This is a genomic window from Nocardia sp. NPDC003482, from assembly GCF_053588115.1.
In genome coordinates, this window is the sequence record NZ_JBSFPI010000039.1 from 1 (window position 1) to 41,758 (window position 41,758).

The window sequence follows — 41,758 nt, forward strand, 5'->3', positions numbered from 1 at the left end:
ATGTGTTGACATTGGGGTCGGGGAAGGGCAAATTATGTGCGAGCCCGGGGGGTTGGGGGGCAGGGCCGCAACCGGCGGTTCGGTGAGAACGAGCGGTCCAGACGTCTTCTTCGTCGTCAGTTGGCAACGAAAAGCGCTGTGCTGGAATGCTTTACGAGCGCCGGGGCATGCAAGGTGCGGTGCTCTGAGATCCCTGGGATGGGGCGAGATGCCGTGGCCTGTTCGGTTCCGCCGCCGGCTGTCGGAGGTGCTCGGGTTCAGCGCTGGGCGGGCGGGTCCCCGGTGTCGTCGAGTTGTTGTTGTTCCCAGGCCCGTAGGTCGCTGAGACGGTAGCGGCGGTAGCGGCCGATCCGGGCGAAGCGGGGCCCCCGCTTGTTCGCCGCCCACGCGTCGAGCGTCTTCTTCGGAATCTGGTATCGCGCCGAGACCTCGTCGGTGCTGAGCCAGACGTCAGCGTCGCTCATCGCCGCTCCCCGCGGTGCCGCACTCGACCCGCACCGCCCGACGCCCGGCGCTGTCCCCGAGGACTTGTCGGCAGCGAGAAGCCCCGACAGGCAACAGCTTTCGGCGAAGTGGGGGTGGTGCGACGTGTCTCGAGAAGACGCCTGTTCGGCAGGGCGAGATCGCGTGGCACCCAGCAGGGGCGACGGCGTATGGGGGTAGGGGCGGACATGACACCTCCGGTGCGCGTCGGTCAGCCATCGCCCGGGCGATGGCACTGTCCCTAACCCCTGGTGACACCGCCATGGTCGGTTCAGCGGTATCGACACCGCGACTACCCCGCTGGGACGGCGCACACCACAGCGGGGTGGCGAGTGAGCCCCACAATCCTCCAGAGTCTGCGCAACGGGCGTACCAGCATCGTTGCGCGGAAGTCGGCCGAGCCCCAGCGAGGATCTCAACGGGTTGCTATCACGCGGCTGTGCCCGGAGCACGAGGCGGTGGCGCTGGGCCGCAGGGCTCGGCGAGGATCTCAACCGCCACGCCCGCCAGCTCGTCACCGCGGCGGCCGAATCGTCGGCACCGACCTCCACCAGCTCACCGGCCACCGGCAGCCGGATCACCCGCGCGAGCCCCAACAACGGTGAACGCGACACCTCCACCGCCAGCTGCCTGGCGATCCTCGCACCGGGCCGACCACCCAGCGCCAGCCCGACCCGCGTCAGTAAGTTGGCCGCCAACGGACTGCGCCGCTGATATCGAGCAGCCAGCCCTGGACCTGCTCGGAGAAGATCCGCCGCTCGCAGTGAGCAGCCTCGCGCCGAAACTGGCGCATCATCAGCCGGATCACCACTTCCCGGCCCGCGACGGCCAGGTCCACGATCGTGCGCCGGTAACGGCTGTGTACCACCGACGAGCGACACCCACACCGCGTGCGCGCAGTCGAAGAACCGCAGGTCGACGCATCGAACTCGATCCGACCGTCTATCGCTGATACGTCTTCGAGACGAACGGCCGATAGATGCGGAAAGAGAAGGCTCACAACATGTTTCGCGGCACCATACAACACCCCGAACTGCGTCTATATCCGATCCGCCTGCGCGCCAGGGGGATCGACCCGCGCCGATCATCAAATTCCGGCCAGGTCCAGTATTCACTGGCCGCTGACGTCCTTCGCCGGCGGATCACGACCCTACGACCGAAACGCGACACAGCCTGCATCTGATCGGCTTGACACGGTGATCTGGCACGTGAGCGGAGATGGTTTCGTGAACGACCCCGTCCCGCAGCTGCAAGGGTGTGGAAGTGGGGTAGAGCATTACGTCAGCGTTTGTGGTGTGGATGCCGAAATCTGAAGAGGCATTGTTGTTTTCGACACAGATTGGTCGTTGTCATGCTGTACATCAGTCTCGAATCGTTACGGTGCCATGCCGAGACCGACGAGGTCGGTGCGGACGAGCCCTATGTGCTGGTCACCGCCGTCGATCTCGCCGCCCACGTTCAGATCGGTGGTTTCCCGGTGCCGATTCCGGCGTCGCGGGTGCACCGTTACGGACCGCTCCAGGACATGGATGCCAAGGAGACCCGCGGCTCGGCGTTCCACGCGTGCTGGGGGCTGGATGGGGAGGAACGCGACCTGCGTAATCCCGACGACGCGATCTTCCTGGTCGCGTTGATGGAGAACGACGACGGCAGCGCCGAAGCGCTGCGGGGGCTGATCGCGGCGCAGACGACCAGTGCGTTGTATTCCAGCATGGGCTCCGACCGCGGCACTCGGGTCAAGGTCCTGCGTGACGCGATGATCGCGGCGTGCGAAATGCCCACCGGCGGAACGAATTTCGACGACCGTGTCGGTGACCCGCAGGAGCTGCGGTTCACCCCCGCCGATGTGGCTGTGGCCGAGTCCGGGAACGTTGCGCGGCAGAGTCTGCGCTTTCGCGGCGATGGCGGCGACTACACCGTCACCTTCGCTGCCCGCAATCGCGGGCAGGCCGCGTGGAGGTTCTGTTTCCGGTGCCACGGAATGTTTTTCGACGGATATCCGAGCAAGGGAGTGTGCCCTGCTGTTGGCGGTCATGCCGCCGCTGGCTGGATGTTCTATCTGCCGCACGACCATTCGGGATCGTGGGAAAGCCAGGACCAGTGGCGGTTCTGCGGGAGCTGCTCGAACATGTTCTGGGCCGGTGACCCTGCCCAGCAGGGCGTGTGCCCCGCCGGCGGTGGCCCCCATCGAGCGACCGGGTACAACTTCTTCCTGCCGCACGCCTCTGGAGCGCCCGGACAAGATGGCTGGCGGTTCTGTGTGCGTTGCCGAATCCTGTTCTGGCAGGGCGGCACCCAGGGCGACCACCGCTGCGCTGCGGGCGGTCTCCATGCCGCGCAGGGCTTCAACTTCATCCTCGACTACTCCTGACCCGAATGGGCGTATCTCGTCAGGGCGGCCACCCGACCACTTGTCGTGTGGCCGCCCGGCGATCGACGGCGTGGCGTGAGGGCGGGGAGACGAGAAGGAAACTGGTCGAGAGGCAGGGGCCTGAGCAGTCAAATCGGCAGTTGCCTGGTGTTCGGTCTACTTGTCGAGTCGGGTTCGAGCAGGGTGGTGAGTTGGTCTCGGTTGTTGATGCCGGTGCGTTGCGAGGCCCGGAACAGGTGGCCTTCGACAGTGCGGATGGACATGACGAGTTTTTCGGCGATTTCGCGGTTGGTGAGCCCGGCCGCGACGAGAGCGATGACTTCTCGTTGTCGGGGGGTGAGTGGGTTTTCGTAGCGCAGAGCGCGGAGGGCGGGCGTGTCGGCGCCGGTGGCTGCCGCGAATTCGCGGGCAGTCGCGGCGGTCGTCAGGGCTGTGCCGCGGCGGCCGCGAGTTCGGTACGCCTCCGCAGCTTGAGAGTAAACGTCGGCGGCGGCGATCCGGTCACCGAGTTCCGTGTAGCAACGAGCTGCGTCGAGCAGGGCGTCGGGGTCGCCGATCCGCAGGGCGCGGGCGTGTCGAGCCGCGGCCATGACCCGGGGACCTTCGACGAGGGTGGCAAGTTCGTCGAGTCGGTCGGCTTGGCAGCGGTCGCCGAACTGGGCAGCGGTTTGACGAGCGAGGACTTCGAAGGCGAAGAACTCCTGATGCTGGGCCAGTCCGGCCGCTTCGCCAGCGAGCGCGGCCGCGCGGCTGGGAAGCCCGGTCGCGGCGGCGGTCCACGCGCGGGCGAGGAGATGGATGTTTCGTGGCCGTACGGCTTCCATGCTGGGTCCGGGCGGCCGGTACTCGTCGAGCAGCGAGGTGGCTGTGGGTGCATCGCCGCTCATGGCTGCGGCGAGGATCTGGTAGAGCAGCGCGGTATCAGAGGTCCAGGTTGATTCAGCGGGCAGGGTGATCGCACGTGCTTCCCGGCCGCGGGCGAATGTAGTGGTCAGATCGCCGTGGATATAGGCGCCGAAGGCTTTGACGAACGACCAGTAGGAGTGCGCGATCGGGAAGTCCAAACGTTCGCTGATGAGCTGGTCGACCAGTTCGTCGGCTCGGGACAGGTAACCGGCGGTATGGAGGCCCAGCAGGCGGTGGATACCCAACAGCAGGTGGTTGGTGGAGGTCCAGTCCGCGTCCCGGGCGAGGCGCGCACCGCGGTCGGCGGGGGCGGTGACCTCGCTGTAGCGACCCAGCATGGCGTTGCCCGCGGCGAGTGCTATCAGGGCGGCGGTTTCCACGGCGCCGTGCAGCCGATCCCCAGAGTCCAGCGCGGCGCGGGCGGCGTGCACAGCAAGTCGCGGCTCGGTCCGGAAGGCCGCCGAGTACGCGACGAGTGCGTCATACGGGGCGCGTAATCCCAATGCGACGGTTTTTGTTTCGAGCGCGGCCAGCGGCTTGTTCTCGGGATGGCCGCCCATGGTTTCCTCGATCAGCGCGGCGGTCGCCGCGGATAGGAACCGGGACCGGGGTGTTGCGGCGAGAGCGGCCGCTCGAGTGGCTGCGGCCAGGGCTTTTTGGAATTGTTGTGTCTCGACGAGGCCGTACACGTGCATGGTCCGGGCCGCGGTTCCGCCGCCGGCGGCGACGGCGTGGCTGGCGAGCCGTTCTGCGGTGATCGGGTCAGACAGCCGCATCGCGGCGCGCGCGGCCTCGGTGAGCAGAACCGGGTCGGGCGAAAGATCGGAGTCGCACACCAGCACCGCGCGGCGCACCAGCGCGATGGGCCCGCCCGCGTCGCTGCGGCCTGCCAGCTCGCGAGCGAGTTCGCCGCACAGCTTTTTCGCGCGCGCAGGCAGAAGTCGGGCCCGACGTACCTCACCGATCAGCGGGTGCGTCAGCCTCGCTACCGTTGCCTCCGCGTCGAGGGTGACCAGCTCGGCCGCCACCGCCTCCTCGACCGCTGAACCCCCGATTAGCGCCACGAGAACCTCGATCTCGATCGGGTCAGCCACCGCGAGAACATCGAGCACCGCGAGCACCGGACCGGGCCGCCGACCGATAGCGGTGTCGATAAGCTCACGCAGCGGAGTTGGAACCTCCATACGCCCGTCCCACACCCACACCCCGTCGCGGCACCGCAGCCGTCCGGCGACGCGTTCGCCCTCGGCCAGATACCGCAGGTGCAGGACGTTGCCGCGGGTGAACCGCCACAACGCCGCCGCAGTGGACGATTCGATCTGTCCGCGCAGGACCCGCGTGAGCAGATCCGTGGTCTCCTCCCGGGAGAGCGGTTGCAGATCCAGACAGGCCAGCAGCTCGTCTTTCCACAATCCGACGACCGCGTCCGGTACCGGCTGCCCGCGACGAACCGTGAGGACGACGTCGGCGCGGTGGTGCCGCACGATCTGGTGTAACACCAGCGCCGACTGCTCGTCGAGCAGGTGCGCGTCGTCGATCACCAACAACACAGGCACAACCCCGGTACCACGGTCGGCGAGAGCGGCGATAACGTCTCGGATCCGTCGCACCGTGTCACCGCCGGTTCCGGCGACGTCGGCGAACACCCCCAGTGGCACCGTCGACGCGGAGCGGGTCGCGACGAACCGCGCACATCTGCGCCCGCTACCGTTCCAGTGATCGAAAACTTCGGCGGCCAACCGCGTCTTACCGACCCCCGCAGCTCCCGCCAACACCAGCCCACCAGCCCCGGGAGCGGTGGCAGTCAAGGCACGCTCGAGTTCCTCACCCCGCCCGATGAGCGGCCATGCCGCTGCGGCTCCGTCGAAATTCACTGCTCACCCTTTGCATCCCAGGACGGTAGGTGTACCGGAGACCAGACCGATCCCACGGATGCGCGGCCGGTTCCCTCCTGTCACTGTGCGCTCTCGGGGCCGAAACCACCGCAGTAGTCCACTACCTCACTGTGCTACCCCACGAACGCCACCTCGGTTGGCGTTCGTGGGGTAGACGCTTACGCCAGTCGCTCGGTTCCGCGGCCGCGAGACTGGACGCGGGCCGAATTCCGGTTCACGCCGACGCATCCACGGTGCCTTGGAACTGTCGAGAACGGACGGGTGAGAATGACGAACACCATGATCCGCGCCGGAATGACGGCGCTGCCCGGAGTCGCCGTCCTGGCGCTGCGGCCACCGAACGCATCAGCCCAGCCCTTCAAAAACCAGATCAGGATGGGAACAAGTGCAGTGACCGTCGTCTCCACGGAAAGGATCCCGAAGTGTTGCTTCGCGAAATCGGACGAGGAGACTCCACGGTGAGTAATCAAAACGAGCAGGAACCCGCAGTGGTGGATCGGCTGCCATTCCCCTACTCGGAGGCGCTGCGGCTGCGGGCCGCCGGGATCGCCGACGCGGTAATCGCGCAGGTACTGGGTGTCGATATCGACGCAATCGATTCGATTTTGGAAGTGGCGGAAGCGAAACTGGCCACCCTCCGGGAGCGGCACACGCCCTGACACGAATATTCTTCTTCGACCATCGGATTGATTGCGGGTTATTCGGGGGCTGTGATCTGATACTGGCGGTGTAGCGGCTCGGCGTGTCAATGTGGGTGGCGGCCCGTTCGACCGGAGAATTGTGTGACCACACAACAGTTATCACGCAAACGGACCGCCTGACATGTGCCATGCCACCGGATTTCGGCGCGACCAGATCACCGATCTGTGCGTCCTTGTTCATGCTGCCTGGAACGACGCCGACCATGCCGAGGCGAGGCTGTGGGGAGGGTTATTCGTAAGTCGCCGGAAGGGTGGTTGCTGTTAAGCTGCTGAGGGTTACGGAAGTGGCGGTGCGTGGCAGCTGTCCGGTGTGTCGCATTGAAAGAGCAACGGCTCCAACGTATCTCATCGCGAAGACCGATTCTGCGGAGAGAACGCGAACCGAGGAGCCGTTGCGGCACGAGGCTATAACAGGGCTGACCACGGAACAGTTGACCGAGCTGGTCGCGCGTGTGCACGCGGTAGTGCCCGCTCGCGGGGACCGGCCCCGTGGCGGCTGGGGCTGTTCCGGTGGTGTGCGTGGTGGCGTTGCTGCGCCGCAACCTGACTCAGTAGTTCGCCGCGGCGATCTTTGATGTCAGCCAATCCACGGTGCATCGCGACGCTGGCAGCTGTTATGGCCTGTGATCGCGGCGGTGCTGGCCGAGCACGTGTGCCCGATCCACGCGCTGTCGCGTTTGCCGCCTCCGGCCTCGCCGATCTGCTGTCGGAGGTTCACGCCCTGGCCGACCTGGGATATCTCGGCGTGGACGGGATCGTCGTCACCCCGATCCGCAAACCACCGTGCCGACGCCTGTCCCGGGCCGATTCCCGGATCAACCGCACCCTGGCCCGGCTGCGAGCGCCGGTGGAATCGGCTGTGGCACACCTGAAGACCTGGCGCATGCTCAGCGGCCAGGGCGGCTGCTACCGCCCGCCAATCGACACGTTCGCCACAACGTAGCAGGCCATCATCGGACTGCACTTCTTCAACACCGTATGAATTAGCCTCCATGTCTTGTTCTTCGTCGCACCAGAGGGTACACAAAATGTGTTCACCCTAGTCGCATCGGGAGCCCTTTCCCGTCGAGTCATCACTGAACGTCGAACTGGTCAGACCGCATTTTTAGCCGGTTAAGTTCCGCTAATGATGGTGCTCTTCTGATCGCCATCTCCTCACCCATCGAGGCGCAACCTGGCGTCGATTCGTCGCGCCTGATAAACGTTTCGGGCACGGCAGGGGTGAAGCGGTGAGCGGTCCGCTTTCGACGTCGCGAATGGTACTGGCGGCGTAGCGTGCCCTGGCTTGGTGAGCTTTCGCCCCGAGTCTGTCAGTGCGGTGCTTCAGAGCACCATCGTTCGGCTCCCGCAAACGCCCTTTCATCGAGGTCAGAACGGGCTTTGAAGGTCGAGGCGGGGAGAATAGCGAGACGAATATGGATAGACAGTGCCGAGCATCCCGGTGGGAGTCGAGGAAATGGAGTACCGCCCTACTTGTGCCCTCGCGTTTCAGCGGCCGGAGAGTGGGACGTACTCAGTTATCTCACTTGCTCCGAAGGGATGTACCCCATGCATGCAAAGACGGTACGACTGCTCACCGACACCGATGTCCGGCTCTGGGACAACTACGCGGGCAGCTCATTCGTACTCTTCCGGCCGGATTGGATAGAACGACTGACGCAGTGGGGGGAGTTGCAGCCGCACTGGCCACCGTGTTGGCCGCCGCAACCTGTCGGTCCCCACTGGCCGCCCACACCCCCTAACCCGCCCGATCCGCCGTGGGAACGCAGCCCGGTGCCCGACCCCTGGATAGCAGGCGGACCGTTTCCGCAACCTTGGCGCTCATCCGGGCAGGACAGGGTGGCCGCCCACGTAGCCAATGGGATCGCACTGCGAGTGCTGGACGCGGCGTCGTTGGCTTCGGTCATTAGTGCCGAGGGTGAGCGGGTACTGGCGTCCACCGCCCAGGATTGGGTGTCGCGGATCCGCGGGGCTCGACTGGTGCCCGATGGTGATGGCACCGGAAAACTGCCGTGGCATCTGGTCTTCCCGCCGAAATGGTGGGTCCCATTCCCGGAGCCCGGACCACGGCCGAACGAGCTACTGGTCGATCCGATCGGCGTGCTCGTCGCCGCAGGCGTTACGTTCTCGGAAGTGGGCACCACGATCGGGGACGATGAACTCAGCGCCGCCACCGACCGTGCTGCCCAGACTCTGCTTCAAGGCGCCGGAGAGCTGCTCGGACGGATCGAGTAGCCCTCCCTCATCACGATTTGCAGGGTCAGGTCAATCGCTCCTCGGCATGAGCGAATAGTCGATAGTCGGCGAGATCGCCTGTAGGGCAATGATCATCAGCCGTACTAATGACTGGGTCGCGGCATGAGGGCGCGTTCTCCGCTCGCACCGCTTCAGGGCGTGAGAAGGTCTGCCGACGGTTTCGCGCTGCTCTATAGCTCGGTGTGCTTCAGCGGCGACGCTGAGGGGCCGGACCGAGCCGATCCACGGCTGCAGGACGCCCGGGGCGGTGAAGGCCAGTGTTCACGCTCGGTGCGGTCGCCGCTGGGCAGCGGGCAGGGTGGCGCTGGCGTAACCGATGACGGTGGCGATGCAATAACACCCAGACAGTGTCGATGGCCGGGGCCGCCAGCACTGGTGTTGCACGGCATGCTTCGTCCGGTTGCGGGAAGCTGCAGGGCCGCGCTTCGGCGGTTCGAGCCCGGTCGGGGGATCGATCGGATCTGCGCGTGCAATGAAGGGTTCCGCTGAAGCGCGGTCGGCGGCAGTCGATTCCGCCGGCACGAGCACTCTGACCCGATCGGCGAGCGCGCCCGGCGTTGCCTTGCGGGCGGTCCCGGCCATCAGGCCGCGACTGATCGCGAGCCCAGATATTCGAGCGTGCGCACCCGTTCCGCTTCGGTGGTGATACCGGAGAGGTTGGCGAGCAGCCGCGTCGCCCCGGCGTCGCGCAACCGTGCGAGCTGCCGGTCGAGTTCGGCCTCGTCGCCGACGAGGGCCACGTCGGCGGCCGACGCCGCCCCCTCCCAGTCCAGCACCCGGCGATAGGTGGGTACCGCCGCGTAGAAGGCCAGATTCCGGGCGGCCCGCGCGCGGGCGGCCTGCGGATCGTCGGTCAGGCAGACGGGCAGACCGGCGATCAGCTGCGGGGTGCGGGTCGCCGTCGCCAAACCCGGGCGAATACGTTCGGCGACGGAACGCACTCCGGCCAGCCAGGTGATGGTCCCATCCGCCAGTTCTGCCGCGAGGCGCAGCATGCGCGGCCCCATCGCGGCGATCAGCACCGGCGGCGGCGCGCTCCCCGGAACGCGGGCCGACCAGCCGGAGGTGTCGGCCCGGAGGGTGTCACCGTGGAAGGTCACGGCACCGTCGGTCAGCAACGGCTGCAAGCTCTCCAGATATTCACGCATCCGCAGTACCGGACGATCGAACGGGATGCCGTAGCGGTCCTCGACGGTGGGGCGATGACCGACGCCCAGGCCGAGTTGCAGCCGGCCACCGACCGCGACCTGAGCGGTCTGCGCCTGGCTGGACATCACAATGGGATGCCGCGAATGGATCGCCACGACCGCGGCGCCGAGCGTCACCCCGGGCACCCGCGCACCGATCGCGGCCCACGCGGTGAGTGCGTCCAGATCGTAAACCTGTCCGAGCTACAGTGATTCGAGCCCAGCCGCCGCTGCCTCGCCGGCCCGGCCGAGCAGATCGGCCAATCCGTCGGGGACATCCGGTGCCGGTGGCGCCAGGGCCACGCCGATGGGAAGCATGCGATCACATTAGTTCAACAATCCCGAACTATCGAACCGTTCGATACGATCGGCTCGTGCAGCCACCACCGACGCCGGATCGCGACCAGCTGAACCTCCCCGCGGTCCTGCACGCCCTGGGCGATCCGGTCCGCCTGGAATTGGTTCGCCGAGCCTGGAACGACCCGCACCTGACGTGTTCCGCCGGCGGTATCGATGTCCCCAAGTCGACCCTGTCCAACCATTGGCGCATCCTGCGCGAGTCGGGTCTGATCAGCGTGACTGCCGATGGCCGGCACCGCCGGATCCGGTTACGCGCGGAGGATCTCGATTGCCGCTTCCCCGGATTGTTGCCGACCGTCCTCCAGCTCACAGCGGAAGCGCCACCCGCCGCCGCAGATGCACACCCGAGTACCTGAGCGATGTTGTCACCGGGCCTCGATCTGTTCGCGCAGGATATCGCCGTGGCTGGCGTGCCGGGCGAACTCCGCGGTCATGAACACATGGATCCAGCGAAGGCTGACGACGATTCCCGGGTGTGGATGCTCCCGCGAACATGCGGTCCCAAGTGGGAGAAGACCTCCGTCGCTCGCCCGTTGTGCGGCCGGGCGGCCGAAGCGATGGATACGATGCTCGTCCGCCTCGATGATCGCCGGGAAGTCACAGCACGCGGTGCGCACTGAATTTCGTTCCGTCCCAATGCGGTTCGCCACCGGCCGTGGCGAGTGATCGGGCCTCACGTCTTATGGCCGACCACAAGTTCGACGGCCGTGGGTCGGGCGGTGATGCCGCGTGCGGCGTTGGCGGGCACGCCGGCCGAGTGGTGTAACCACAGCATCGGCGGTAGCAACTCTACGAGCTGGTCCGGTGGCGCTTCGGCCCGCATGTTCGCGATGAGGCTCGGCGGGATGGCTTGCGTCCCTTGGACGTTGGCATGAGCGAATCGCAGCGTCCGGTCCCGCATGTTGTTGCGCAGCCATTCCGCGAACCTGCCGAGAACGCGGAAGGGGTGTGGGCGAAACTCGCTGAGTCGAAAGAGGATACGGCTCGGCGCATGCTGGTGGGCATGATCGCGGTCGGCGACGGTGCTCGCGACACCCGCCGTCGGGTATCGCGCCCCGATCTGCTCGCCGCCGCCCCGACGCGGCGCAAATCCTGGAGGCGTTCGTCGCGGCGCGGCTGGTCACCGTGAACGACGGCGGCGCCGAGCTGGCGCACGACGTGGTGATCGGGATCTGGTCGCGGTTGCGGGATTGGATCGATGCCGGTCGCGAGACCCACCTGGTTCGCCAGCATGTCCACGCCGACGCCGCGGTGTGGGCGGCGTCGGGTCGCGACCCCGCGCGCCTGTATCGCGGCCTGCCCCTGGCCCAGGCGCGTGCGCACCTCGGCGGCGACAGCGACGTCGTCATCGCCGAATCGTCCAGGGCGGCGACATCACGGTCGTTCGTGTCTCCCACGACACGACGGCGACCTGATGGCGCGAACTTCCCTTCTCACAGAAGGGGTTTGCTGCGCGGCTTCGGAGCGAGGGCGACGATGATCGGTCACGCGGTCATGCCGGCGGCGCCGAACACGCCGTCGTCGAGGCGATCTATCAGGACGCCTACCAGCGCGCGGCGTGGACTACCGTTCCTATCTGAACATCGAACTCGCCGACTGGAAACAGCAGCGCCGTCGGTAGTTTCACGTCGGCACCGAGCCACCGATCGTTATCACTGGACTGGGTGGGGTGCGATGTCGATTCGAATATTGTCGGAGGGCGTGATGATGAACACGCGGTCGTTGTTGCTCGTGCTCCAGTCGTAGGGGATGAGGAAGTATCCGCTGTTCGTGCGGGTGAGTAGCAGCAGTCCGCTGTATTGGTAGCGGTATTTCTCACCGGGGGTGGTGATCTGGCCGACTCGCACGTGACGGCCTTCGATCGCGAGCCGGTCGACGGCGTAGAGCACGACGACGGGCAGGCCGGGGAATCCGGAGTGTTCGGTGTCGTTGGCGTCCTGGTGCGCCGCGGCCACCGCGAAGTTGTTCACGGTCCAGAACGCGCCGAGGAATCCGAGTAGCAACAGGGTCAGAGTGAGCAGCCACGACGGAGTCGCCGGTTGTGCGGCTGTTGCTGGTGGGTCGGTGGTGTTGTCGTTGTGGACTGTGGGTGCTTCGTTCGGGCCTTGACCAAGGGGCGGGTGCAATCGCTGGATCGCCTGCCGCAGACGCGAAACTTGCTGGTACACAATGGATAGACGTATCACCGGTGGCGGTGCGGGTATGGGATCGGGGACTTGATCCTGTGAGGAGTGGGTGTTTGTCGTGCTGTCCTCGGCGTGGTCGGGTGTCGCGTCGAGGGTGGGTCGAAGTTGCATGGCGTGCCCTGTGAGAGTGACCCCGGCGAGCAGCAGTATCGGCACGATGAGGTCGAGGGTTCGCGGCAGGTGGTCGCGGACCGCGACGCATATCGCGACCGCGGTACACAACGCGATTCCCGTCCCGGCGGCGCTCACGATCCACATCCGCAGAGTTCGACGCGGTTCGCGGGTGCGGGCGGCGATCCGGGTTGGCGCCGTGTGTAGCGCCAGTAGGCCGGCGAACGCCAGAAGGCCCAGCAGGACCGGGAAGAATCCATTGATGCTGACGACGATGTAATCGGTTACGCCGTAGTCCAATTGGCGTGGGCTGACACCGAAGTGGCCGTACCATGCGCGTGTATAGGCCAACCCGAAGTAGTACAGCAGGGCGGTGGTGATCGCGGCCTGTGACAGCGCCACGGCCGCCGACATCGCACGCTCGAATGGTGTTGGCACGCCGGGGTTTTCGCTTGTGTGCCCGGTATTCATGCGGTCGCCCTCCTCACCGCGTCCGCTTCTTCGGCGGGTGCGTGGTTGTCGGCGGTTGCGTGGTCGGTGTCGGTGGCAGTGGAGGCTCGCCTGGGAAGGGGAGTCGGGGGTTGCCTGGCGCTGGCGCCCCCGACGTCGGTGAGGCCGGCGGTACGGGCATCGTGGGCGGTAGCGGCGGATCGCTGCCGCCGGGAGATGCAACCGGACCAGGCGACGGTGGCTGCCCGGTCCCAGGAGGTGCGCCCTCGGGGCGAGGTGCCTGTCCGGCGCCCTGCGGGAGTATTGCTGGCGTGGACGGACGGGTAGGGGGGTCGCCTGCCGGTGCACCAGGAACAGGAGCTGACCGGTTCGGCGTCGGGAGGATCGAGTCGGGAGCGGTGCTGGGGATCGTCGTCCGAGTCGGAATGGTGCCCGAGTGTTGCGGTTCCGACGGGCTGCACCCGAACAGCAGGAGAGCACCGCACATGACCGCCGTAATGGCGAGACGCGCTGGCCATTGAACGGTGGTGCTCGGGTCGACTCGAACAGTACCGGGTGAATCATTATGGAACCGACAATTGTGATACACCCGCCGCTTCTCTGGATGTACTCGCCTGCCGGGAGTGATCCTCACTCGCATTGGACTACCTCCGGTCCGTTACGTCCCGTTCTCCCGACTTGATAACGAGACTGCGTTAGCATGGCAGACAATCCGCTTCCGTCCCGTGATTCGGATTCAGTTCATCTCGGGATTGTCCAGGCAGGAATAGGACTTCGATTCGGGTTCAACGTGTAGAAAGTCCCGACCTGTCGGACGGGTTTGGGTGAATTACTTTCCAAGGTTTCGGATGACCGGGTTATCGGGCGCGGAGTTCGACGGAGTCGTATCGACCCGTCTGATCGACCGGCCCTCCGCCGCATGTCCGGGCGGGTCGAGCGCTGGTCGGCGTCGAGGAGGCAGCATGCTCGTTTCTGTCCGGGACCGCGGGCGGGTGGGTACCCGCCCGCGGTGATCTCGGGTGACGGTCGTTTACCAGGCCGGGCGGCCGTAGGCGACGATCGGGGTTCGGGAGGTGAGTGTGCGTCGGCGGACGGCGTTGCCGTAGTTGCCCTCGACGGAGATGGCGTTGGACGAGCCGTCGGAGCTGACGAGGATGCCGATGTGGTCGACGCCGCGGTCGCCGCTGAAATTGTAGAAGATGAGGTCGCCGCGGCGAGCGTCGTGCGGGTTGCGGTGCAGGCGGCCGTGCTTGCGGAACCAGTCGTAGTGCGTGGGGACGTAGGCGAATTTGCCTCCGATGGCCTTCAGGTGGTGGGTGTGGTTGAAGCACCAGGACACGAAGATGTCGCACCACGGCACGCCGTCGGCGCCGTACCAGCGGCCGTATTTGGTGTGGTTGTCACCGGTCTCGTGGTAGCCGACCTCGTGCTGGGCGGCGCGAGCGAGGGCGATCTGCGGGCTGGCGGAGTCGGCGGTCTCGAGGGTGTGCGCCAGCGCGGCGAGGTCCTCGGCGGTGGGTTCGTCGCCCTCGGTGACCTGCGGTGCGAGCTCGGCGCTGAAGGTGCGTTCCAGCGCGGAGCGGGTCTGCTCGTCGGGCGCGTTGTTCAACGCCCGGAGGTTCTGCTCGATGTGGTCGGGCAGGGCGAACTCGCCGATGTCGAAATTCGGTTCGGTGGTCTGGGACATGTCTGTCACTGCTCCTCGTGCGATCCGGCGGGGATGGGGAATGTGTGGCGCATGGTGATGGGCTCCTTGCGTTTCCGAGGTGCCGGTCCGTTCGTCGTTCTGGTTGAGCGGCGATCCGTCCGGCACACACCCAGTGCAGCGTGAATTCGTTGTCCACGGTCGGCGGCCGGGCAGTGGACAACAAAGCGTGGACAATGTGTCACTCGTTTCGCCCCTAATCCTTTGATCGGACAGAACGGACCCCTTCTCGCGGATTGCGCGGGTCGGTGCTGGGGGAGGGCTAATATTCGGTGTCGCGAGGGGGTTCGAGATTGATCACGTGCACGCTGGAATGGAGGGGGCCTGATGCCTCGGGGGGAACAGCCGATCGACGGTGCCGGTCCGGTCGTTGATTTCGCGAACGATTTGCGGAAGTTGCGGCGGGAGGCGGGATCGCCTCCGTATCGGCAGTTGGCGCGGCAGGCGATGTTCTCGGCTTCGGCGTTGGCGGCGGCGGCCGACGGCAGCAAACTGCCGAGTTTGGCGGTGACGCTGGCGTATGTCCGTGCGTGTGGCGGGGACACGGCGGTGTGGGAGGCGCGCTGGCACGGGCTGGCCGCGGAACTCGCCGGAGCCGAGGACCCCACTGCGGGGGAGACCGATGGTGAAACCGTCTGTCCTTATGTGGGTTTGGCGTCGTATCAACCGGAGGACGCGGGCAGGTTCTACGGCCGCGAACGGCTCACCGACGACCTGGTGGCGCGAGTGCGGTCGAGCCGGTTCCTCGCCGTGTTCGGCGCCTCGGGGTCGGGAAAGTCGTCGCTGCTGCGCGCGGGTCTGATCGCGCGGATCGGCGGCGGTGACGACGCTTGCGCGGGGTGGCCGGTGTTGTTGTTCACCCCGGGGGCGCATCCGCTGGAGGAGTGCGCGGCCCGGCTCGCGGCATGGGCGGGCATGTCGGCGGTGGAGATCTGCCGGGAACTGGGCGAGGACCTGCGGGCCTTGCATCTGCGGGTGCTGCAAGCCTTGGTCGAACGCGGGGATGACGCGGATCTACTGATCGTGGTGGATCAATTCGAGGAAGTGTTCACCCTGTGCGAGGACGCCGGGGAGCGTGAGCGTTTCATCACCGCCTTGTGCGGAGCCGCCCGCGCGGGCAACAGCCGCACGCGCGTGGTGCTGGGTGTGCGCGCCGATTTCTACGCGCGCTGCGCTCGGTATCCGGATCTGGTCGAGGCGTTGCGGGACGCGCAGGTGCTGGTCGGTCCGATGAGTACCGAGGAACTGCGCAGGGCGGTCGCGCAACCGGCCGCCGACGCGAAATGTGTTGTGGAGAGCGCACTTCAGGCCCGTATCATCGCTGACACCGCGGGGCAGACCGGCGTGTTGCCGCTGGTGTCGCACGCGTTGCGCGAAACCTGGTATCGCCGTCGAGGGAACACTCTCACCGTCGAGGGGTACACCGCCGCGGGTGGGATTCAGCATGCGCTGGCCCGGACTGCTGAGAACACCTACTGTTCGCTGCCGCCCGAGCGGCAACAGCAGGCGCGCATGGTGTTGCTGCGGTTGGTCGCTCCCGGTGACAGGACCGAGGACACCAAACGCCGTATTCCGCGCGAGACGCTACCGGCCGAGACCGGGCCGGTCGTGGAAGCGCTCACCCGGGCACGGCTGGTCTCGGTCGACGACGGCGGGGTCGAGATCACTCACGAGGCGCTGCTGACGGCGTGGCCGCGTCTGCGGAATTGGATCGATGACGACCGGTTCGCGCTGCGGATCCACCACGAATTGGCCGAGGCCGCCGCGGACTGGATTCGCGACGATCACGACCCGGGTTTGTTGTATCGGGGCGGGCGCCTCACCGCCGCCCGCGAGTGGGCCACCAACCATCCGCGGGACCTGTTGCTGGAGAGCGATATTCGCGAGTTCCTCGACGCGTCGTCGGCTCAGCACCGGGCGGGGGTCCGGCGTCGCCGCGCCGCGCTCGTCGTCCTGGTCGTGCTGACCCTGGTCGCCTCCGCGGCCGCGGGTGTGGCGCTGCGTCAGGATTCGGTCGCCCGCGCCCAGCGCGACCGCGCCGTCTCGCGCCAGGTGGTCACCGAAGCGGGTGAACTCGCCGCCACCGACCCGGCGTTGGCCGCGCAGCTCGCCCTGGTCGGCTACCGGCTCGACCCCCACGACGGCAAGGTGGCCGCCGCCGTGATCGACACCCAGAACAACGCGTTGGCAACGACTTCGACCATCCACAGCGCGACTACCTTCGCGGTGGCGTTCAGCCCGGACGGCCGGATCATGGCCACCGGCTCGGCCGACAAGACCATCCGACTCTGGGATGTCAGCGACCCCGGCCGGCCTCGCACGATCGGCGCACCCCTGACCGGGCAGCGGGACTGGGTGTACTGGCTGGCTTTCAGCCCCGACGGGCGCACCCTCGCCAGCGCGAGCCGCGACCACACCGCCATGCTGTGGAACATCATCGACCCGGCCCGCGCCGTCCCGTGGGGGCCGCCGCTGCGAGGCCACAGCGACTACGTGTTCTCGGTGGCCTTCAGCGGCGACAGCCGGATCCTGGTGACCGCCAGCCAGGATCGCACCCTCGCGCTGTGGGATGTCGCCGACCCCGCCCATCCCACGCTGCTCAGCACGCTGATCGGGCACACCGACGCCGTGTCCTCGGCCGCGATCAGCCGCGACGGACGCATCGTCGCCAGCGCGGGCCACGACCACACCATCCGGTTGTGGAACGTCACCAACCCCCGCGATCCGACCTTGTGGACCGAGCCGTTGCCCGACGACGCGACCGTGTTCGCGGTCGCGTTCTCCCACGACGGGCGCACCCTCGCCAGCGTCGGCGACGACCCCGCTGTCCATCTCTGGGACATCAGCGACCCCACCCACGTCACCGCCGCCGCACCACCGTTGACCGGGGCCGGGGAAACCAACCTGGCCGTCGCGTTCGGCCCCGACGACCACACCCTGGCCACCGGCGGCGCCGACAATCGAATTCGCTTGTGGGACACGACCGATCCGCATCATCCCGCCCCGCTGGAAGCGCCCTTGGCCGGGCATACCGCCATGGTCACCTGGGTGGCGTTCACCCCCGACGGCCGCACCCTGGCCAGCGTCAGCGCCGACAAAACGGTGCGCCTGTGGAATCTGCCGCACATCGTGTCCGGCCACACCGACACCGTCGACGCGATCGCCTACCGCCCCGACGGACACACCCTGGCCAGCGGCGGCCACGACCACACCGTCCGGCTGTGGAACCTCGAGGACCCGGACAACCCCCACCCTCGCGGCGCGCCCCTGACCGAGCACACCGGCACGATCACCGACGTGACGTTCAGCCCCGACGGCCGCACCCTCGCCACCGCGAGCCGCGACCACACCGTCCGCCTCTGGAACACCGACGACCCCGACCACCCCCACCCCGCGGCGACGCTGCCCGGCACCGACGGCGACACCCCCGACGCGGCCGCGTTCCACCCGCGCGAACCCGTTCTCGCCACCGCAGCTGCAGGAAAGACCCTGCAGCTGTGGGACATTCACGACCCCGCCCACCCCGCACCGCTCGCCGTGGGCGCCGGAACACCCGCCCGCGTCAACTGGATCGGATTCAGCCCCGACGGCCACACCCTCGCCGCGGTCGGCAACGACGACAAGGTCCGGTTGTGGGACACCCACGACCCGGCCCACCCCGTCGCGCTGAAATCCATCGTCGTCGGCGACACCGACGGCCTGCGCTGGGGCGCGTTCTCCCCCGACGGCCACCAGCTCGCCCTCGCCGGAGCGGGTCACGCCGTGCACCTGTGGCACATCGACGACCCCGCCAACCCCCACCCGGTCACCGGCCCCCTCACCGGGCACGCCGACCAGGTGACCTGGGTCGGCTACCACCCGCACGACCACACACTGGCCAGTACCGGCATCGACAAATCCGTGCGCCTGTGGGACATCACTCATCTCGGAAACATCAGCCCGCGCCAGGTCCTGACCACCGGCCACCTGGCCTCGGTCACCAGCGCCGCCTACAGCCCCGACGGCCGCGTCCTCGCCACCGCCAGTGCCGACCACACCATCGAATTGTCCACTCCCGACCCGGAACTCGCCGCCCGCCGCATCTGCGCGACCACACGCGGCGTCCTCACCCGCGAGTTGTGGCAACGCTACGTGCCCGAACTCACCTATCGCCCGCCCTGCTGATCCGCCGACACCCCGAGGGGAACCCGTCGGACACGGCGGCGTAGGCGGCCGTCCCGGGCAAAAAGCCGCTTCCGTTGTCCAGAGTTCGTTGTCCAGCGCGAACCCCTCGACCCTGGACAACGGATCCGCGCTGCACTGGGGCTTGCCGACGCGACCGACCACCCCACGCCGTGAGGTGAGCGTCGGCAGGCTCGCCCTCCCCAGGGCGAGCCGATCACCGGCAATCTTAAGGAGTTCACGATGCGTATCCCCCCTGCTCCCGGCACCTCGGCGACCGAACGCGCCCCCGCCACGTCCAATCCGGTCGGTCCAGCGGGTACGGCACGGCCGGAGACGGAAACGAAACGCGAAGGACTGTAACCGTGGTCGATTCGCTGTTCGCCGACGTTTCGTATTTCCAACCACCCGTGGACGATTCGTACCCTTACGCGATATTGAGTTTTCGTTCCAACGACGGCACCTACCGGGATCCGAACTTCGCGCGGAACCATCGCTGGGCCGCGGCCGCCGCGGACACCGGCCGCCTCGCCTGCTTCATCGTCTACTTCTATTGGCGCCCGAACTGGGACGAAACGGTCGACGTCCACCGTGCCATGGTCGAGGCCGCGGGCGGCCCGCACGCGCGGATGATCTCGATGATCGACGTCGAGTCCGGCGGCAACCCCGATGGTGATCAATCCGACGGCATCAACCGCGCCTACTGGGAGTTGGCCGACTGGCTCGGCGACCCCCGCCGCGTGATCGGCTACGCGAACACCGGCGACCTCACCCGGATGTGGCCCGACCGCCCCCCAGGCATCCGCCTCATCGGCGCCGGATACGGACACAACCCCAACCTGCCCGGCCAGATCGCGCACCAATACACCGACGGCCGCGGCTTCGGCGGCGGCCTGCCCGAAGGTGCACCACCGTTCGGCCCGTGCGACATGAACGCCGCGAACGGACTGTCCCCCAACGACTTCGCCGCAGCCTGCGGCATCGGAACAGGAGAAGACGACATGGCATTCACCGACGAGGACCGCAAGATGTTGCGGGAAGTATGGGAACAACTGCGCGGCCCGGACGGCCGAGGCTGGCCCCAACTGGGCACCAACAGCCAGGGCGAGGCGCTGACACCGGTCGACACACTCGCCGAGATCGAGGAGGGGATCGCGGACCTCCGAGCCCGCGGCCACGAGGCGAGGTGATGTCGCGAAGTAGTTATTCGAGCGGTGGCTGGAAAGAGTTGGTGCGCCGTACGCGCCCGGCCGGGTAGGTCGGGCGCAGATTGCGGGCGATCTCGCGCAGCGCGGCATCACCCAGTTCGGCGCGCACCGACGCGCCGACGACGAACGGATACTTCTCCACCGGCCCACCCTCTCCCGAAATTGCGGTCGAGGGTGGGGCGAAAGTACTTGCCGCGCTGACTCGTTCAGCGGAGACTGTGGTCTCCGGCGGCAGCTGCGCGGGCACCTGGGCTGCGACCGCGGGCTCGCCGCAGCGCGTCGACCAGGATCGGTTTCAGGCGCGTTGGGCGGGCGAGGGTCCGCATGCCGAACCCCCGGGAAGTCCAGGGCTGTGCCCTCCCGTGCGAGTGTCCACCATCGGCGGGCCGGGCGGTCCAGCGACCGGTTCGTGAAGTCGTGGTCGGCAGCGCTGAGACCGTTGGCCCCGCCGCGGGTGCGCGGTTGTAACGTGCTGGTGACTCGCTCGTTCCGCCCGCAGGTTCCGCGGCGGGGATCGCGTCGGTGATCGCGGGGTTGGTTCGGCGTGCTCGTCGAGGTCGCGCGTCGGGGTTTTGCGCTTTACCGTTGTGAGGTTTCGACGATGGTTGTGGTGCGGAGTTCGCGGGTGAGCATGGTGGCGGTGGTGAGCGCTTCGCGGGCGGTTCCGACGATGTCGGGGGGATGGAGTTCGGGGGCTGATCGGGGGTCGATGCTTCGGGCGGCGGTCAGGGCGCAGTGGAGGAGGTGGCGGGCGGCGGAGACGGTCAACGAGTCGTGGTCGCGGGGGAAGGTGTCGAGGGCTTGTTCGAGGAGTCGGCATACCTCGGTGGTGTCGACGGCTGGTTCGGTCATGGGTGTGGCTCCGCGTAGGCGCCCAGGGCGGCGGCGAATTCGGCGAGGACATGAGGGGCGATGACGTTGTGGTCGTGGGTGAGGCGGGCGGCCCGCGCGAGGGCTGTGTCGGTGTCGGGGGCGGTGAGGAGGAGTTTGGCTTGGGTCGTGCCGTCGTGATAGACGACGTTGTGGAGGGAGAGGATGTCGGGGGCGGTGCGCAGCCGAGTGGCGGTGGCGGGGTCGAGGTCGGTAAGGGGGATTTCGGCGACGAAGCGGGGCGGGTGGGTCACGGCGAAGTCGCTGGTGGCCAGTGCGGTGTAGGTGTTGACGCCGGAGATCGCGGTCGACAGGTTGGTCAGACCGGAGACCCGCGGGTTGACTTCGATGAGGTGGAAACGGTTGTGCGCGTAGATGAATTCGAATTCCGCGTTGCCGTGGAGGCCGAGTTCTCGTGCCAGGCTCAGCAGGCGGTGGCGGAGCCGGTCGGATTCGTAGTGGGTGTCGGTGACGGGGCCGAAGCGAATGTGGTTGAACGGCACCAGGTCTCGGCTGCCGTCGGTGCATTTGCGGATCAGCGGCTGGCAGTGCTGGTCGTGTTCGGTGGCGAGGATCTCGATGCCGAACAGCTCCCCGTCGAGGAATTCCTCGACGAGGAAATCGATGTCGGGGGCCTCGTGGGTCAACCAATCCAGGGCGGTGGCGGGGGTGTCGAGCCGTTGGATGCCGGTGGCCATGGAGTCCCAGATCGGTTTGGCGACGACGGGGTAGGTCAGCGATTCGAGTCGCCGCGCGAGCAGGTTCGTGTGCGCGGAGTAGACCACTCCGCGCTGGTGCAGCAGGTCTCCCGACACGAAAATCCCACGGGGAGTGGGTATTCCGGCGGCCTCGGCGAGTCGGCGGGTCTCCCATTTGTTGCTGAAGGTGTAGGTGAGCTCGACTGGATGCAGGACCGTCGTCACGGTCGGTCGTTCGCGTCGCAGTGCGGCGAAGACGAGGCTGTCGCGGACGGCTTTGTCGTCGGGGACCGAGATCGAGATCACGCGGTCGGGCCGCCAGCGCAGCAGGGTGTCGGCGATGGTGTCGACCTCCGCGAGCGCGGGCAGGTGGTGGGTTTCACCGATCGCGGTGGGTGGGGGCCGGTCGTCGACGAGGAACGTGGCGACGGTGTGACCAGTGGCGCGCAGTTCGGTGATGGCGTGGCCGAAGGCGGGCAACGCTTGGTGGATGTCGACGGATCGGAGGAAGGCTATGCGCATGGTTCGTCCCTGTCGGCGAGTGAATCATTGTGCGGCGCGGTGCTTTTCGAGGTATTTCTGTGGGCGACCACGAAGGTGACCGCGAACGCGGTGGCGACGAGGACGACGAGCAGGTAGCCGAATCGGGGTGCGGTGGCGTCCATCAGGAGGCCGGTCGACTGCGCGAGCACGGTCTGCAACAGCAGACTGGCGAGGTTGCCTAGGGCCAGAACTCGCCCGAGGAGCCGGTTCGGCACTGCGGCCATGATCTCGGTGTACAGCGCGATGCGCGTCCCCGCTGCGGCCAAGCCGGCGACCACGGTGGCGACGATCGCGACGGGCAGATGGGTGTTCAGGGTCATGACCAGGCCGAATCCGGCGAGGGTGCACAGTCCGCTGATCACCAGCGCGCCGCGCCGCAGCCGTTCCCCGGCGCGAGTGAGGGTCAGGCCCGCGACGCACGCTCCCGCGCCCCACGCGGTCGCGATCAACCCGTAACCGACCGAGTTCGCGCCCAGGTCGATCTTGGCGTAGCCGGGCAGGGCGGTCGCGCAGATCGTCGCGGCAATGAACGGCGAGCACAACACCAGCGACAGGGCCAGCGCGCGGGGGTGCTCACGCAGATAGCCCAATCCCGCTCGGAATGTGTGTGCGTGCGCGCCGAGGTCGGCCCCGGGCTCGACGATCGGGTCCGGTACGTGCACGCGGGCGAGGATCACGATGCCCACGCACATCGCCGTGGCGCTGGCGGCGAGGATCGGATAGAACCCGACCGCTCGATAGACGACGCCGGCGACGGCTCCCGCGGAGAACAGCCCGATCTGCATCGAGACCTCGGCCACCGAATTCATACCGGCCGTGCCGCGGTCACCGGCCAGCCGGGCCACGATCGCCTTCGAGGCCGGAAAGTACAGATTCCAGCCGATGCCGTTGTCGAGTGCGAGCAGCAGCGCGAAGGCGGGGTGAAATCCGAAGGCGGCGAACAGGATCAGCGGCACGGTCATGAACGTGACCCGGATGGCGTGCGAGGTGACGGCGACGTGCTTGGGCCGGAACCGGTCGACCAGCGAGCCCGCCACCAGCGAGACCAGCACGCCGCCCAGGGTGTTGGCCGAGGCGACCGCGGCGACCAGGCTGCTCGAATGCGTCTTGTCGAAGACGAACCACGCGCTGGCCGAGATGACCATGCCCGCACCGAATTGCGTGATCACATCGGAGGCGATGAACAGCCGGGCACTCGAGATCCGGTCGCGGTCGGGTCGGGCGGGGGCGCGCGTGCTCATCGGGCCAGCGCCACGCCGGCGTCGTGCATGGCCCAGAAATAGCCCAGATAGTCTCGCTCCTCCGGCAACATCGGCACCGTCCGGGTCCGCGCGCGTCTGCTGATGTACTCGAGGGCGGCCACCCGCAGATCCGACGGCGGCAGCTCGGTGACGATGCGCAGCGCCGCTTCGGGATCGGTGCCGTCGGCGAAGGCGAGAAAGGCGCGCAGCATCGTCGCGGTCGCGGCGAAGAACGGGTCGGTGATCAGGGCGTTGATGCGGGCGGCCCGCTCGTGCGCGCCTTGGCGGGCGGCGGCTTCGACCGCGAACACCTCGGCGAGGGTCTCATCGAGGCCGTCGAGGTCGGTCTCGATCGCGAGCGCGGGGACGCCGAATTCGTAGACGCTGCGAATACCGCGCTGGCGCACGATGCGTTCGGCGGTGGCGTAGTGGCGCTGGTAGACGTGCAAAGTGCCGACGAACCAGGACATCCGGCCCACCGACCAGCCCAGCGTGCGGGCCATGATCTCGTGCAGCACGCTCCACTCGAACACGTTTATGCCGGAGAACCCCCAGATCGCGTCGTTGGCGCGCACCGCGACGTTCAACGCCAGGCTCGCGTCACGCTGCAGGAAATGCAACCAGTTGTTGCAGGGCACGTCGAGGGTGTCGACATGGTCGAGCGCGGGGTCGAAGATGGTCGCCACGGCGCGTTTGGTGTAAGGGTCTTCGCGCAGGCGATCGCGCACGGCGCCGAACTGGTCGAGCCCGCCGGGTCCCCACGATCGCAGCCGCGGCCCGTAGGCGGCCCGCCACGTTTTCCCGTCGTCGGAGAACTCACCCGCGCGGGGCAGATACCGGGTCAGGAATTCCATGTCGTTACGCCCGGCGAGCACCCAGATGGTCTCGGCGAGTTGGGCGAAGACGTTGTTGTTGCGGTGCGGGACGGTCAGCACCCGCTCGGTCGGTCGGTCCAGCGTCACCACCGCGCCGACGACCTCCTTCTGCTCGCCCCCGCGCGAGCGCACGACGACGCCGCGGCGGGCGATGTCGTCGAGGACCTCGACCAGGGCGGCGGTGATGTTGCGGCTCATCGTCCCTCCAGGGCGGCGTCGATCGCGGCGTAGGCGGCGGGCAGGTCCTCGTAGCCGACAGTGGTCACGCCCGAGCTGCCGCCGATCATCGCCGACACGCGGTCGCGCGGCCCCCGGAACAGGGCGAGGACCGGAATATCGTGGGTGACCGCGTGCGCGATCTCGTAACCGACTCCCAGACTCGCGGTTGTGACCTCCGCCACGACCACATCCGAGCTCCGCAACCATTGCAGATCGCGATCATGAATGAAAGTGTCGGTCAAATGCGATTGCCCGTACTGGGACAAGGTGCAGTCTCCGACGTGCTCGGTGAGCACGGTGCCGAAGCTTTTCAGATGAGAAATGAGTGCCTGATACGTGGGAACGTCTTCGCGTCCCGCGCGGATCGAGCCCGCGAAATAGATAACAGTCAACGTACTACCTTCGATCGGTGAATTCACGAGTATCTGTGGAATTGAATTATTCGGACGTGTGCGGGCTTTCGAGAACCTTCTCGTAGCAAACCGACAGGGGCACCAGATCGTAGGGGGAGAAGATCGGAATCCGGCGGTAACCGGACCGCTCGTAGAATCGCACGGCTTCCGGCTGCCGTAACCCCGTCTGCAACACGATTCGCCGCTCACGCCGCGATTCGGCGGCCCGCTCCACGGCGGCGAGCAGTTGCTCGGCGACACCGGCGCCCCGCTGCTCACGTCGGACGAACATTCTCTTGATCTCCAGCCCGGCGGCGCCGAGGCGTAGGGCGGCGTGCCCGATCGGAATTCCCGTGGCCCGGTCGTAGGCGATATAGGTCACCACCACACTGTCGGGATCGACCGACAACGCGTGTCCCGCCTCGGCTGTTTCGACGTCTTGGTAACGCGGACCGATCTCCGAGTCCATCTCCTCGCGAAGAACAACCGCATCCGGATGCTCCCATTCCACGGCGATGATTGTTGATCGACCCCCCGCAACTCCCACATTCTCCATGCAAAAAAGTTAGCGATCTCCTCGGGAGGAGAGACGGGTTTCGCTCACGTGGATTTGATCATGCCGACTGTTTGCGCGGACCGTCTTCGCGAACTCTGTCCGAGAACCTCGAAATGAAATACTCGGCAGACATCATGAAATGCTCCCGCGGCTTCATGCGCGGGTATCCCCTCCGGAAGCGGCGGCCAGCCAGTCAGAACCTCGGCGGGTGCGGTTTGTGCTGCCAGCGGATCAGTGATGGTGTCTTTTGGGTCGTCGACGTTGTCGCAGATCAGCGGCCAGCCCGAGTGGGTGGTCAGCCATTGCAGGCCGGTGGCGAAACCCCTGATGAAATACTGACATTCAAAATCTACGAATGGCACCACGAGATCACCAGCGGCTACACCATCGGCGACGAGTTCTTCAGCTTCTACTACGCGCTGACCGGCATCCATCTGGCGCATCTGGCACTGGGACTACTCGTCCTCGGCATCGTCACCGTGCACCTACGCGGACCCGCTATCCCGCATTCGGAACGGATCGGCATCGCCGAACAGGGCGCCCTGTACTGGCACATGATCGACCTGCTGTGGACCGTCATCTTCGCCATTCTCTACCTCATGAGGCGACAAGTGACCGAATCATCTACCGCCCCAACACGGTTCGCGCGCGATAAACGGGTCGTCGTCGCCGTGTGGGCCGCGCTGGCCGTAATCACCGTACTGGCCTGGCAGCTCACTCCCGGTCACACTCGAGCCACCGCCTCGCTGAGCAAGGAACTCATCGCCGCCATCGTCGTGCTCGGCGCGATCAAGTCCCGCCTGATCATCCGCTACTTCATGGAGATTCGCCACGCCCCGCGATGGTTGCGGGTTGCCACCGATGCCTGGGTGGTCGTGCTCTGGGCGGCGCTGCTGGCCACCTATTTGTGGCCTTGACCGCATGGAACAGTGGGGCGGTGGTGGCCAATCCTGCTGTGGCGCGGGCTTTTTCGGAGATCGCCGTGGGAGCCGTTGGCAGACCGCCGCTTCCGGATCGAGCGGCGTCGTCGAAGGCCGTTCAGTCGATGCGGCAGCCGGAGATGGGTTTGTCGGCGAGGCGGTCGAGGAGGTAGGTGACGGCGTTGTCGGGGCCGAAGCCGTCGATCAGTTCGGGGCCGAAGTGGTTGGGGATGGTGGCGCCGGGAAGGATCGGAGGGAGTTCATCGGTTCGGAAGGTGACGGTGGCGCCTTCGGCGCACCAGTCCTGGGCGAGTTGGTGGGCCTGGCCGTAGGGGACGGTGTCGTCGTTGCGGCCGCTGGTGATGAAGACGGGGGTCTTCGGGGTGAGGTTGCCGACCTTGTTCTCCGCGAGGGCGGGAGCGGCTTCCGGTATCTCCGCCAGGTGTTCGGTGAGGGAACGACCGTCCAGAGTGAGGGCGTTCGTTCTGACGAACGGATGACGGACGATGATATCCGCGATGCAGGAATCGCCGAGTTCCTTCAGGATCTGCCGCCCAGCGGGGCTGGCGACGCGATCGATGGCGGCATTCAAGGCCGGATAACGGGCCAGCAGGCTGTTGATGGCGAATCCGATGGCGCCGCCGATGAGGGCTCCGTCGATGTGCGGCAGGATCGCCGCGAGGTCGGCGACCGGACCTCCGGCCCAGGTGCCCTTCAGGTTCAGTTCGGGAGCGTAGTCGGGTTGCAGTTCGGCGGCCGCGGCGGTGGCGCCGCCACCCTGGGAGTAGCCCCACAGGACCAGGGGGGTTTCGGGGCCGACCCCGGCGAGGGTGTTGGCGGCGCGGGCGGCGTCGAGGACGGCGTGGGCCTGCTCGCGGCGGTTGCCGTAGGTGTGGGTGCCGGGCGTGCCGAGACCGATGTAGTCGGTGACCAGGACGCGGGCGCCCAACGCGCTCCACACCTGGGAGGCGGGCAGTTCCTGGTTGGCGGAGATGCCCGGGGCGGGATCGGTGTAGGCGGTGATACCGGTGGCGAACGCCTTGGACATCGCACACTGGTCGCCCTGGCCGGAGGTGCCGGGAGCGATGACCACGGTCGGGCGCGGCCCCGCGCCCTGCCAGGGACCGGCGGCGTCGATGAAGGTCCCGCTGACCGCGACCGGGGTGCCGTCCTGAAGACGGCTGGTGTACATGACCAGCTGCGCCCGGCCCGGCCAGCCCTGCCCATCCGGCGCCGCGGCGTACAGCGGCATCGGGGCGGTCTTGACGATCGCGCCCCGCTCCTGCGGGATCGACGCGGGCGGGGTGTAGAAATCCGCGGCCTGCGCCGCGACGGGTGGAACGGCCACCGCCACGCCGGTGCTCGCCGCGGTCAGGCACGCCGCCGCGACCGCCGCGGTGGCCCAGCGCCGCCGAGTGCGAGAACCATCTTCCCGTTGATACATCACGAACCTCACGCCTCACTCTGCGTCATTGCCGAAGTGCTTGGCCAGCAAGCGAAGACACGCGTCTCGGGCTCGAGAACGCGATCTTGACTACTGGACAGTAACAGAGTTATCGAATGAGTCAACGACCGCGGTGCTCCGGCGATCGGGTGCTGCTCGAGTTGAAATCGTCGCCCGGCACGTGGAGACTGACAGCATAACCGGACTATCAGGTCCGGTTGAGGTCGGAAGTCGGTCGGGGGGAGTGTCGATGCGAGACGCGCGCGCGGGAGCGATCGAGGGCGGCCGCGTCCCCGATGCCGTGGTGGATCTGGTCGCCGACGGATCCCGCACGGCCCGAACGCTTTTCGACGTCGCCGAGCACTCCGGCGCCCTCACCTTCCAGCGCTTGGAGGAGGCGATCGCCCGCTGCGCGGAACAGGGCGTTCCTATCGAGGAGGTCCACCTCGTGATCGCCGAGGCGTTGGAGTCCGCCCACTCCGCGGATACCGCCTGGCTGCATACCGCCCTGCGACGCGCGACCGCCCGCGCCTATCACCCCGCAGGGCGCGGGTCGACAGACGGGTGGCCGCAGCGGGTGTGAGAGAGCGCTCGAGTGCGGCGGCGCGCAGCTCCGTTACGCTGCCGAAGTTGCGGTCCCACTCTGGATAATGCAGCCGCCCGGGCGGCGCGGTCGCGGGCCGGGCCGCTGTGAGGGGGAGGGCTCAGAAGGAGTAGGGCCCGAACCGGCCCGACATGATGACCGCGGCGACGATGAGCAGGATCTTCGGTGGCGCCGGGCGGAAAACGCCCGCAGCCCATCAGGATTGAGCGCGGTGAGCTCGGGCGTCAGACGGGAAGGACGCGCTCGGCTTCGTCGCGGTGGGTGCGCAGGTCCCCATAGAGCGGGTCGACGACGTCCTCGGCCTCGGCGGTCGCAACTTCGGGAGGGCCGTCCGCGCCGACCACGCGCCGACGGCGACGTGCGCGGCCCGGACACCGGTGCCGGGCCAGCTCCTTGTGCAGGTTGAGCGCCCAGATGCGCAGCGCCGCCTGGGCGGGGTTGACGTTGCCGAGCATCGGGGTGGGATCGATCGAGCCGGCACCATTGGTGACGAGCAGGGTGCCCGCGCCGACCTCACGCATCGCGGGCAGGACGGCCTGCGTGGCCGTGATGGCGCTGTAGAGCAGGAGGTCGAACCATCCCTGCACGTCGGAGGGGCCGGTTCGGGACGTGGAGGTGAGGTTCACCGAGCCGATGGCCGGAGCGGAGAGTGCTCCAGGACGTCGATGCCGGCCGAACCGGCTGGCAGCGTCCTCGAGGGCCCGGTCAGCGCGTCGTGGTCGAGCACGTCCGCCGGGAACGCGGCGGCGCCGATGCCCTCGGCGGTGAGCTGGGCGACGAGGTCGTCGAGCTTGGCGCGGTTGCGGGCGATGAGGGCGACGTCGTAGCCACGGGAGCCGAAGGTGCGATCGGCAACTGTGACCGCCCATCCCGTGACGTCGAGCGAGGAGGGGATGTCGATGTGGAGATGAGGGAGGTCGGTGAGTGCCTACCAGCACATTCGCTGGGGTTCCGGGCAGTCGGTGATGGCCTGATGCCACTGCTCCAGCGACGGGACGCGCGGGTTGGTCATGAGAAACCATCCGTGGGGTCGGGGTCGATCTCGCCTCGCTCGCATCAACTGGCCCATGCTCGATGCAGCGGCGGGCATCCGCTTTGGGAGCGGAGGGTCGCAGGTTCAAATCCTGTCACCCCGACCAGAGCGGCCTTACCTGAACCAGTGACCGAAAGGACACTGGCGAGGGTAAGGCCGTTTTCTCCGTTCTGGACTGCTTGAGCATCCGCGTCCGATGACGGAGGCCGCTTGCGCTTGTTCGATCGTTTCGCCGCATCTACATGATCGTGTTCGGCCCGTTCGATGGCCAGATGGACGCCATCCGGAGCGGTAACCGCCCGACGACGGTACGCCCGATGAGCGTCGTGCAGGTCGGCGAAGAGCGGCGTCTTGTCATCGCTCGTCACGCTCGGGTCATCGAGGTAGAACCGCTCGAAAAATGTTTCGTTGAGCAACCGCCGGATCGGATCGGTGCCGGTGCGGTAGAGCTGTACGGGATCAGAGACCAGCGTGAGGGCGTCACGAAGCATCTGAGCGCCCAAGGCGAGTTCTGCGGATGTGTCAGTCAGTCCGGCCTCAATGCGGGCACGCTGGACCGCAATGTCGCGCAGCTTGGCCTTGATTTTCGCTTGCGGCATGGTGTCGTCGGCAAGGGCATCGACAAGCCGGTTTTCCTGTTGACTCAGCTTGGCAAGCTGTCGTTGTAGGGACGCATGGCGTTCCTTCACGCTGGAGGTTTCGTCGGCCAGCGTTTCATCGAGTAGGTTGCGGACATCGGTGATGAAATCCGCTGGTAGGGCAAGCGTCTGGTAGTGCTCGGCAATTACATCCTCGACCAGTTCGACCCGAAGGTGCGGCAAGTTGCAGAAGCCGTCTTCACGCCCTCGGCAGACGAAGTATTGGTACTTGACGCCGCTCCGACCCGTCACCTCGGCGAAGATCAGCCGACTGGTTCGACCTTCCTGATGGCAGCGGTCGCAGAACAGGAAGCCCTTCAGATAGTGGCTATGGACCCGGTCGCGTTGCCCCCGGCCGCTGCGGGCCTTCATCACTTCTTGCACCCGCTCGAACAGTTCGGGCGTGATGATCGGCTCGTGCCGGCCAGGGTAGATGTCGCCCTTGTAGACGACGAAGCCCACGTAGTAGGGGTCGCCCAACATGTCGTGTAGCTTGCTGCCAGAGACGGGCTGTTCCGGATAGCGCTTCGTGGCCCGCGTCGTCAGCCCCAGGTCCGCCATCGTGGCTTCCAGGCGTTCAATCGAGTACTGGTTGGTCGAATACAGCTCGAACGCCTTGCGCACCAAGGGTGCCCGCTGCGGGTCGATACCGATGCTGTTCACCAGCGTGCCCTCGTAGTTCACCCGCACGTTCAGATAGCCGAGGCGAGCGCGAGAGATCGTCCCGCCGAGATCAACTGCCTTGCGGCGCAGCTTCTCCTGGATGTCGAGGCCCTGAATCTTGTTGGTGAAGTGGTTCATCACGTCGACCATGCCCTCGATAGCCTCGGCGTATGGGCCATCACCGAAGTCTTCTTTGGCGCTGACCAGCCGGATGCCGACCCGCTTGAGCTGGTATTCCACGATGGCCGCCTCGTAGCGGTTGCGGAAGATTCGGGATCGCATGTAGACGATCACGTAGTCGATGTCAGGGTTGGCCTGCAGGAACGTCATTAGCTCCTGGAACACAGGCCGCTCGTCGATTGTGAGGCGAGAGGCAGAGTACCCCGGCTCGATGAACACCTTCACTACGTCAGCGTTCAGATTCTCGGCCTTGGCTTCCGAAACTGCTCGCTGCGTGCCGATGGATAGCCCTTCGGGGTCCATATCCACGGCGGTGGTCAACTGATCCTTGCTGGAGACACGTAGCAGCAGGACAGATTTTCCTCGAACCGCCGGAATGGAATTGTCATTCCGGCGTACAGGTGTCTTCTTCAATTAATGCTCCTTCGCGGTAGCAGCGAGCCGATCGACGAATGATGTGGGCGTAGGTGAGAGCGCATCGCGCAGCGAAATCCACTGCCACAGAGAGTTATGAATGTCGCCAAACTGACGGCTATTGACGGCTAAACTGACGGCTAATGCGCCTAATATGTGCGTGTTCGTACACGTTTGGATCTGTCGGGCAACGGGGGTGAACACTGTTTCATTCTGCAGTCGAGAGAAATAGTATATACTTGTATTGTTTTCGCCGCTAGATGCACGATTAACGGATTGAGTTGCGGCACTTACGATGGCCAAATTGTCGTTTGACGGCTTATTTTGACGGCTAATGGTGCTGTCGCCAACATTCAACAACACACGTTCTACCTGACTCAGCGCCCGCTCTTGAAGCGAAACATCCGCATGCTGGTATATCTCCTGCGTTGTGCTGATCCTGGCATGGCCCAAGATGGCCTGTATGTCCTTGTCCGGGACTCCCAAATTCTTGAGCAGAGTAGCGGCTGAATGCCGGAAGTCATGGAAGCGCACGCGCCGAAGCCCTGCGCGCCGAGCTAGTCTTTGAAATACTTCTTGAGACAGATAGTTAGGGCGCATCGGTAGACCTTTTACCGTGCGCATTATCAAATCGAGGTCATCGGCTGGCTCGATACCACTTGCCGTCATCCTGGAACGGTGGTCGAGAAGGGCTGCCCGCACGGGCGGCAGCAAGGGGAGATCACGCCTGCTCTTCTTGGTTTTCAATGGGCCGATGATCAGTTCTCTTCGTACGCAAATGAGCTGCTGGCGAATATGGATGACATTGCTCTCCCAATCCACGTCTGACCAGCGGAGCCCCATAATCTCACCGATCCGTGCTCCATATGTCGCGGCGATTAGGAGGGCAGGGTAGTGCTGATCATTCTTGGCAAAGCTCAGGAAATGCCGTACTTCGTCAGCGGTCCAGGGCTGAACCACCTTGCGCTCTGGTGTGCCTACTTTGACCAACCGGGCTACGTTTCGCATCAGCACGTCTTCACGCATAGCGTTCGTAAATGCTGCCATCAAAACGGTTTGAACCTGAATGGCGGTTGCAATGCTCATACCGCGCGCGAGCAGCCCGTCCATGATCTTTTGAAGAGTGACGACGGTTAGGCCGGTCAAAGACTGCGAGGCAAGCGCAGGTCGAATGTGTATTCTTATTATTGTCTCGTACAGTTCTACTGTCGAGGGACGAAGCACCTTCGGGGCAACGTCAGCCATGTAATAGTCGAGGTATGCGCCAACCGTCCATGAGCGATCGGGCACGGGAATGCCGCGCTTGGCATCGGCCAGTTTAACGGTGAGCTTGTCATTTACCTCTTTTGCTGTCTTGCCATATACCCGTACACGTCGCGCTGCCCCACTTACGGTAGGAAGATATGCCGCGCCCTCCCATCGACCATCTTGGCGTTTGTATACGCTACCGCCACCTTTCACTCGGCGACTCATTGCAGGTACCCGCCGGTGAGTGGCAGTGAATTCAGATAGCCGTTAAGTTCGGCACTCGGAATAAACCTGCGACGACCGATCTTCACGGATAGCAGTTGATTCTTGTGGATAAGGTCGTAAATGCTCCACTTACTCAAACGCAGCCTTTCCGCGGCTTCCGTTATAGTGAAGAGTGAAGTCGGGGAGGGCGATGGGTTTCGGTTCATGGGGTCTGAGCGCAATTGGAGTATCAGCCAGTCAGCGTGAACGCTCTCGCCGTCGGCAACGCGCAATGCTGTTTGCGCGAGAACTCGCAGCAGAGTCTCGCTGTCAAGTGTCTGAGTTGTCTCGCGTGTGTGATCTTCGGTCATATTAAAACCTCCCTTCATGCGTTCGATGCATCTCTCCTAATGTTCTCCTCCAGCTCATCAACCATTTTGTCGCGCCCGCGCGTAAGGTCGATGTCAGCAATACAGATGCCGGACTCCTCAGCAATCTCTTCGCATATTTTGAGAATCTTCCTGCGGGCACCTAACGGCAAATTGCTGTATTTAGCGTGAAGATAGGTCTTCAGAGGCGGCAGCTCCCATTTGTCCATCCAGCCTGCCGCGTAGTAAAGGTCGCACGGAGGCATGCCGAGCGCTTCACTGATGGCACGCAAGGTACGCGGCCGAATGTCGAGCGCGTGCCCCTGCTCAATTCGCCACAGCGCGCTCTTGTCTACGTTTGATCGTTTCGCTAGTTCAGTGATCGACCAATCGTAGGCTTCACGAGCCGTAACTATCTTCACGGCGACTCGGAGTGCATGCTTCTGATCCATGTAGATTTAATTCTCCGTTAATGAAATCTCACCAGAGAATAACTCTTTAATTGGCGAAAATCAACGGTTTTCGAGAGAATTTAACAACAATTAAGGCCGATTAAGAGGTGTGCTATCGATGTATTTTTATTAACTGTTCGGCAGCCCTTCCGTGCAGGCGGGCGGTGTTGGCAAAAGCCAATTGCCGCCCGCCTGTCTGGTAAGGGCATTCGGACTTCGACCTTATCTTTGGAACATGTCGCTAAGCGGCATCGTTACCAGGGATATGGTCAGTCCTCCGACGGGTCGGCGCTCCGCCGTGTTCGCTTCTGGGGCGAGGCCGGCGGTGCCGTGCTGCTGCGTTCCTCGGTCGTCGTGGGTGACGTCGCCTTGGATCGCCGCAGCCGGTTGATCGCATCGCGTCGGACTGCTGCTTCGCGCTCGATTTCCTCGATGGCCTGTTCGGCGCGCTCCGCAAGATCAGGCTCTTCTCGCGCTTTCTCAATGTGATTCAGCACGGCTTGCAGGTGTTCGTCCGCGAGCGTATGTCCACGGAGCTGCGCGATGAGGCTCAGCTCAGCATGGATGTCGGGATCGACCCTGATCGCAATGGTCTTGCGGGTGGAGTCGTTGTCCGGCTGGGACATTGCAGCTACCTCCTCGGTAGTGGTGCGACTGGCGAGTGCGGGGGCACTCAGGGAACCAGCCGCATTCCACCGACGAGGCGAACTCCTGTGAGACCTGTGTTATCGCGGACCAGCGCGGACCGAAATTCGCACTGGCATCAGGCGGCACCGCCCTGTTGATGCCGACTGTCTGATGGCACAGGATAACCGGGAATCACAATGTCGGAATCTATTTCGTTTCCCCATGCGCTCCATCCTGGCTGACGGCGGCGCGCGAACAGTTCCAAGTACGGACCGCCGGACAGACGCTCGATAATCGCAAATTGTTCTTCCGGCTTGTGGCTATGTTCCTGGAGGGGTGCATACGTCCACGTTGCCTGTCGCTTGAAATTCACTGGAGCTTTTCCTCTAGTACCGAAAAGAAGATGTTCGGTGGCATTTCTCAAGTAAATGCCCAGGGTGCTGTAGGGCTTTATCCATGTAAGTGGAGAGCGCGGAATGAAGCCCCATGCTTCCATTACGTCGTAGCCGTCGCGGAGCGTGCCGTTTGTCACCCATAGGAAGAGATGCGCGTTTTCTTCGGCCAGGTCCGCGATGGGCATTGCCTTGATCCGCTCCATGCTCATGAGACGATAGTGGTTGCTCGCACCCCAATGACCAGTCTGGTTCGTTGGCCACGGTGGGTCGGCCAAGATGGTTCGAAATTTCGCAGGAATGATTTTATCAGTCATACAGTACCTCCTTCTTTTACGAATTTTGTTAATTGATGCGGGGCGATGATGTGGAAGAGGGATGAATCGAGCCGTGAGTCATGCTCGATGGCCTCGCGCAGTGCCCGCCGGCGCCGCTCCGCAGTTGCCATGTTGCGGTGGGTCATAATCCATACGACCGGCGGAAATTCCTGCTCGTCTTCGCCTTGCTCGATGCCGGAGCGTTCATAGGACTGGTAGATACGGCACTTGTTGAGCAGCCGCGGAATGCTTTCCGTGCCGAGATCTCGCTCCAGAAAGAAGCTGTCCACTTCATCGCTACCGCGCTGAGTCGTAGTCTCGATGTACAGGTCGGGCTTCACCCACACCCGGACGCCGCCGAGGTGGAGGTAGCTTCGCCAACAGTCAGGCTCCAGCTGACAGGACACCAGCTCCAACTCGTTCCGGCGGTCCGCGTCGACCAGGCGCAGATGCGTGTCGGCGAGCTCCAGCGTGTGTCTGAGAAATGTTTCCGTTGGCTCTTTGGCATGACGCCTGACTGTCAGCCCGTTTTCGTGGTCGAGGAGGCGATAGCCAACGACATCGACGTAATGGACGAGCGCGCTGCTGCCGAAGCCCACACCGCCAATCCGGCGGTCCAGAGTACCCAGCAGCCGATCCCGTCTCAGCCGCTGCAGTGCCTTCTGGGTCAGGCGTGAACTGGATGACGGATTGAGATCGGCGTAATGCAATCGACGAATCTGGTCGACCGTCAGAAATCGGTGTGCGGCAACGGACTTGAGGACCTGCCAGTCTCGGTCACTCAAGGAATCGGCGATAGTCAGCAGGCCCCGCTGAGAGACCCGCCGCTTCGGCATTGAGATGGTGCCGGAGGCACCATCAGTCGGTGCTGGTAACGAAGCGGAATGGGGATTGACTAGGGGCATTGGGGCAGGGGTCGGCGAACTGAAACGACCGCTGAAGTGACCGTCTGCATCAGCCACATCAGACCGTTCAATGTCACCGCTCATGCTTGCCTCCGCTTGCGGCCACGGGAGCGCGGGGTAGGCGATCCAGCAGTGTTGCCTGTGGCCGGGCCGTCGAGCAACTGCCGAAATTCGGCCTCGATCTCTGCCCGTGGACGTCCGAACTGCTCGCGGCTCAGCTGTCGAATCGTCGACGGATCGCTGGTCTTCGGTGGTGGCGGCAGCGTCTCGCCGGAGGCCCACGGCTGCACCGAGTTGTCGCGCACGAGCTTCATGTACACATGGTGGGCGGGCAGGGCAGTGAAATCCTCTGGAGCGAGCGCGGACTGGCCGGTGGCCATCTCCTTGGCGTCGTCAGCGCCGAGTTGAAAGGCAACTTTGTTGCGCGCGTTATTTTTGAAGGCGCGTGCCATCTGGGGCGGCAGTTGGCTGATGTACTGATGGGCCAGGTGGAATCCAGCTTTGAGGCTGCGGGCGGTAGCCAGTGCATCGTCAAGGTCAACTGGCAGGTTCAGGAATTCCTGTACCTCATCGACGTACACCATCACGGGGTCGCGCTTGGCTTCAGGCGTGGCGGCCCGTTCGCGAATCGCCAGCCAGAGTTCGGCCAACACGAATGCTGCGAGGAGGCGAGCCCGATCAGGCCCTATAACGCCCGGCTGCAGGGGTACCAGCAGGATCTTCTTTTCTTCAAGAACTTGCCGTACATTGAAGCGAGGCCGCTGCTGGGCGAGAATGCCGCGAAGGTATATATCCAGGAATGGCCGGACTTTGTTAGACAACGGAGCAATATTGTTCATCGCCCCTTCAGGGGAAAGCTCTTCGTACCAAGACCAGAACGTTCCGGCTGCGAATGGATCGCGCGCCACCGCCTTTCGCACAAGCGGTCGGCGGAAGTTCGGATCGGTCATGATAAGTGGCAGCATGATCAGGCTCGGGTCGGCGCGAAGTGCAATCGCTTTTAGCGACTCACGCAAGATGTCGCCGCTTCTTCGTCCGAGAGAGTCACCGTAAAGCGTGTAAAAAATATTGAAAATGCTGTCGGCAACAACTTCCGGCGGTGTTCCACCGCGCATGCGGTCGAGAGGATTTATGCCGACAGGGAACTCATCGAGCGGATCTAGGATCGCGACATCTTTCCAGCGCTCTTTGGGGATTCTATGCAGAACATCTTCTACAAGGTCCTTTGGTTCCATCACTACAAGACCATGCCCGGCTTGCAGATCGGAAACAATCAGGTTGAGCAGCAGGGTTGATTTTCCAGTTCCGCTGGGGCCGAGTAGGTGAGTATGTCTCATCGAATCATCGACACCGTATCCGACCATTCCCTCTATTCCTGGAGCGTCCGAGTTCGCAATGACACGCTGTCCGCTCAAGAGCGCGGGTGTCGGCCGCAGTTTCCTCGGATGCAGGGAACCTTGCCCAGGAAATACTTCTTCCTTATCGGATACCGGCCAGCCCGAGAGGCGCACCGCCTCGCTGATTGCGAGATGACGGGCATGGCCGATGAGCGGCCAGAACATCCACGTCGCCCCCGGTTCATTGATCCGCTTCGCGGCGTCCGGCCGAAGGACAAGGTGAACGCCGGGAGCGTTTACGGTGCCGAGCGCCGACGCTAGGCCGAGGAGCAAAGTTCGGCGGCGTACCTCCTCTGAGGCTGTAACACCAATCCGCAGCGTGGCGTCAAAGCCATGTTGGCCACGCTTTCTTGCCAGCGCCTGTTTCGCATCGGCATCCGGGGCCGGCTTGATGCCATCGAGCACCTTCGACACCACCGTCTGGTTTTCCTGTTGGGGTATAGAGGGTGGCAGTTGCGGCCGTCGCCGCGGTCCGAGGGCAAGTTGGATGACCAACTGCTCGCCTCTCGAAACGGCCGTCATCGCATGAAGGATGGCCTTGGCCGAACTCACGGCATCATCTGGTTCCAGCGTTCGCCCTGAGGTCGATGCCTGCACCCTTCGAGCCGTAACGACAGGATCGCGCCCATCGAGGAAGTGCGTCACGACGCTGCCCTGGACAAGCGTCTCGATGGCTTGCGAGACCCGTTCGGCGTTCTTGAGCTGGCTTCCTACGAGATACGCCACGCCGTCGACAGATGCTCTGGCCTCAAGGATGATATGTGGCGCGTGGTCCTGCGATGCCCAATAGCGGATCAGCCCGAATGCTGTGGTTTCGCGAAAGGGGCGGGGAAACCACACCCGCTGCCATACGAAGGTTTCTGGCTCAAGCGGAAGGGGGAGCTGCTCATTCTCCATCCGCGCCCTCCAGTGTGGCTACGGCGTCATCAACGCCTGTGGGCCTCTGGCGTTTGCTGTGCTGCTGGACTTCGGCGGCTTTCTCCTCTTCGGCTTCGGCCAGGGCGAGTCTGATTGCCGTCCGGCCGAGGCTGCGGAGGTCATACAGTTCGCGCCTGACGCTACGAACCGAGATACGACGTTCGGGCCGTGTCGGCTGGTTCTTTCCCTTGGCAGGGCGGCGGTGATTTTCTCGTCTAGTCTTGGACATGATGATTCCTCCTTTTATCGCAATTAGATTTCTTACTGCGACGACCATTCCCACGATGGCGATTCGAATGCGTTGCCGCTCGCCAACACTCGTCTATTTCGGTTTACCACGCGAGCTGTGAGTTGTTCAATCGCTTGCGCGCAGAGATGCACAGTCTTTCCACAGGGCGAAACGGCCTAGGCGACTCTCAAGTCAAAATGCTATTAAGCGCACTATTTCTTAGAAACGTTCGCGCCAGGTTTTATACACAACAATCCCTATCCAAATGAGCGCGCCGATTCCGATGACTGCAACCAGGAAGGGAAGGATGGCTTGTACGACTTTCATCGCGCAGTACAGAGCGATGCTTGCTCCGAGCAGCGTCAGGCATATAGCCATCAGCTTGTCCGGTAGGCCGAGCGGATCATGTCCGCCGCTCATACCCGCCACCCTTCGATCCACGCCATCAGTTCCCCGGTGAGGGCGGTCAGCAGTTCCCAAATCCGCTCGGTGGTGCGTGGGGCCATGTCCTGGTGGATTTCGGACATGTCCACAATTTCGCGGAGTGTCGCCGCCAGCTTGTGGACTGTCGATTCGGTCATGTGAACCGTGAGAAACGGATGGTCGCCTTCGGGGATATTCCCGAGAAATTCCCACGGTGATGAATTATTGCCAATTTCCATATAATCCTCCCTCTTCTCAGTCTTCGATTCGATGGTGCCGCCGGTTCGGCGGGCGGCACCATCGAAAGATATTTTTAGGACACCGGGATGAGTTCTCCCCTCAGCTCGATTTGAACATTCTCATCGGACTCATCGTCGGCTGCTGCGTTGTCTTCGCCCATAAGCCGACAGCTCAGTTCCTCGATGGTCGACAGGTCGATCACCACGAGCGGTGCGATCAATCCATTGCAGTTACGAGCGGGGGTCAGAAGATCGACGCTCCAGCCGCACCCCTGGTGATAGCTGCGAGCCAGCATCACGACCTGATGTGCGCCCACTACGGAATCGTTGATGGTGTCGTGGACTGAATCAGCGATCGTTTTGCCTTCGCACTTGAGCGCTTCCAGGCGGCCCGTGAGGTCATCGTGCTCGCGCTGCAAACCGACGCGCCGCCGTTCGATCGGAACCAGTTGGGCGGCCAAATGATCCAGCTCGTCCGTTGTTGTCGAGCCGTCCCGGAAGTGAACCGACCACACCACCAAATTCAGCAGCATCACGATGACGGCGAAGAACAGGCACAGAATGCTGGCCGCCATCCAGCTGCCGCCGGATTGGCTGGCGTCGGCCACGATCCGATAGGCCATCGTCACACCAGCGCCGACAGCGACGGCGATCGAGAATGCGACATAGGTGAGTGGCAGCACACGCGCCCGGCCCCGCGGCAGCCGAATATGGCCCTCGTCGTCCTTGTAGCCCTTCAACTCGTCGCCCATGAAGCCCAACCCCAGGGCGACGACGGCGGTGGCCAGGAAAGCGAACACGATGCTGGTAAGCAGTGGGATAAACCCTTGGGCACCAGTCAGATTCGACCAATCCACATTGAAGACTGAGCCGACGAACCAGAGCAACACGGGAAAGTCCAATACTGTCGCGTACGGGATCAGCCGCCGAAGTCGCGGGGATACACGGCGATGCTTGAGCTGCCCGGCGTTGGCCGCGTCCGTTACCGTCGCGGTCAGGAACTTCACTCGCTCCATTGCGTCGCGCGCCTTGACCAGCTCGCCGCGAACGCCCGTGACCAACTGGTCATCGAGGCGGGCCGCCTCCCGCGTAAGGTTCAGCAGCTTCATTCTGATGACGTCAGCCTGGGCGACCAGCTCCGCGAGTTTGCGCGCGGCCTGGTCCCGCTTGGCTTCGCCCGCGGCCTTGCCCCGGCTGACGACCAAGCCCTCTTCATAGCTCAATTTGTCCGGCGGCCGGACCCTGCCGATGCGCCGCTGCTCGCGCACCAGGCTCTCGATAATCAATGCCCAGCGCCTGGGAATCGGTGAGCCGAGGAGGAGCGACAGGGCGAAGTGGGGCAATGGCACCCGGTGCTGCCGGTATGCCTGCGACGGTTGGGGCGGGGGCCGATGGGGTCCTCGTCGTTGTGAGGACATGGCAAGCCCTCCTTTCTGTTAAACGCGAAAGTGCTGAAGAGGCACTGAATTTCGGCTACGGCTGACGACGAAACGTCAGCTCGACACGCCGATTGAGCGCGGCTCTGGACTCATCGAACGTCCCGCCAACAAGGTTGTCGATGACCGGATCGGCGGCACCGCGACCGACCACGGTGCCGAGTAGAGCAGTGGGAAGACCCAGCGCGACAAGACGATCCGCGACGGCACGAGCGCGGCTTCCCGACAAATTGGTGACGTCGGTGCCGCTGCCGGTATCGGCAATGAAGCCCGCGACATCAACGATGAGCGAACACCGGATGGCAGCCTGCACGATGGGTGACAGTGCTGTGTTGGCTTCGGCGGGCATCACGGCCTGATCAGGCGGGAAGCGCAGTTGTTCGTCATCGGACAGTCGCGCCCACACAGGGCAGCCTCGCGCCGTGTAGACGGCAGGAATCGGCACCACCGGCACCGGAAGCTGTGCGGCTGGCGGCGCAGCGTCATCCCGGCCGGCCTCGACGCACATAGCCGCTCCGGCCTGAAGACAGAGCGCAAGCCATACCTGTGACACGAAGTTTCGAACTTGTGGCGGTTCGGTCGGCTGCGTGCCACTGCTCTGGCCAAGGCCCACGAGTGTCACGTGACGCCCAGCGAGGTTCGGCAGCATGCCTTGACGCTTCACCGATTCCACGATGCTCTCCGCGTCGCCATCGGAGGCGAGCTGCCGAAAATCCAGCGGATCAGCGGTGGACAGACCCGAACTGAGCACCACGAGATTGGAGCCGGGCAACAGACTGGCGCGGTCGAGCAGCGCGAGAAGATTCAGGCCAGGCCGGTCGGCGGTGAGGCCGGACAATTGGCGCCCGAGTTCCAATAGTGCGTCGTGAATTTTCTTGTCCCGGGCGGCAGGGGCATGTTCGACCTGCTGTCCGCGAAGCGGGGTCATATCGTGTTCGACCACCGTCCCTGTTGCCGACGAGACGATGCGGACTGTCGCCCCGCCGATGGCATCTGAGGACTGAGCGAATGCGGCCACTTGCCGCTTGATGGTGTCCGGCAGCGTCACTGCCGGTTCGGCCGCGGACGCCGTCGCAACGATCGTCATAGATTGCGGCGCTCTATGTTTGGTGCCGCACGCCGTGCCTGCGACACCGAGGACGATCAGCAGGGCAACAGCGAACGGCCGCCGCCAATGCGGCAACCGATGGATGGGCATGGAGCCTCCTTTAAGTAGAGAAGTGGGAGCGGTGGGGGGCGTGGTTGTGGTGGGGCAACACGAAAGAAAGAGATTCGGGGAAAAAAGGAGGTTGTGGGGGAATGTGAAGAGAACAGAGAGCGCGGGAGAGGGGGA

At 64.8% G+C, this 41,758-nt stretch carries 39 protein-coding genes, 1 tRNA gene and 3 pseudogenes; 13 read left to right on the forward strand and 30 right to left on the reverse strand.

Going from position 1 to position 41,758, the window contains the following annotated elements:
• Window positions 1-257: 257 nt before the first annotated feature.
• The gene (locus tag ACWDSJ_RS35700) at window positions 258-464 is read right to left on the reverse strand and encodes a helix-turn-helix domain-containing protein (protein ID WP_450037191.1); all 207 of its coding nucleotides are present in this window, start codon (window positions 462-464) and stop codon (window positions 258-260) included.
• A gap of 698 nt (window positions 465-1,162) precedes the next feature.
• Window positions 1,163-1,351 carry a hypothetical protein gene (locus tag ACWDSJ_RS35705; RefSeq protein ID WP_450037192.1) on the reverse strand — a complete coding sequence of 63 codons (189 nt, stop codon included), beginning with the start codon at window positions 1,349-1,351 and terminating at the stop codon, window positions 1,163-1,165.
• Window positions 1,352-1,834: 483 nt separating this feature from the next.
• Here ACWDSJ_RS35705 and ACWDSJ_RS35710 point away from each other — a divergent pair, with 483 nt between their 5' ends.
• Window positions 1,835-2,854 (forward strand): hypothetical protein, encoded by a 1,020-nt coding sequence (locus ACWDSJ_RS35710; RefSeq protein WP_450037193.1) that lies wholly within the window; start codon window positions 1,835-1,837, stop codon window positions 2,852-2,854.
• Window positions 2,855-2,982: 128 nt separating this feature from the next.
• Here ACWDSJ_RS35710 and ACWDSJ_RS35715 read toward each other — a convergent pair whose 3' ends face one another.
• Entirely contained in the window at window positions 2,983-5,634 is a 2,652-nt protein-coding gene (locus ACWDSJ_RS35715; RefSeq protein ID WP_450037194.1) for a LuxR C-terminal-related transcriptional regulator, read from the reverse strand.
• 179 nt (window positions 5,635-5,813) lie between these two features.
• The gene (locus ACWDSJ_RS35720; protein WP_450037195.1) at window positions 5,814-6,062 is read right to left on the reverse strand and encodes a hypothetical protein; all 249 of its coding nucleotides are present in this window, start codon (window positions 6,060-6,062) and stop codon (window positions 5,814-5,816) included.
• A 15-nt stretch (window positions 6,063-6,077) separates the two neighbouring features.
• Here ACWDSJ_RS35720 and ACWDSJ_RS35725 point away from each other — a divergent pair, with 15 nt between their 5' ends.
• The 3 genes from ACWDSJ_RS35725 (at window position 6,078) to ACWDSJ_RS35735 (ending at window position 8,591) form a co-directional block, all read left to right on the forward strand.
• Window positions 6,078-6,314 carry a hypothetical protein gene (locus ACWDSJ_RS35725; protein WP_450037196.1) on the forward strand — a complete coding sequence of 79 codons (237 nt, stop codon included), beginning with the start codon at window positions 6,078-6,080 and terminating at the stop codon, window positions 6,312-6,314.
• 694 nt (window positions 6,315-7,008) lie between these two features.
• Entirely contained in the window at window positions 7,009-7,299 is a 291-nt protein-coding gene (locus tag ACWDSJ_RS35730) for a transposase family protein (RefSeq protein ID WP_450037197.1), read from the forward strand.
• A gap of 932 nt (window positions 7,300-8,231) precedes the next feature.
• On the forward strand, window positions 8,232-8,591 hold the full coding sequence (locus ACWDSJ_RS35735) for a hypothetical protein (RefSeq protein ID WP_450037198.1): 360 nt from the start codon (window positions 8,232-8,234) through the stop codon (window positions 8,589-8,591).
• Between the two features lie 602 nt (window positions 8,592-9,193).
• Here the strand turns inward: ACWDSJ_RS35735 and ACWDSJ_RS35740 are convergent.
• Window positions 9,194-9,991, reverse strand: a pseudogene (locus ACWDSJ_RS35740) (TIGR03564 family F420-dependent LLM class oxidoreductase); the annotation flags it as partial.
• Window positions 9,992-10,173: 182 nt separating this feature from the next.
• Here ACWDSJ_RS35740 and ACWDSJ_RS35745 point away from each other — a divergent pair.
• Window positions 10,174-10,515 (forward strand): ArsR/SmtB family transcription factor, encoded by a 342-nt coding sequence (locus ACWDSJ_RS35745; protein ID WP_450037199.1) that lies wholly within the window; start codon window positions 10,174-10,176, stop codon window positions 10,513-10,515.
• Window positions 10,516-10,524: 9 nt separating this feature from the next.
• On the opposite strand, the gene ACWDSJ_RS35750 is transcribed toward ACWDSJ_RS35745, so the two are convergent.
• On the reverse strand, window positions 10,525-10,776 hold the full coding sequence (locus tag ACWDSJ_RS35750) for a mycothiol transferase (protein ID WP_450037201.1): 252 nt from the start codon (window positions 10,774-10,776) through the stop codon (window positions 10,525-10,527).
• A gap of 254 nt (window positions 10,777-11,030) precedes the next feature.
• Here ACWDSJ_RS35750 and ACWDSJ_RS35755 point away from each other — a divergent pair.
• Window positions 11,031-11,905, forward strand: a pseudogene (locus tag ACWDSJ_RS35755) (nSTAND1 domain-containing NTPase).
• Here the strand turns inward: ACWDSJ_RS35755 and ACWDSJ_RS35760 are convergent.
• Together ACWDSJ_RS35760 and ACWDSJ_RS35765 are read right to left on the reverse strand one after the other, a co-directional pair.
• Complete coding sequence (locus tag ACWDSJ_RS35760; RefSeq protein ID WP_450037203.1) at window positions 11,812-13,128, reverse strand: hypothetical protein; 1,317 nt, start codon at window positions 13,126-13,128, stop codon at window positions 11,812-11,814. The pseudogene ACWDSJ_RS35755 and the gene ACWDSJ_RS35760 sit on opposite strands and share 94 nt — an antisense overlap.
• A gap of 808 nt (window positions 13,129-13,936) precedes the next feature.
• Window positions 13,937-14,593: a CHAP domain-containing protein gene (locus tag ACWDSJ_RS35765; RefSeq protein ID WP_450037204.1), complete on the reverse strand. Its 657-nt coding sequence runs from the start codon at window positions 14,591-14,593 to the stop codon at window positions 13,937-13,939.
• 345 nt (window positions 14,594-14,938) lie between these two features.
• Here ACWDSJ_RS35765 and ACWDSJ_RS35770 point away from each other — a divergent pair, with 345 nt between their 5' ends.
• Complete coding sequence (locus tag ACWDSJ_RS35770) at window positions 14,939-18,775, forward strand: nSTAND1 domain-containing NTPase (protein WP_450037205.1); 3,837 nt, start codon at window positions 14,939-14,941, stop codon at window positions 18,773-18,775.
• A 362-nt stretch (window positions 18,776-19,137) separates the two neighbouring features.
• The gene (locus ACWDSJ_RS35775) at window positions 19,138-19,962 is read left to right on the forward strand and encodes a hypothetical protein (RefSeq protein WP_450037206.1); all 825 of its coding nucleotides are present in this window, start codon (window positions 19,138-19,140) and stop codon (window positions 19,960-19,962) included.
• A gap of 13 nt (window positions 19,963-19,975) precedes the next feature.
• Here the strand turns inward: ACWDSJ_RS35775 and ACWDSJ_RS35780 are convergent, their stop codons facing one another.
• The 7 genes from ACWDSJ_RS35780 to ACWDSJ_RS35810 all read right to left on the reverse strand — a co-directional run bounded on the left by ACWDSJ_RS35780 (window position 19,976) and on the right by ACWDSJ_RS35810 (window position 25,287).
• Window positions 19,976-20,122 carry a hypothetical protein gene (locus ACWDSJ_RS35780; RefSeq protein ID WP_450037208.1) on the reverse strand — a complete coding sequence of 49 codons (147 nt, stop codon included), beginning with the start codon at window positions 20,120-20,122 and terminating at the stop codon, window positions 19,976-19,978.
• A gap of 437 nt (window positions 20,123-20,559) precedes the next feature.
• Window positions 20,560-20,832, reverse strand: coding sequence for a hypothetical protein (locus ACWDSJ_RS35785; RefSeq protein WP_450037210.1), 273 nt, complete (start codon window positions 20,830-20,832; stop codon window positions 20,560-20,562).
• Window positions 20,829-22,070 carry an ATP-grasp domain-containing protein gene (locus ACWDSJ_RS35790; protein WP_450037212.1) on the reverse strand — a complete coding sequence of 414 codons (1,242 nt, stop codon included), beginning with the start codon at window positions 22,068-22,070 and terminating at the stop codon, window positions 20,829-20,831. Before ACWDSJ_RS35790 ends, ACWDSJ_RS35785 begins: the two co-directional genes overlap by 4 nt.
• Entirely contained in the window at window positions 22,061-23,332 is a 1,272-nt protein-coding gene (locus tag ACWDSJ_RS35795) for an MFS transporter (RefSeq protein WP_450037214.1), read from the reverse strand. The genes ACWDSJ_RS35790 and ACWDSJ_RS35795 overlap by 10 nt, the downstream gene beginning before the upstream one ends.
• A complete protein-coding gene (locus ACWDSJ_RS35800) occupies window positions 23,329-24,405 on the reverse strand; it encodes a thymidylate synthase (RefSeq protein WP_450037216.1) in 1,077 nt (358 codons plus the stop codon). Before ACWDSJ_RS35800 ends, ACWDSJ_RS35795 begins: the two co-directional genes overlap by 4 nt.
• A complete protein-coding gene (locus ACWDSJ_RS35805) occupies window positions 24,402-24,845 on the reverse strand; it encodes a nucleoside 2-deoxyribosyltransferase (RefSeq protein ID WP_450037217.1) in 444 nt (147 codons plus the stop codon). The genes ACWDSJ_RS35800 and ACWDSJ_RS35805 overlap by 4 nt, the downstream gene beginning before the upstream one ends.
• A gap of 19 nt (window positions 24,846-24,864) precedes the next feature.
• Complete coding sequence (locus ACWDSJ_RS35810; RefSeq protein WP_450037219.1) at window positions 24,865-25,287, reverse strand: GNAT family N-acetyltransferase; 423 nt, start codon at window positions 25,285-25,287, stop codon at window positions 24,865-24,867.
• A gap of 200 nt (window positions 25,288-25,487) precedes the next feature.
• Here ACWDSJ_RS35810 and ACWDSJ_RS35815 point away from each other — a divergent pair, with 200 nt between their 5' ends.
• A complete protein-coding gene (locus ACWDSJ_RS35815; protein ID WP_450037220.1) occupies window positions 25,488-26,291 on the forward strand; it encodes a cytochrome C oxidase subunit IV family protein in 804 nt (267 codons plus the stop codon).
• Between the two features lie 121 nt (window positions 26,292-26,412).
• Here ACWDSJ_RS35815 and ACWDSJ_RS35820 read toward each other — a convergent pair whose 3' ends face one another.
• Window positions 26,413-27,738: a lipase family protein gene (locus ACWDSJ_RS35820; protein WP_450037243.1), complete on the reverse strand. Its 1,326-nt coding sequence runs from the start codon at window positions 27,736-27,738 to the stop codon at window positions 26,413-26,415.
• Between the two features lie 250 nt (window positions 27,739-27,988).
• Here ACWDSJ_RS35820 and ACWDSJ_RS35825 point away from each other — a divergent pair, with 250 nt between their 5' ends.
• Window positions 27,989-28,321 carry a hypothetical protein gene (locus tag ACWDSJ_RS35825; protein ID WP_450037221.1) on the forward strand — a complete coding sequence of 111 codons (333 nt, stop codon included), beginning with the start codon at window positions 27,989-27,991 and terminating at the stop codon, window positions 28,319-28,321.
• A gap of 245 nt (window positions 28,322-28,566) precedes the next feature.
• Here the strand turns inward: ACWDSJ_RS35825 and ACWDSJ_RS35830 are convergent, their stop codons facing one another.
• The gene (locus ACWDSJ_RS35830) at window positions 28,567-28,968 is read right to left on the reverse strand and encodes a hypothetical protein (RefSeq protein ID WP_450037223.1); all 402 of its coding nucleotides are present in this window, start codon (window positions 28,966-28,968) and stop codon (window positions 28,567-28,569) included.
• Between the two features lie 405 nt (window positions 28,969-29,373).
• Between ACWDSJ_RS35830 and ACWDSJ_RS35835 the strand changes: the two genes are divergently transcribed.
• The 3 genes from ACWDSJ_RS35835 to ACWDSJ_RS35845 all read left to right on the forward strand — a co-directional run bounded on the left by ACWDSJ_RS35835 (window position 29,374) and on the right by ACWDSJ_RS35845 (window position 30,505).
• Window positions 29,374-29,481, forward strand: a tRNA-Pro gene (locus ACWDSJ_RS35835).
• Window positions 29,482-29,617: 136 nt separating this feature from the next.
• Window positions 29,618-30,043 carry a hypothetical protein gene (locus ACWDSJ_RS35840; protein WP_450037224.1) on the forward strand — a complete coding sequence of 142 codons (426 nt, stop codon included), beginning with the start codon at window positions 29,618-29,620 and terminating at the stop codon, window positions 30,041-30,043.
• Between the two features lie 105 nt (window positions 30,044-30,148).
• Window positions 30,149-30,505 carry a hypothetical protein gene (locus ACWDSJ_RS35845; protein ID WP_450037225.1) on the forward strand — a complete coding sequence of 119 codons (357 nt, stop codon included), beginning with the start codon at window positions 30,149-30,151 and terminating at the stop codon, window positions 30,503-30,505.
• Here the strand turns inward: ACWDSJ_RS35845 and ACWDSJ_RS35850 are convergent.
• The 13 genes and pseudogenes from ACWDSJ_RS35850 to ACWDSJ_RS35910 all read right to left on the reverse strand — a co-directional run.
• Window positions 30,434-31,270: pseudogene (locus ACWDSJ_RS35850) on the reverse strand (recombinase family protein); the annotation flags it as partial. The gene ACWDSJ_RS35845 and the pseudogene ACWDSJ_RS35850 sit on opposite strands and share 72 nt — an antisense overlap.
• Window positions 31,271-32,731 carry a tyrosine-type recombinase/integrase gene (locus ACWDSJ_RS35855; protein ID WP_450037227.1) on the reverse strand — a complete coding sequence of 487 codons (1,461 nt, stop codon included), beginning with the start codon at window positions 32,729-32,731 and terminating at the stop codon, window positions 31,271-31,273.
• An 8-nt stretch (window positions 32,732-32,739) separates the two neighbouring features.
• Complete coding sequence (locus tag ACWDSJ_RS35860; protein ID WP_450037229.1) at window positions 32,740-33,093, reverse strand: helix-turn-helix domain-containing protein; 354 nt, start codon at window positions 33,091-33,093, stop codon at window positions 32,740-32,742.
• Between the two features lie 14 nt (window positions 33,094-33,107).
• A complete protein-coding gene (locus ACWDSJ_RS35865; protein WP_450037230.1) occupies window positions 33,108-33,542 on the reverse strand; it encodes a helix-turn-helix domain-containing protein in 435 nt (144 codons plus the stop codon).
• Between the two features lie 269 nt (window positions 33,543-33,811).
• Complete coding sequence (locus ACWDSJ_RS35870) at window positions 33,812-34,168, reverse strand: hypothetical protein (protein ID WP_450037231.1); 357 nt, start codon at window positions 34,166-34,168, stop codon at window positions 33,812-33,814.
• A gap of 137 nt (window positions 34,169-34,305) precedes the next feature.
• A complete protein-coding gene (locus tag ACWDSJ_RS35875; RefSeq protein ID WP_450037232.1) occupies window positions 34,306-34,878 on the reverse strand; it encodes an MT-A70 family methyltransferase in 573 nt (190 codons plus the stop codon).
• Window positions 34,875-35,867, reverse strand: a complete 993-nt coding sequence (locus ACWDSJ_RS35880; protein ID WP_450037233.1) for a replication-relaxation family protein — start codon at window positions 35,865-35,867, stop codon at window positions 34,875-34,877. The genes ACWDSJ_RS35875 and ACWDSJ_RS35880 overlap by 4 nt, the downstream gene beginning before the upstream one ends.
• A complete protein-coding gene (locus ACWDSJ_RS35885) occupies window positions 35,864-38,077 on the reverse strand; it encodes a type IV secretory system conjugative DNA transfer family protein (protein WP_450037234.1) in 2,214 nt (737 codons plus the stop codon). Before ACWDSJ_RS35885 ends, ACWDSJ_RS35880 begins: the two co-directional genes overlap by 4 nt.
• Window positions 38,067-38,327: a hypothetical protein gene (locus ACWDSJ_RS35890; protein ID WP_450037236.1), complete on the reverse strand. Its 261-nt coding sequence runs from the start codon at window positions 38,325-38,327 to the stop codon at window positions 38,067-38,069. The genes ACWDSJ_RS35885 and ACWDSJ_RS35890 overlap by 11 nt, the downstream gene beginning before the upstream one ends.
• A 219-nt stretch (window positions 38,328-38,546) precedes the next feature.
• Window positions 38,547-38,747, reverse strand: coding sequence for a hypothetical protein (locus ACWDSJ_RS35895; protein WP_450037237.1), 201 nt, complete (start codon window positions 38,745-38,747; stop codon window positions 38,547-38,549).
• Entirely contained in the window at window positions 38,744-38,989 is a 246-nt protein-coding gene (locus ACWDSJ_RS35900; protein WP_450037238.1) for a hypothetical protein, read from the reverse strand. Before ACWDSJ_RS35900 ends, ACWDSJ_RS35895 begins: the two co-directional genes overlap by 4 nt.
• Before the next feature lie 74 nt (window positions 38,990-39,063).
• Window positions 39,064-40,338 carry a hypothetical protein gene (locus ACWDSJ_RS35905; RefSeq protein ID WP_450037240.1) on the reverse strand — a complete coding sequence of 425 codons (1,275 nt, stop codon included), beginning with the start codon at window positions 40,336-40,338 and terminating at the stop codon, window positions 39,064-39,066.
• Window positions 40,339-40,462: 124 nt separating this feature from the next.
• A complete protein-coding gene (locus tag ACWDSJ_RS35910) occupies window positions 40,463-41,623 on the reverse strand; it encodes an OmpA family protein (protein ID WP_450037242.1) in 1,161 nt (386 codons plus the stop codon).
• Window positions 41,624-41,758: the final 135 nt, after the last annotated feature.

Excerpts from the sequence above, each read along its gene's own strand:
- ACWDSJ_RS35700 (WP_450037191.1), bottom strand. The coding sequence starts at position 464 with ATGAGCGACGCTGACGTCTGGCTCAGCACCGACGAGGTCTCGGCGCGA.
- ACWDSJ_RS35710 (WP_450037193.1), top strand. The coding sequence starts at position 1,835 with ATGCTGTACATCAGTCTCGAATCGTTACGGTGCCATGCCGAGACCGAC.
- ACWDSJ_RS35765 (WP_450037204.1), bottom strand. The coding sequence starts at position 14,593 with ATGTCCCAGACCACCGAACCGAATTTCGACATCGGCGAGTTCGCCCTG.
- ACWDSJ_RS35770 (WP_450037205.1), top strand. The coding sequence starts at position 14,939 with ATGCCTCGGGGGGAACAGCCGATCGACGGTGCCGGTCCGGTCGTTGAT.
- ACWDSJ_RS35785 (WP_450037210.1), bottom strand. The coding sequence starts at position 20,832 with ATGACCGAACCAGCCGTCGACACCACCGAGGTATGCCGACTCCTCGAA.
- ACWDSJ_RS35790 (WP_450037212.1), bottom strand. The coding sequence starts at position 22,070 with ATGCGCATAGCCTTCCTCCGATCCGTCGACATCCACCAAGCGTTGCCC.
- ACWDSJ_RS35795 (WP_450037214.1), bottom strand. The coding sequence starts at position 23,332 with ATGAGCACGCGCGCCCCCGCCCGACCCGACCGCGACCGGATCTCGAGT.
- ACWDSJ_RS35800 (WP_450037216.1), bottom strand. The coding sequence starts at position 24,405 with ATGAGCCGCAACATCACCGCCGCCCTGGTCGAGGTCCTCGACGACATC.
- ACWDSJ_RS35810 (WP_450037219.1), bottom strand. The coding sequence starts at position 25,287 with ATGGACTCGGAGATCGGTCCGCGTTACCAAGACGTCGAAACAGCCGAG.
- ACWDSJ_RS35815 (WP_450037220.1), top strand. The coding sequence starts at position 25,488 with ATGAAATACTCGGCAGACATCATGAAATGCTCCCGCGGCTTCATGCGC.
- ACWDSJ_RS35820 (WP_450037243.1), bottom strand. The coding sequence starts at position 27,738 with ATGTATCAACGGGAAGATGGTTCTCGCACTCGGCGGCGCTGGGCCACC.
- ACWDSJ_RS35825 (WP_450037221.1), top strand. The coding sequence starts at position 27,989 with ATGCGAGACGCGCGCGCGGGAGCGATCGAGGGCGGCCGCGTCCCCGAT.
- ACWDSJ_RS35840 (WP_450037224.1), top strand. The coding sequence starts at position 29,618 with ATGATCGTGTTCGGCCCGTTCGATGGCCAGATGGACGCCATCCGGAGC.
- ACWDSJ_RS35860 (WP_450037229.1), bottom strand. The coding sequence starts at position 33,093 with ATGACCGAAGATCACACACGCGAGACAACTCAGACACTTGACAGCGAG.
- ACWDSJ_RS35865 (WP_450037230.1), bottom strand. The coding sequence starts at position 33,542 with ATGGATCAGAAGCATGCACTCCGAGTCGCCGTGAAGATAGTTACGGCT.
- ACWDSJ_RS35870 (WP_450037231.1), bottom strand. The coding sequence starts at position 34,168 with ATGTCCCAGCCGGACAACGACTCCACCCGCAAGACCATTGCGATCAGG.
- ACWDSJ_RS35875 (WP_450037232.1), bottom strand. The coding sequence starts at position 34,878 with ATGACTGATAAAATCATTCCTGCGAAATTTCGAACCATCTTGGCCGAC.
- ACWDSJ_RS35880 (WP_450037233.1), bottom strand. The coding sequence starts at position 35,867 with ATGAGCGGTGACATTGAACGGTCTGATGTGGCTGATGCAGACGGTCAC.
- ACWDSJ_RS35885 (WP_450037234.1), bottom strand. The coding sequence starts at position 38,077 with ATGGAGAATGAGCAGCTCCCCCTTCCGCTTGAGCCAGAAACCTTCGTA.
- ACWDSJ_RS35890 (WP_450037236.1), bottom strand. The coding sequence starts at position 38,327 with ATGTCCAAGACTAGACGAGAAAATCACCGCCGCCCTGCCAAGGGAAAG.
- ACWDSJ_RS35895 (WP_450037237.1), bottom strand. The coding sequence starts at position 38,747 with ATGAGCGGCGGACATGATCCGCTCGGCCTACCGGACAAGCTGATGGCT.
- ACWDSJ_RS35900 (WP_450037238.1), bottom strand. The coding sequence starts at position 38,989 with ATGGAAATTGGCAATAATTCATCACCGTGGGAATTTCTCGGGAATATC.
- ACWDSJ_RS35910 (WP_450037242.1), bottom strand. The coding sequence starts at position 41,623 with ATGCCCATCCATCGGTTGCCGCATTGGCGGCGGCCGTTCGCTGTTGCC.